Annotated in this window: 51 protein-coding genes, 2 tRNA genes and 1 pseudogene (2 of these 54 running past the window's edge); 28 read left to right on the top strand and 26 right to left on the bottom strand. The window is 68.6% G+C overall.

Translation table 11 applies throughout. The features are described 5' to 3' along the window. Positions 1–262, top strand: the 3' portion of a protein-coding gene (locus tag E0H75_RS10775; protein WP_131513346.1) for an AraC family transcriptional regulator. The gene continues 584 nt to the left of window position 1, outside the view; 262 of the gene's 846 nt are visible here — the last part of the coding sequence; the start codon falls outside the window, past its left edge; it ends in the stop codon at positions 260–262. 207 nt (positions 263–469) lie between these two features. Here E0H75_RS10775 and E0H75_RS10780 read toward each other — a convergent pair whose 3' ends face one another. From E0H75_RS10780 to tenA, 4 genes are all read right to left on the bottom strand, one after another. Further along, a complete protein-coding gene (locus E0H75_RS10780) occupies positions 470–1,150 on the bottom strand; it encodes a tyrosine-type recombinase/integrase (protein WP_165553620.1) in 681 nt (226 codons plus the stop codon). Between the two features lie 378 nt (positions 1,151–1,528). After that, a tRNA-Lys gene (locus E0H75_RS10785) sits at positions 1,529–1,601 on the bottom strand. A gap of 59 nt (positions 1,602–1,660) precedes the next feature. Next, a complete protein-coding gene (locus E0H75_RS10790; RefSeq protein ID WP_131513350.1) occupies positions 1,661–3,208 on the bottom strand; it encodes a phytoene desaturase family protein in 1,548 nt (515 codons plus the stop codon). Beyond that, positions 3,205–3,867, bottom strand: coding sequence for a thiaminase II (gene tenA, locus E0H75_RS10795; RefSeq protein WP_131513352.1), 663 nt, complete (start codon positions 3,865–3,867; stop codon positions 3,205–3,207). Before tenA ends, E0H75_RS10790 begins: the two co-directional genes overlap by 4 nt. Positions 3,868–3,961: 94 nt before the next feature. Between tenA and E0H75_RS10800 the strand changes: the two genes are divergently transcribed. Then, positions 3,962–5,683 carry an aminotransferase class V-fold PLP-dependent enzyme gene (locus E0H75_RS10800; protein ID WP_131513354.1) on the top strand — a complete coding sequence of 574 codons (1,722 nt, stop codon included), beginning with the start codon at positions 3,962–3,964 and terminating at the stop codon, positions 5,681–5,683. 30 nt (positions 5,684–5,713) lie between these two features. Here the strand turns inward: E0H75_RS10800 and E0H75_RS44020 are convergent, their stop codons facing one another. Beyond that, positions 5,714–6,055, bottom strand: a complete 342-nt coding sequence (locus tag E0H75_RS44020) for an ankyrin repeat domain-containing protein (protein WP_238162949.1) — start codon at positions 6,053–6,055, stop codon at positions 5,714–5,716. Between the two features lie 253 nt (positions 6,056–6,308). Beyond that, positions 6,309–6,809, bottom strand: a pseudogene (locus E0H75_RS44025) (ankyrin repeat domain-containing protein); the annotation flags it as partial. A gap of 111 nt (positions 6,810–6,920) precedes the next feature. Between E0H75_RS44025 and E0H75_RS10810 the strand changes: the two are divergent. From E0H75_RS10810 to E0H75_RS10820, 3 genes are read left to right on the top strand one after another with little or no spacing between them, the layout of a single operon-like run. Further along, a complete protein-coding gene (locus tag E0H75_RS10810; RefSeq protein WP_165553622.1) occupies positions 6,921–7,370 on the top strand; it encodes a sensor histidine kinase in 450 nt (149 codons plus the stop codon). Beyond that, positions 7,367–7,966, top strand: a complete 600-nt coding sequence (locus tag E0H75_RS10815; RefSeq protein WP_131513358.1) for a response regulator — start codon at positions 7,367–7,369, stop codon at positions 7,964–7,966. Before E0H75_RS10810 ends, E0H75_RS10815 begins: the two co-directional genes overlap by 4 nt. A gap of 9 nt (positions 7,967–7,975) precedes the next feature. Beyond that, positions 7,976–8,458, top strand: coding sequence for a RidA family protein (locus E0H75_RS10820; RefSeq protein WP_131513360.1), 483 nt, complete (start codon positions 7,976–7,978; stop codon positions 8,456–8,458). Between the two features lie 33 nt (positions 8,459–8,491). Here E0H75_RS10820 and E0H75_RS10825 read toward each other — a convergent pair whose 3' ends face one another. From E0H75_RS10825 to E0H75_RS10850, 6 genes are all read right to left on the bottom strand, one after another. After that, entirely contained in the window at positions 8,492–9,292 is an 801-nt protein-coding gene (locus E0H75_RS10825) for a hypothetical protein (RefSeq protein WP_131513362.1), read from the bottom strand. Between the two features lie 13 nt (positions 9,293–9,305). Next, positions 9,306–9,794, bottom strand: a complete 489-nt coding sequence (locus E0H75_RS10830) for a SigE family RNA polymerase sigma factor (protein ID WP_131513364.1) — start codon at positions 9,792–9,794, stop codon at positions 9,306–9,308. Positions 9,795–9,861: 67 nt separating this feature from the next. Continuing rightward, positions 9,862–10,095 (bottom strand): hypothetical protein, encoded by a 234-nt coding sequence (locus E0H75_RS10835; RefSeq protein WP_131513366.1) that lies wholly within the window; start codon positions 10,093–10,095, stop codon positions 9,862–9,864. A gap of 244 nt (positions 10,096–10,339) precedes the next feature. Then, positions 10,340–10,412, bottom strand: a tRNA-His gene (locus E0H75_RS10840). A 79-nt stretch (positions 10,413–10,491) separates the two neighbouring features. After that, positions 10,492–11,112, bottom strand: coding sequence for an oligoribonuclease (gene orn / locus E0H75_RS10845; protein WP_131513368.1), 621 nt, complete (start codon positions 11,110–11,112; stop codon positions 10,492–10,494). Positions 11,113–11,194: 82 nt separating this feature from the next. Further along, positions 11,195–12,103 carry a class I SAM-dependent methyltransferase gene (locus E0H75_RS10850; RefSeq protein ID WP_131513370.1) on the bottom strand — a complete coding sequence of 303 codons (909 nt, stop codon included), beginning with the start codon at positions 12,101–12,103 and terminating at the stop codon, positions 11,195–11,197. Between the two features lie 134 nt (positions 12,104–12,237). Here E0H75_RS10850 and E0H75_RS10855 point away from each other — a divergent pair, with 134 nt between their 5' ends. The 3 genes from E0H75_RS10855 to E0H75_RS10865 are packed head-to-tail and all read left to right on the top strand — an operon-like array spanning position 12,238 to position 16,299. Next, on the top strand, positions 12,238–15,435 hold the full coding sequence (locus E0H75_RS10855; protein WP_238162950.1) for a tetratricopeptide repeat protein: 3,198 nt from the start codon (positions 12,238–12,240) through the stop codon (positions 15,433–15,435). Between the two features lie 33 nt (positions 15,436–15,468). Next, positions 15,469–15,819: a M23 family metallopeptidase gene (locus E0H75_RS10860; protein ID WP_131513374.1), complete on the top strand. Its 351-nt coding sequence runs from the start codon at positions 15,469–15,471 to the stop codon at positions 15,817–15,819. Positions 15,820–15,822: 3 nt separating this feature from the next. Continuing rightward, positions 15,823–16,299 (top strand): GNAT family N-acetyltransferase, encoded by a 477-nt coding sequence (locus E0H75_RS10865; RefSeq protein ID WP_238162951.1) that lies wholly within the window; start codon positions 15,823–15,825, stop codon positions 16,297–16,299. A gap of 47 nt (positions 16,300–16,346) precedes the next feature. Here E0H75_RS10865 and E0H75_RS10870 read toward each other — a convergent pair whose 3' ends face one another. Continuing rightward, a complete protein-coding gene (locus E0H75_RS10870; protein ID WP_131513376.1) occupies positions 16,347–16,550 on the bottom strand; it encodes a cold-shock protein in 204 nt (67 codons plus the stop codon). 189 nt (positions 16,551–16,739) lie between these two features. Beyond that, a complete protein-coding gene (locus E0H75_RS10875; RefSeq protein ID WP_131513378.1) occupies positions 16,740–18,143 on the bottom strand; it encodes an MFS transporter in 1,404 nt (467 codons plus the stop codon). Positions 18,144–18,189: 46 nt separating this feature from the next. Between E0H75_RS10875 and E0H75_RS10880 the strand changes: the two genes are divergently transcribed. Further along, positions 18,190–18,627 (top strand): MarR family winged helix-turn-helix transcriptional regulator, encoded by a 438-nt coding sequence (locus E0H75_RS10880; RefSeq protein WP_131513380.1) that lies wholly within the window; start codon positions 18,190–18,192, stop codon positions 18,625–18,627. Here the strand turns inward: E0H75_RS10880 and E0H75_RS10885 are convergent. Next, complete coding sequence (locus E0H75_RS10885; RefSeq protein WP_238162952.1) at positions 18,624–19,406, bottom strand: hypothetical protein; 783 nt, start codon at positions 19,404–19,406, stop codon at positions 18,624–18,626. The genes E0H75_RS10880 and E0H75_RS10885 overlap by 4 nt on opposite strands. A gap of 28 nt (positions 19,407–19,434) precedes the next feature. Between E0H75_RS10885 and E0H75_RS10890 the strand changes: the two genes are divergently transcribed. Beyond that, positions 19,435–20,361, top strand: coding sequence for a sigma-70 family RNA polymerase sigma factor (locus E0H75_RS10890; RefSeq protein WP_131513382.1), 927 nt, complete (start codon positions 19,435–19,437; stop codon positions 20,359–20,361). Here the strand turns inward: E0H75_RS10890 and E0H75_RS10895 are convergent. Beyond that, entirely contained in the window at positions 20,344–20,910 is a 567-nt protein-coding gene (locus E0H75_RS10895; protein WP_131513384.1) for a dihydrofolate reductase family protein, read from the bottom strand. The two genes, E0H75_RS10890 and E0H75_RS10895, sit on opposite strands and share 18 nt — an antisense overlap. 371 nt (positions 20,911–21,281) lie before the next feature. Between E0H75_RS10895 and E0H75_RS10905 the strand changes: the two genes are divergently transcribed. Further along, complete coding sequence (locus tag E0H75_RS10905; RefSeq protein ID WP_131513386.1) at positions 21,282–22,307, top strand: 2-dehydropantoate 2-reductase; 1,026 nt, start codon at positions 21,282–21,284, stop codon at positions 22,305–22,307. Positions 22,308–22,352: 45 nt separating this feature from the next. Here E0H75_RS10905 and E0H75_RS10910 read toward each other — a convergent pair whose 3' ends face one another. From E0H75_RS10910 to E0H75_RS10925, 4 genes are read right to left on the bottom strand one after another with little or no spacing between them, the layout of a single operon-like run. After that, complete coding sequence (locus tag E0H75_RS10910; RefSeq protein WP_131513388.1) at positions 22,353–24,092, bottom strand: glycoside hydrolase family 35 protein; 1,740 nt, start codon at positions 24,090–24,092, stop codon at positions 22,353–22,355. A 3-nt stretch (positions 24,093–24,095) separates the two neighbouring features. Next, the gene (locus E0H75_RS10915; protein WP_131513390.1) at positions 24,096–25,448 is read right to left on the bottom strand and encodes an ABC transporter substrate-binding protein; all 1,353 of its coding nucleotides are present in this window, start codon (positions 25,446–25,448) and stop codon (positions 24,096–24,098) included. Between the two features lie 11 nt (positions 25,449–25,459). Further along, entirely contained in the window at positions 25,460–26,323 is an 864-nt protein-coding gene (locus E0H75_RS10920; protein WP_202872955.1) for a carbohydrate ABC transporter permease, read from the bottom strand. Continuing rightward, positions 26,320–27,252 carry a carbohydrate ABC transporter permease gene (locus E0H75_RS10925; RefSeq protein WP_131513392.1) on the bottom strand — a complete coding sequence of 311 codons (933 nt, stop codon included), beginning with the start codon at positions 27,250–27,252 and terminating at the stop codon, positions 26,320–26,322. Before E0H75_RS10925 ends, E0H75_RS10920 begins: the two co-directional genes overlap by 4 nt. Positions 27,253–27,379: 127 nt before the next feature. Between E0H75_RS10925 and E0H75_RS10930 the strand changes: the two genes are divergently transcribed. After that, entirely contained in the window at positions 27,380–28,411 is a 1,032-nt protein-coding gene (locus tag E0H75_RS10930) for a LacI family DNA-binding transcriptional regulator (protein WP_131513394.1), read from the top strand. On the opposite strand, the gene E0H75_RS10935 is transcribed toward E0H75_RS10930, so the two are convergent. The 3 genes from E0H75_RS10935 to sucC are packed head-to-tail and all read right to left on the bottom strand — an operon-like array spanning position 28,317 to position 30,870. After that, positions 28,317–28,802, bottom strand: coding sequence for an NAD-binding protein (locus tag E0H75_RS10935; protein ID WP_238162953.1), 486 nt, complete (start codon positions 28,800–28,802; stop codon positions 28,317–28,319). The two genes, E0H75_RS10930 and E0H75_RS10935, sit on opposite strands and share 95 nt — an antisense overlap. Further along, positions 28,799–29,692 (bottom strand): succinate--CoA ligase subunit alpha, encoded by an 894-nt coding sequence (gene sucD, locus E0H75_RS10945; protein ID WP_131513396.1) that lies wholly within the window; start codon positions 29,690–29,692, stop codon positions 28,799–28,801. The genes E0H75_RS10935 and sucD overlap by 4 nt, the downstream gene beginning before the upstream one ends. Before the next feature lie 14 nt (positions 29,693–29,706). After that, on the bottom strand, positions 29,707–30,870 hold the full coding sequence (sucC, locus tag E0H75_RS10950) for an ADP-forming succinate--CoA ligase subunit beta (protein ID WP_131513398.1): 1,164 nt from the start codon (positions 30,868–30,870) through the stop codon (positions 29,707–29,709). A gap of 178 nt (positions 30,871–31,048) precedes the next feature. Here sucC and E0H75_RS10955 point away from each other — a divergent pair, with 178 nt between their 5' ends. Genes E0H75_RS10955 through E0H75_RS10975 form a run of 5 tightly spaced genes read left to right on the top strand, consistent with a single transcriptional unit; the run spans position 31,049 to position 35,917 of the window. Continuing rightward, positions 31,049–32,434: an OFA family MFS transporter gene (locus tag E0H75_RS10955; protein ID WP_238162954.1), complete on the top strand. Its 1,386-nt coding sequence runs from the start codon at positions 31,049–31,051 to the stop codon at positions 32,432–32,434. Next, the gene (locus E0H75_RS10960; protein ID WP_131513400.1) at positions 32,431–33,006 is read left to right on the top strand and encodes a hypothetical protein; all 576 of its coding nucleotides are present in this window, start codon (positions 32,431–32,433) and stop codon (positions 33,004–33,006) included. The genes E0H75_RS10955 and E0H75_RS10960 overlap by 4 nt, the downstream gene beginning before the upstream one ends. 52 nt (positions 33,007–33,058) lie before the next feature. Further along, positions 33,059–34,072 carry a Gfo/Idh/MocA family protein gene (locus E0H75_RS10965; protein WP_131513402.1) on the top strand — a complete coding sequence of 338 codons (1,014 nt, stop codon included), beginning with the start codon at positions 33,059–33,061 and terminating at the stop codon, positions 34,070–34,072. Next, positions 34,069–35,070 (top strand): Gfo/Idh/MocA family protein, encoded by a 1,002-nt coding sequence (locus E0H75_RS10970; RefSeq protein ID WP_202872956.1) that lies wholly within the window; start codon positions 34,069–34,071, stop codon positions 35,068–35,070. The genes E0H75_RS10965 and E0H75_RS10970 overlap by 4 nt, the downstream gene beginning before the upstream one ends. Before the next feature lies 1 nt (position 35,071). Next, positions 35,072–35,917, top strand: a complete 846-nt coding sequence (locus E0H75_RS10975) for a Gfo/Idh/MocA family protein (protein WP_165553624.1) — start codon at positions 35,072–35,074, stop codon at positions 35,915–35,917. A gap of 55 nt (positions 35,918–35,972) precedes the next feature. Here E0H75_RS10975 and E0H75_RS10980 read toward each other — a convergent pair whose 3' ends face one another. Then, the gene (locus E0H75_RS10980) at positions 35,973–36,257 is read right to left on the bottom strand and encodes a hypothetical protein (RefSeq protein ID WP_131513404.1); all 285 of its coding nucleotides are present in this window, start codon (positions 36,255–36,257) and stop codon (positions 35,973–35,975) included. A gap of 137 nt (positions 36,258–36,394) precedes the next feature. Between E0H75_RS10980 and E0H75_RS10985 the strand changes: the two genes are divergently transcribed. From E0H75_RS10985 to E0H75_RS11035, 11 genes are all read left to right on the top strand, one after another. Then, the gene (locus tag E0H75_RS10985; RefSeq protein ID WP_202872957.1) at positions 36,395–38,110 is read left to right on the top strand and encodes a thiamine pyrophosphate-binding protein; all 1,716 of its coding nucleotides are present in this window, start codon (positions 36,395–36,397) and stop codon (positions 38,108–38,110) included. A 25-nt stretch (positions 38,111–38,135) separates the two neighbouring features. Continuing rightward, positions 38,136–39,362, top strand: a complete 1,227-nt coding sequence (frc, locus tag E0H75_RS10990; protein ID WP_131513405.1) for a formyl-CoA transferase — start codon at positions 38,136–38,138, stop codon at positions 39,360–39,362. Between the two features lie 37 nt (positions 39,363–39,399). Continuing rightward, positions 39,400–41,544 (top strand): acetate--CoA ligase family protein, encoded by a 2,145-nt coding sequence (locus tag E0H75_RS10995; protein WP_131513406.1) that lies wholly within the window; start codon positions 39,400–39,402, stop codon positions 41,542–41,544. A gap of 101 nt (positions 41,545–41,645) precedes the next feature. Further along, complete coding sequence (locus E0H75_RS11000) at positions 41,646–43,145, top strand: Nramp family divalent metal transporter (RefSeq protein ID WP_131513407.1); 1,500 nt, start codon at positions 41,646–41,648, stop codon at positions 43,143–43,145. A 2-nt stretch (positions 43,146–43,147) separates the two neighbouring features. Then, on the top strand, positions 43,148–43,690 hold the full coding sequence (locus E0H75_RS11005; protein WP_131513408.1) for a hypothetical protein: 543 nt from the start codon (positions 43,148–43,150) through the stop codon (positions 43,688–43,690). Between the two features lie 276 nt (positions 43,691–43,966). Next, the gene (locus E0H75_RS44600; RefSeq protein ID WP_272948900.1) at positions 43,967–46,369 is read left to right on the top strand and encodes a helix-turn-helix transcriptional regulator; all 2,403 of its coding nucleotides are present in this window, start codon (positions 43,967–43,969) and stop codon (positions 46,367–46,369) included. Positions 46,370–46,387: 18 nt separating this feature from the next. Continuing rightward, the gene (locus E0H75_RS11015) at positions 46,388–47,869 is read left to right on the top strand and encodes a cytochrome ubiquinol oxidase subunit I (RefSeq protein WP_131513409.1); all 1,482 of its coding nucleotides are present in this window, start codon (positions 46,388–46,390) and stop codon (positions 47,867–47,869) included. Continuing rightward, positions 47,866–48,906, top strand: a complete 1,041-nt coding sequence (locus E0H75_RS11020) for a cytochrome d ubiquinol oxidase subunit II (RefSeq protein WP_131513410.1) — start codon at positions 47,866–47,868, stop codon at positions 48,904–48,906. The genes E0H75_RS11015 and E0H75_RS11020 overlap by 4 nt, the downstream gene beginning before the upstream one ends. 64 nt (positions 48,907–48,970) lie before the next feature. Continuing rightward, complete coding sequence (locus E0H75_RS11025; RefSeq protein ID WP_131513411.1) at positions 48,971–50,830, top strand: glycoside hydrolase family 15 protein; 1,860 nt, start codon at positions 48,971–48,973, stop codon at positions 50,828–50,830. Next, positions 50,827–52,158: an NAD(P)/FAD-dependent oxidoreductase gene (locus tag E0H75_RS11030; RefSeq protein WP_131513412.1), complete on the top strand. Its 1,332-nt coding sequence runs from the start codon at positions 50,827–50,829 to the stop codon at positions 52,156–52,158. Before E0H75_RS11025 ends, E0H75_RS11030 begins: the two co-directional genes overlap by 4 nt. Before the next feature lie 10 nt (positions 52,159–52,168). Then, positions 52,169–53,722 carry a GMC family oxidoreductase gene (locus E0H75_RS11035; protein WP_131513413.1) on the top strand — a complete coding sequence of 518 codons (1,554 nt, stop codon included), beginning with the start codon at positions 52,169–52,171 and terminating at the stop codon, positions 53,720–53,722. Positions 53,723–53,725: 3 nt separating this feature from the next. Here E0H75_RS11035 and E0H75_RS11040 read toward each other — a convergent pair whose 3' ends face one another. Together E0H75_RS11040 and zwf are read right to left on the bottom strand one after the other, a co-directional pair. Continuing rightward, positions 53,726–55,840, bottom strand: a complete 2,115-nt coding sequence (locus E0H75_RS11040; protein WP_131513414.1) for a winged helix-turn-helix domain-containing protein — start codon at positions 55,838–55,840, stop codon at positions 53,726–53,728. An 805-nt stretch (positions 55,841–56,645) separates the two neighbouring features. Next, on the bottom strand, positions 56,646–57,671 hold the 3' portion of the coding sequence (gene zwf / locus E0H75_RS11045; RefSeq protein WP_131513415.1) for a glucose-6-phosphate dehydrogenase. The gene runs 384 nt beyond the window's last position; only the last 1,026 of its 1,410 coding nucleotides appear in the window; its start codon lies beyond the right edge, outside the window; it ends in the stop codon at positions 56,646–56,648.

Here is a 57,671-nt window from a genome sequence, read left to right on the forward strand (position 1 = left end):
CGCGGTCGGGGTCTCCGAACGAACACTGCGCCGTATCTTCAGCACCCACTTGTCCATGTCATGGCGAAGCTACCTACTACGTGCTCGTGTTCTTCGTGCGATGGGCCTGCTGGCCCAGCCGCACTGTTCCATCCTTGACGTCGCGATCGCCGTGGGTTTCGACGATGTCGGGGCGTTCGCTCGATCCTTCGCCAGGCACTGCGGGGAGACCCCCTCTGCCTACAAACGCCGAATAATCAAGCGAGGTCAAAAGCTCCGCTAACTGCGAACTGCACGAGAGACGCAGCGAGATGAACCGCAGTCCGCGCCTCCTCCGGCGTCTCAGCGCGGGTCGGGCCCGGGCCGCCGTGCCGTGACGTCTGACCGTCCCACAACATCCGCATCATGTGTAGGACCGTTGCCACGCCGCCAGCCTTGCCGTCGGCAATGGCGAATTTCCACTTCGCAGGCTTGTTTGCAATGTCGGCGATCATGGTTCCAAGGGTCTGCTTGGTGTTTGAGGGGAGACCCTCACAGCCATCGCAGCTTCGGTTGCCTTGATTGCTTCGAGATTGACCTCCGACCAAACACTGGCGAGGGCTTCGCCGATGCGTACGCCGGTGCCGAGCATGAAGGTGACCAGGTCGGGGAGGTCGGGGAGGTCGGCCTGGACGGCGCGGTCATCGGTGGCCAGGCTCTTGCGGAGGAGGGTGACCTCCTCGCCGGTGAGGGCGCGTGGTGGGTTCCTGGGTTTGGCTTCGATGGCGTCGACTTCGCGGACAGGATTGACGGAGGTGGCGCCGTAGCGGACGGCGAGTTTCATGGCGCCGGAGATGATGGCGCGGCAGGTCTTGGCGGTGGGGGCGCCAGAGGTGTCCTTGATCTTGGACAGCACGGTGTCGATGCGTGGGCTGGTGGCTTCGCCGATGCGGAGTTCGCCGAAGGCGGGGCGGATGTGGTTCTTGAGGGCGCGCCGGTAGGTGTCCAGGGAGGTGGGCGAGCGTTTCCCGTCCGCGACCATGCCTTCGAATCTCTTCTCCCAGAGGTCGAGGAGGTGGCTGATCTTGTGCATCGCCGAGAGGGCGCCGGACTGGTTGGTCCTAGTGCGGTCCTGGAGCTTCTGCTTCAAGGCGGTCTCGGCACCAGTCTTGCTGCGGCCGACGGCGGTCACTGGGCGAACGTGACCGTCGTGATCGCGGAACCTGGCCTTCGCCAGATAGGTGCCGGGCCTACCCCTGGCGTCGGTCCTCTCGACGCGAGTCGAGATGCTTCCCCACGTTCCGATGGGCAGCGGTGGCCTCGACATATCAAGCCTCCAACCTGTCTGACGGTTGGACGCTCAACGCTTGCCAAAGCGCGAATCCGCGGATCCGGCAACGACGCGAACTGATGTGATGTGACGCACAGTCACGATGAGATGAAAGCATGGGAGGTGACCTGGTCGACCAGCCGGAGTCACACGATGGCGGCTCAGGACGGCAAAGTGGTCAGTTTGTGGTTTGTTCCGGACACCACGAAGCCCAGGGCACCGTGGTGGCCTGGGCTTTTGTGCGCCGCCAGGGACTCGAACCCCGAACCCGCTGATTAAGAGTCAGCTGCTCTGCCAATTGAGCTAGCGGCGCTTGTGGTGCTTTGGAACGATGAGGATCGTAGCAGGGCGGCGGGGGAGATGCGAAATCGGTTAGCGGGTGAGGATGGTCATGGCGGCGTTGTGGCCGCCGAGGCCGGAGACGGCGCCGCCTCGGCGGGCGCCGGAGCCGCAGAGGAGGAGATTGGCGACGTCGGTTTCGGTGCCCCAGCGACCGGTGTCGGCGTCGTCGGTGGCCCAGGGCCACTGGAGGTCGCCGTGGAAGATGTGGCCGCCCGGCATGCCGACGGATTCCTCGATGTCGTACGGCGTCTTGGCCTCGATGCACAGGTTGCCGTCGATATCGCGGGCGATGCAGTCCTCGAGCGGCTCGGCCAGGTAGGAGTCCAGGCCGGCCAGCACGCGGCGAGCCGCCTCGGCCCGGGCCACATCGTTGTCGGAGGCAAACAATCGGGCCGGGAAGTGGACGCCGAACACGGTCAGCGTGTGGTGGCCGGAGGCAACCAGTTCCGGTGAGAGGATCGACGGGTCGGTGAGCGAGTGGCAGTACACCTCGGACGGCGGCGTCGACGGCAGCGCACCAGAAGCAGCCGTTTGATAGGCGGACTCCAACTGGCTGTAGTCCTCGTCGATGTGGAACGTCCCGGCGAACGCCCGCGCCGGATCGTCACCCGACTTCAACGCCGGCAGCCGCGACAGCAGCAGATTGATCTTGAGTTGCGATCCCTCCGGTCGATCACCGGTAGGACGACCACGCAGCGCATCCAAAGTGGCCGGAGCGACGTTCGACAGCACGTAGGAGCAGTCGACCGACCGCTCGCCGTCCCCGCCTAGCCAGGTGACAGACCCGCGTACGCCGTCTGCCTCGACGGACGTCACCGACGCGTTGGTCACCAGCGACGCACCAGCCCGCCGAGCAGCAGCGGCCAGAGCGTCCGTCACCACGCCCATGCCGCCGACCGGCACCCGCCACTCGCCAGTGCCGTTGCCGATCAGGTGGTAGAGGAAGCACCGGTTCTGGATCAGCGACTCGTCGTGCAACCCGGCGAATGTCCCGATCACCGAGTCCGTCGCTACCACGCCGCGTACGGTGTCGTCCGCGAACCGCCGCTCCACGGACTCACCGAACGGCCGCTCGACCAACTCGTCCCACAGCGCGGCGTCGACTCGGGAGCGCATCTCGGCCGCCCACTGCAACGGCTCAAGCAGAGTGGGCGCGATGGCGGCGGCCAGTGAGCCCACTGAGCCGTAGAAGGATGTCCAGGCGTCGTACTCGGAGTCGCTCCCGGTCAGGGCAGCGAACGAGGCGCGAGTCGCCGGACCCTCCGGTCGCTCGACGAGGAGACCGAGGTCGCGGCCGGAGCGGCGTACCGGGGTGTACGACGCGACCGCGCGGGACCGGAGGTCCAGACCGAGGCCCAGGTCGGCGACGACCTTGTCGGGCAGCAGGCTGACCAGGTACGAGTACCGCGACAGCTTGGCGTCGACGCCGGGGAACACCTGCTGGCTGACCGCGGCGCCGCCGGTGTGCGGCTGCTGCTCGAGGATCAGCGTGGTCAGGCCGGCCTGCGCCAGGTAGGTGGCGGCGACGAGGCCGTTGTGCCCGCCACCGACGATCACGACGTCGTAGAAGTCCATCATCCGACCGGCCAATCGAGCTTGTGGTACGCGGCGTCCCAGAACATCCATTCGTAGCGGCAGGTTGTGGCGAAGTGCTGATGACATCGTTCCCGCTCGGAGGCACTGACGTCCAGCCCATCGGTCACAGCCAGCACCGACTCGACAACAGCGTCGAACTCGTCCGAGCCGTAGGTCTCGATCCACTGCCGGTACAGCGGGTCCGGCGACGACCGCTTCAGCAGTTCGCGGCCGACGTCGCGGTAGATCCAGTAGCAGGGCAGTACGGCGGCCACGGCCTCGGCGTACGTCCCCGTCGCGCACACCGCGGTCAGATAAGACATGTACGCCGTTGTCGTCGGCCCGGACCCCGCTGCGTCGACATCAGCCGCGGAGATGCCCAGCGAGCCGAGCAGAGAGGTGTGCAGCGACCGCTCGACGGCGATCGCGTTGGCGGCGTGCAGCGCGAACATGCTGACCGCGTCCTCATCCAACGCGCGGCCGGCGACCAGGCTGAGTGCGCGTGAGTAGGCGCGCAAGTAGTGACTGTCCTGGACGATGAAGTAACGGAACGCGTCGTGGTCCAGCGTCCCGTCGGTCAGCCCGGTGATGAACCGATGACGGACGATCTCGTCGTACACGGAAGCGCCACCGCGGTCCCACAGCTCGCCGGAAAACGTCATCCCAACTCCCTCGCCGTCGACTGGCACCGACCTTATCCACAGCACGCGATTCGGACACGAGACGTAGGTCACTCGACGGCTCTACCCTGACGCCATGATGATCCAGGGGGAGCGAGTCGAGGCGCCTCCGGATACGCCGTTGCTGCGGCGGATCCGGGCGTCGGTGATCGGGGACGACCAGGTGATGCCGGGCCCGTACGGTCCGCGCCGGGTCACGTATGCGGACTACACCGCCTCCGGGCGCGCGCTCACGTTCCTGGAGGACTTCATCCGCGAGGAGGTGCTGCCGCGGTACGCGAACACCCACACCGAGTCCAGCGGCACCGGTCTGCAGACCACTCGCCTGCGTGAGGACGCCCGCCGGATCATCCTCAACAGCGTCGGCGGTGACGACGAGACCGCGGTGATCTTCTGCGGCACGGGCGCGACCGGCGCGATCGACAAGCTGATCGGCATCCTCGGCCTGCGCATCCCGGCCGAGCTGGACGACACCTATCACCTGACCGATCACATCCCGCGGGACCAGCGGCCGGTCGTCTTCATCGGGCCGTACGAGCACCACTCCAACGAGCTGCCGTGGCGTGAGTCGATCGCCGACGTGGTCGTGATCAGCCAGGACCACGACGGCCACATCGACATCCCACAGCTCGAACAGAGACTGATCGAGTACGCCGCCCGCCCGCTCAAGATCGGGTCGTTCTCCGCGGCCAGCAACGTCACCGGCATCGTCAGCAACACGCAGCGGGTCTCGGCCCTGCTCCATCAGTACGGCGCTCTGTCGTTCTGGGACTGTGCGGCCGCAGCGCCGTACGTGGAGATCGGCATGTACGCCGGCCGCGAGGTCGATCCGCTGTCGTACAAGGACGCGATCTTCCTCAGTCCGCACAAGCTGATCGGCGGTCCTGGGACTCCCGGCGTACTGGTCGCCCGGCGCGAACTGCTCCGCAACCGCGTCCCCGATGTACCTGGTGGCGGGACGGTGCGGTACGTGAACCAGTTGGAGCATCGCTACATCGAAGACCCCGTGCATCGGGAGGAGGGCGGCACACCGGCGATCATCGGGTCGATCCGCGCCGGCCTCGCGTTCCAGCTGAAGCAGGCGGTCGGCATCGACGTGATCCGCGCCCACGAGGACTCGTACCTGCGCCGAGCGGTCGAGGCCTGGAAGAGCGAGCCGAAGATCCAGATCCTCGGCAATCTGGATGCCGAGCGGTTGTCGATCGTTTCGTTTGTGGTGAAGGCACCTTCCGGGCGGTTCCTGCACCACAACTTCGTGGTTGCGCTGCTGAACGACCTGTTCGGCATCCAGTCGCGCGGAGGGTGTTCGTGCGCGGGCCCGTACGGCCACACCCTGCTCGGAATCGACCTGGTGCAGTCGCATGAGTTCGAAGAAGAGGTCATGCACGGCTGCGAGGGAATCAAGCCGGGCTGGGTCCGGGTGAACTTCAATTACTTCATCTCGGAGGCCGTCTTCACCTACGTCGTCGAGGCGGTGAAGCTGGTCGCACGGGACGGCTGGCGGCTGCTCGGTGACTACCGCTTCGACCCCACCAACGGGTTGTGGCGGCACCATCGCGGCGCGGTCGAGCCACCGCTGCGGTTGTCCGAGGTCGGGTACGACGCCGACGGGACATTGCGCTACCCGCGCCACGACCACACGGCGCCGGAGTCGGCCCTGCAGGTCTACCTCGCCGAGGCGCGCGACCTGCTGTCCACCTGCCAGGAGGAGAGCATCCATCATGAGGGCACGGTGAACTCCGAGTTCGACCACTTGAGGTGGTTCGACCTTCCGTCCAGGTGTTTGAGCCACGACTGAGTACCTGGTGAAGCGGCTGACGCCGGGCGGCTAGTTCGCGGCTTCCAGGATTGCCGCGATCTCGTCGTACCCGCGGCTGCGCGCGTGCTGGAGTGGCGTGACGCCGTCGCCGTCGGGCAGCGACGGGTCGGCGCCGGCGGCGAGGAGGATGCGGACGATCTCCTGCCACGGCTCGGTGCCCTTGCCGAGGATCACGGCCTCCAGCAAAGCGGTCCAGCCGAGGTCGTTGACGTGGTTCACGTCGATCGTGGTCTGTACGACGCGGCGGACGTAGTCGACATGGCCGCGTTCGCCGGCCGGGATCACCGAGATGCCGCCGAAGCGGTTGCGGAGCTTGAGGTCCGGGTTCGCCGGGAGCAGAGTCTCGAGCATCGCCACGCTGCCGGTGACTCCCGTGACGGGACTCCAGCGGTGCGCCCGCTGCCAGCGCCGCGGCGGTCTTGTTCGCGTCGCCTGCCGTGGCTGCGGCAAGCAGGGCGGAGGCTGCGGAAGCCGGGCGCTCGGTCGTGAGTACGGCGGTCACGGCGGTCTGACCTAGCTTCTGCGCATCTTGTACTGGGGTGGTTCCGTCACGCTCGGCCGGGCGGTCTCGGTCGGCGCCCGCGGCGATGAGCAGGCGGACGGTGTCGACGTACTGCTGGGTGCCCTTGCCGAGGAGCACTGCCTCGTGCAGAGCTGTCCAGCCGAGGCGGTTGACGTGGTCGACGGCTACGCCGGCGCGGAGCAGGCGGGCGACCACGGCGGCGTGACCGCGTTCGGCTGCGCGGATCAGTGCTGTGCCGCGGTAGCTGTCGAGGCTGCGGACGTCGGCGCCGTGCTGGAGGGTGAGGTCGAGGAGGTCGAGGTAGCCCTCGCTCGCCGCGATCAGGAAGGCGCTCTGGACGGTGTCGTCGACCGCGTTGACGTCGGCGCCCGCGGTGATCAGACGGCGGGCCTGGGCGACGTCGTTCTCCCGGGCGGCGGCGATGAGTTGGGTGTCGAGAGTGTCGTCGGTCGGCACGAGCGAAGTCCTCGGAGTGGTCGGAGTGGGCTGAGCGGTCGGAGTTGGGGCTGAGGCGGCTGTGCAGCCGGTGGCCGCCGTCACCAGGATGACGGCAGCCACGGCGATCGGGCGACGGCGGGTCATCGGCGCGGCGGGGTCAGGGCAACCACCTGGTACGGCGGGAGCCCGACCGGCTCGTCGAACTTGCGGGCGACGGCGGCGACTGCGCGCGACGGGTTGGACGAGGTACGCCGAGTGGTCCAGGATCTGGCGCCCGCGGAGTTGGCGAGCGGTCCGGGGGAGCCGGCGCTGCCGGATGCACTGCGGCAGACCTGCGAGCGGCTCGCCGTGCACGCGAGTGTGGAGGTCCGCGTCCAGGTGCACGGGACGGCGGTGCCGCTTGGCGCCGAGATCGAGACCGCGTTGCTACGGACTGCGCGCGGTGCACTGGCTAATGTGCTGGAGCATGCAGCTGCGAGCACAGCCGTGGTGACGCTGACCAATCAGCCGGACGCCGTCGTACTCGACGTCCGCGACGACGGCCGTGGACTGCCGGACCGCACTGCCAGCACAGATCCGGATCGTGGACGAGGTCTGACCGGCATCCGCGCCCGCCTGCGCGAGCTGGGCGGGACTCTGGTGCTGGAGAGCGAGCCAGGTGAGGGTACGGCGCTCGCAGCGTCCGTCCCGCTGGTGCGCTCATGATCCGGGTTGCGCTGGTCGACGACCATCCGGTGGTCCGGGCGGGGATGCGGGCACTCGTCGAGGGGCAGGAGGACCTGTCCGTGGTCGGTGAGGCGTCCGACGCGCACAGTGCCGAGCAGTTGGTCGCCGCGGTCCGGCCGGACGTCGTACTGATGGATCTCAATCTGGGCTCCGGCCCTGGCGGTGCTGAGGTGACTGCGCGGCTGCGGGCACTGCCGGAACCGCCGCAGGTCCTGGTGCTCACGACGTACGACACCGAGGCCGACATCATGAGCGCGATCTCCGGCTACCTCCTGAAGGACGCACCGCCCGACGATCTGTTCCGCGCCATTCGTGGCACTGCCCGCGGCGAGGTCATCCTGGCGCCCGCGATCGCGGCCCGGCTGGTGAAGCGCTCCGGACCGACGCTCACCGAACGCGAGGTCGAGATCCTCGGTCTCCTCGCGACCGGCCGGTCGAACCGCGAGCTGGCCCGGCAGTTGTTCGTCAGTGAGGCCACGGTCAAGTCCCACCTGTCGCACATCTACACCAAGCTCGAAGTCGACACCCGCGCCGCCGGCGCCATCGTGCAACGCATCATTCGACCACCGTCCTGAGGAAACCGCATGGAGATCGAGAAGAGACTGGCCGAGCTGGGACTCACATTGCCGGAGCCAATGCAGCTGCCCGGCGTTACGCTGCCCTTCCCCTGGGTCCGCGTGTACGGCGATCGCGCGTACGTCTCCGGTCACGGGCCACTCACCTCCGACGGGAAGCTGCCGGAACCGCTCGGCAAGGTCGGCGCGGAGGTGACGGAAGAGCAGGCGTACGACGCGGCCGCGTTGACCGCATTGTCGATGCTGGCCTCGTTGCGCCGGGAGTTGGGCGACCTGGACCGGATCGTTGCCTGGCTACGGGTCTTCGGGATGGTGAACGTCGCGCCGGGATTCCATCGGATGCCGGCGGTGATCAACGGCTTCTCGGACGTGATCCTGCAGTTGTGGGGTGTGGAGGCGGGGCAGCACGCGCGCTCGGCGGTCGGCCAGGCCGCCCTTCCCTTCGACATCCCGGTCGAGATCGAGGCCGAGGTCGTCATCACACCACGCTGACAGGCCCGGCCGCTGTGCAGCCGGGCCTGTCAGCTACCTGCCCTTGCGGTTGGCCGACGGCTTGTCGGTGGTCGAGGGCTTGACGGCGGTGGCGGCCGGGAACTTCCAGGTCTTGCTCCGGGCCATGGTGGCGAGTTGGGCGGCGGTGAACAGCGGCTTCGCGCGGGTGTGCTTGATCCCCTTCTCGGCCGGCCCGTTGTAGTTCACGAGACCGATGTAGCGGCCGTCGGGGTAGGACAGCTCGACGCGGTTGAGGAAGACGCCGTACTGCTCGTTGCGGGCGTCGGAGTACTCCGGCTCGTCGGAGGAGGAGTACATGCTCGAGCCGTCGGGGTTGGTGGTGCAGCCGGGGCCGCCGCCGAAGCAGGGGTTCGCCGTGCCGTCCGCGGACAGCATGACCTCGACGAGGGACGCGCCGTTGCCGTCGTCGACGAGGTACGACGCCCCGATGAAGCCACCCTTCGCGCTCCCGTGGACCGTCGGTTCTGACAGCGTGCGGCCTGGCGCCGCGATCAGGCGCTTGAGGGTCGCGAGAGCCTGCTGCGGTGTGCCCGCGGCCGGCTTGGCGAGCGGAGTCGGGGTCACGATCGGGACCGGCGTACCCGAGACGGAGGCCTCGGACGGCGTACCCAGCAACTGGATCCCGCCCGCGACGAGTCCGGCGGTGGCCAGTACGGCGCCCGCTCCGGTCACGGAGAGCAGCGTCGTACGCCGGCGGCGTAGCCGGAGTCCCTGCTGGACGGTCCGGTCGAGGAGGTCGGTGCTGACCGGCTCGAGGTTCTCGGTGGCCCGGTCCATCAGGCTGGGCAGCGTGTCGTTCAGGTTGTTCATCATGTTCCTCTGGGTTTCAGTGGGCGATCAGCTGTACGGCGTTGTCACCCAGCACCACGCGCAGGCGGTCCAGTGCCCGGGCCGTCCGCGTAGTGATCGCGCTGGCGTTCTTTCCGAGATCGAGCGCGACCTGCTCAACGCTGCGATCTTCGAAGTACCGCAGCACCAGCACAGCCCGATCCAACGGCGCCAACTCGCCCAGCGCCTCCCGCAATGCCATCCGGAGCTCGACATCGCCGACCCGCGCCACCTGCTCAGGCAGCTCAGCAGTAGGCCGCTCCGACCAACTCCGTCGCCGCCGCTGCGAAATGAACGTCCGAGCCATCGCAGTCCGCGCATAAGCCCCCGGATTGTCGATCCGGGCCCACGTCTTCAGCATGTTCGCGAGCGTGTCCTGGACAAGATCCTCAGCATGATGCCGGTCGCCAGTCAGTAACCAAGCCGTCCGGTACAACCGAGGTATCCCCGCCCGAGCAAACTCCTCGAAGTCTCCGGTACCCGCCATCCCCAGCCTCTCGTCGACGCCTACACCCCACAAGACGCACCGACAGGGCAGTCAGATCACACCCGACTCAGAAAACCTTCGACAGCACCCAAACGCAGAACGCCAGCAGCCCCACCACGAACGTCACAACCAGCACGACGCCATACCCAAACCACGCCGACCCCGAGATTTTCACAGCCCCATCCCACCAGCCCAGACACAAACAGACAAACCACATCAGCCACAGCCGAAAGCCGACAAACCACCCCAGCCACACAAACCCGACCGACCACCCCAGCCAGCGCAGATAGCCGACCGACAACCCCGGCCCCCGCGGAAACCCGACCGACAACCCGGCCCCGCGGAAACCCGACCGACAACCCCGGCCCCCGCGGAAACCCGACCGACAACCCCGGCCCCCGCGGAAACCCGACCGACAACCCCGGCCGAGGTAAGGGGGTGTGGGTGGCGAAGCCCCCACCCCGCGGCAAGCGAAGCGCAGCCGCACAAAATGCCGACGGCGACCCGCCTGCGCTCTCCGCAGGCATGGGTCGCCATCGACGTCGGGTGAGTGACGGGACTCGAACCCGCGACCACCTGGACCACAACCAGGTGCTCTACCAGCTGAGCTACACCCACCATTGCCGTCCGCGTGCGACGGCTGAGCAATCATAGCGACGATGTCCGGGGACATGAAATCGGCCCCGGACGGCCCTGTTCAGGAGGCGGGCTGGGAGTCTCCGACGGGGTCGTTGATGACGCTGGCGGCGGCCCGGGCGGTGTCGGAGTCGGGTCCGGGCTGGGGCACGAACACGGTCCGGCGGTAGTACCGGAGCTCTTCGATGCTCTCGGTGATGTCGGCCAGGGCGCGGTGGTTGCCGGTCTTGGCGGGGGTGGCGTAGTACACCCGCGGGTACCAGCGGCGGACGAGTTCCTTGATGGAGCTGACGTCGACGTTGCGGTAGTGCAGGTGGGCTTCGACCTTGGGCATGTCGCGGACGAGGAAGGTCCGGTCGGTGCCGACGGAGTTGCCGGCCAGGGCGGCCTTGCGCGGTTCTTTGACGTAGCCGGAGATGAAGTCGAGGACCTGCTGTTCGGCGTCGGCGAGCGGGATACCGGTGGCGAGTTCGTCGAGCAGGCCGGAGCCGGTGTGCATGTCGCGGACGAAGTCGCCCATCTGCTCGAGGGCGGCTGGTGGTGGTGCGATCACCAGGTCGATGCCGTCACCGAGCACGTTGAGCTCGTAGTCGGTGACGAGTACTGCGACCTCGATCAGGGCGTCTGCCGCCAGGTCGAGGCCGGTCATCTCGCAGTCGATCCACACCAGCCGGTCGTTCATGGGCACCCACCTTACGGCGAGCCGCCGACACGTTGGCGCCCGGATGCTCGAACTCCCGGCGTGGCGTGGACCTGGAGGGCGGTCAGCGGGGGGCGTGACCGAGGTGGATGCTGCGCACGGACAGGACGAAGAGGTCGGTACGACGGCCGAGGTACTGGTCGCCGTCCGGGTCCAGGAGCCGTTCCCAGCTGGCGAGATCCTCCGGATTCAACCACTCACCGTCGCCGGGGCTCACATGACCGTGGCCATGCCCATGGCCATGCCCGTGTGTGGGCTCGGCGTCGAGGGTGAGTCGCTCGACCCGGTGCCGGAACTGGGTGACGACGCGGTCGCGCTCCTCGTCGGACAATGGAGCCGGCGTCTCGGTCATGATGCTGCGCGTCGTGACGTCGGTGAAGCCCGCGCGGGTCAGCGCGTCGGTCCAGCCGTACGGCATCGGCACTGTGCCCGGGAGCGACTCACGCATCGCCTTGAACCAGCGGTCCTGGGCGTGATCGAGCCGCAGTTCGAGTCCGGGCTCGCCCACACCGAGGTCCCACGGCAGGCTGCGGGCCGGCAGTCCGCTCTCCGCGAGCGCCAGCCGACCGCCGGGTGCCAGAAGCGACGCCAGCGCGTCGACCGCCGCCTGCTGGTCGGCTGCGTGATGCACTGCGCCGGCAGCCCAGATCAGGTCCGCCGGTGCATCGATTGCCTTACGCAACGGCTCGGCGCCGTCATCCATAGACGCCAGCTCACACCTGACTGCGCCTGCGGTGTGCTCCCGGGCCTGCTCCAGTACGTCGGGGTCCGAGTCGATCGCCACCACGGTCGCACCGGCCGTCAGAGCCTCTGCCAGTGCCTTGGCCATCCCGCCGCCGCCACAGCCGACGTCTACCGCCACCTGGTCGGTCTCGCGGACCAGACTGGTCGCCACCGTCCTGTTCCAGCCCGCTTCCCCCTCTGCCGAAGCCCGCAACCGTCCAGCCTGCTCTGCCCAATCAATCTGCACCATGCCTCCAGTCTCGGCCGCCGACCGTTGCTTCACCTCATCCTTTTGCCAATCCGGCAACTAGATCAGGGCTGGCACGGTTGCGGCGTACCTCTGCAGGGTGCTGTCCTGTTGGGGATTCTGGGGAGGTGAGGCGGGTGGAGTCTGGGACCGTGGGGCGGCCGCGGCTGGTGGCGTTGCTGGATGAGGGGGTTCAGCGACGGCTGCTGACCGTGGTGGCGGACGCCGGGTTCGGGAAGTCGACGCTGTTGGGCTCATGGGCGGCCGGACGAGCCTGTGCCTGGCACACCGTGCGCGCCGAGGACGGTTCGCTGTCCGCCATGGTGTCCGGCCTCGTCGGTGCGCTCCGGCGGCAAGTGCCCGAACTGGACACCATCCCGGCCGAGCTGCAGAGCCCTCGCGGACCGGACGCCGACGCCGAGCAGCAGACCAGAGCCCTCGCGTACGCTGCTCTGCTCGCCGACGCCTTGGACGCGAACCTCAGCAACGACCTGGTACTGGTCCTCGACGACCTGCACGAGCTGGACCCGGCCGCACCCGCGACCAAGCTCGTCGAGGGTCTGATCCGCACCGCTCCGCCGAACCTGCACGTGGTTGTTGCCTCCCGCACCCCGATGCCCTTCGGGATCGACCGGCTCCGCGGCCGCGGCCAGGTGCTGGAGATTGACGCCACCGCTCTCGCGTTCACAGTCGCCGAGACCCTCGCCGTACTGGAGAACGTTCTCGGCGATGGCACTGAGGATCTTGCCGAACCACTCCAGTCTGCGGTCCACGGCTGGCCGGCCGCCGTACGTCTCGCCGTGGAAGCACTGCGGACCGCACCCGCCGACCAGCGCGCCACCCGATTGCGCCGGGCTCTGCGCTCGGACGGCCCGCTCTACGACTACCTAGCCGAGGAGGTCTTCGCGGCCGAGCCTCCTGCGGTACGACGCCTGGTCGCCGGCGTGGCTGTATTACCAAGGTTCGGTGCGGAGCTGTGCAAGGCGATCGGACTCACCGACAGCGCGGAAACGCTGCAGCAGCTCCGCACGCGCGGACTGCTCGTGTCTGCCGGTGAGGACGACGGCTACGAGCTCAATCCGCTGGTGAAGAACTTCGCCACCGACAGACTGGTCGTCGACGATCAGGAGCTGACCGAGCTGTCGCTGCGAGCGGGGCAGTGGTTCGAGTCGGTGGGCGAGCATCGCGACGCCCTGGCGTGCTACCAGGCCGTCGACGCGGCGAGGGCGGCCCGCATGCTGACCGAACGCGGGCAGGCGATGGTCAGCGGCGGCATGGCAGAGACCGTGGTCGCGGCCGTCGGCGCGCTGCCCGCTGAGCTGCGCGACGCCGCGATGGACCAGCTGGAAGGGGAAGCCCGGCAGGTCCTCGGTGACTGGCAGGGTGCGATGGAGTGCTTCGACCGGATCATCGAGCCGGAGGGCGAGATCCCGGTCGCCATCGCCTGGCGGCTGGGGCTGATCCATCACCTGCGCGGCCAGACCGACGTGGCGATCGCGACGTACCAGCGTGGACGGATCGACGGGCGACACCCGACGGACGAGGCGCTCCTGCAAGCCTGGTGGGCTGGTGCGCACTGGCTGCGTGGCGAGTTCGAGGAGTGCCGCGCGCTCATCACCGCGGCGTACGAGACCGCCAAGGTCTCCGGCGACGACAGGGCACTGGCGATCGTGCACACCGTCCTCGCGATGCTGGCCGCGGTGGACAGCGACCCGCGCGGCAACTCCTCCCACTACGTGCGGGCGCTCGAACATGCGGAGCGTGCGGGTGACCTGCTGCAGGCGATCCGGATCCGGGTGAACCGCTCCTCGCACCACATCTCCGAAGGCGACTACGCACTCGGCCTGCAGGAGCTGGACATCGCGCTGGAGCTCGCAGATCGCGCCGGCTTCGCGGTGTTCCGGGCGCTGGCGTTGAACAACCGCGGCGAGGCGCTGCTCCGACTCGGTCGGCTGGACGAGGCCATCGGCGAGCTGGAGGCGTCCCGCGCGCTCTACCAGAAGCTCGAGTCCAAGCGCGTCGCTCAGCCGCTGTCGGTCCTGGGCGAGGTGTATCGCCAGCGTGGTGACCGCGCCCTGGCCAGAGCCTGTTTCGAAGAGGCCATCCCGATGGCCGAGGAGACCAGGGACATGCAGTCCCTCGTACCGTCGCTGGCCGGCCTGGCCAGGGTCCTAGCAGTGGAGGAGCCGGAGCGAGCCGCTGAGCTGGCCGCGCTGGCACGTCAGGCCGTCGACTACGGCCCGGTTCTCGGACTCTCCGGTGCACTGGTCGCTCTCGGCTGGGTCACCCTGCACGCGGGCAACCAGACCGGGGCGGCGGCCACTGCGGCGGAGGCTGCCGCGATCAGCCGCAAGCGCCGCGACCGGGCTGGTCTCGCCGACGCACTGGAGCTGTACGCCGCAGCGGGCGGTGGCGAGGTCCTGCACGAGGTGTTGAACATCCGCAGAGAGTTGGGCGACCAGCTGGGAGAGGCGCGGGCCGAGCTGATGCTTGCCGGGCGCACCAATGGTCCTGAAGGCCGTGAGCTGGCGCTGCGCGCCCACCAGCAATTCCTGGCGGCCGGCGCGACGCGCTACGCGGCAGCCGCGCTGGCGACAAGTGACGCGACCGGTCCGGCGCCGGTCCGCATCGAGTGCCTCGGCGGCTTCCGCGTCCTGCGGGCCGGCAAGGCGATCCAGCTCGGTGAGTGGCCTTCGAAGAAGGCACGCGACCTGCTGAAGATTCTGGTCGCCCGCCGCTGCCATCCGGTCGCCCGCGTCCAGTTGCTGGATCTGCTCTGGCCGGACCAGGACGAGTCGGTCGCCTCACCACGCCTCTCGGTAGCGCTCTCGACCGTCCGCTCCGTGCTGGACCCGAACAAGAGGTACCCGCCGGACGGCTTCGTCGGAGCGGACCGCGCGACGATCTGGCTGGATGGTGAGCAAACGGCCGTGGACGTGGAGCTGTTCCTGCACGACGCGCGGGAGGGCCTCAACACGGGCGATCTACGGTTGCTGCGCGCGGCCGAGGCGGCGTACAGCGGGGACTTCCTGGAGGAGGACGTGTTCGCGGACTGGGCTGCCGGGATGCGGGAGGAGGCGCGGGCGCTCTACGTCCGGGTGGCGCGGGTGCTGGCCGAGCGCGGCCGGCGTGACCCCGACGCGGCGGCCGGCTACCTGCTGCGGATCCTGCAGCGGGACCAGTACGACGAGCGCGCGCATCTGGGCCTGGTGTCGGCGTTCCAGGCGAGTGGTGCGCACGGCGAGGCCCGTCGGGCGTACCGCACCTACGTGCAGCGGATGGCAGAGCTCGAGGTCGAGCCGGCGCCCTGTCCGGGCGTGCCGACCCGGCTTTAAGGCTGCCTGAAGGTTCCGCCACACCATCTGAGGATGGCTGCGCCGGTGCACAACCCTGTGGTGGTCCGCGAGTTCGGGGACGCGGGTCATCCCGGTCGCGACTACCGCACCGAACCCGGTATGCCGGTCAGGGCGACCCTGGCCGGTGTGGTGGTCCAGGCCGGTGCCGGTGAGGTTGTGGTCGAGTCGAACGCCATCTGGCACGTGTACGAGCATCTGGGCGATGTCACGGTCAGCCAGGGGGAGACCGTGGAGACAGGGGACCGGCTGGGGGCGGCAACCGGTACCTACCTGCACTACGAGGAGCGGGTGGCGCCGTACGAGGCCGACGGCCACCGGAGTCCGCAGTTCGACCTGCACACGAATGCGCGGCGCTACGGTTGAGCCGTGATCACGCCCTTCCAGACCGCCCGCCTGGCGATGCTCCCGCTGAAGGTCGAGTACGCCGGGCAGATGGCCAAGGTGCTGGCCGATCCGGCGCTCTACACCTTCATCGGTGGTGAACCGCCGACGCTGGAGCGCATCGAGGCCCGCTACCGGCGCCAACTCGAGGGACCGGGGCGTCCCGATGAGCAATGGCTCAACTGGGTGATCCAGCACGACGACGTGCTCGTCGGCTACGTGCAAGCGACCGTCACCGGCAGTACCGCGGAGATCGCCTGGGTCATCGGCACCGAGTGGCAGGGGCGCGGCTACGCGAAGGAGGCCGCTCAGGGCCTGGTCGCCTGGCTGAACGCGCAGGGCATGAAGCGCATCATCGCCCACGTCCACCCGGACCACGCCGCCTCGGCAGCAGTCACCAAGGCCGCCGGTCTCACCCGCACGGACGAGCTGGACGACGGCGAGTACCTCTGGACGACATGACAGCAGCCCCCGACCGAAGATCGGCCGGGGGCTGCTGGGTGCTCAGGTCAGAGCGGGCGGACGTTCTCCGCTTGCGGGCCCTTCGGGCCCTGGGTCAGCTCGAACTCGACCTTCTGGTTCTCGTCCAGCGAGCGGTAGCCGCTCGACGCGATCGCCGAGTAGTGCACGAACACGTCGGCGCCGCCGTCATCCTGGGAGATGAAGCCGAAGCCCTTCTCGCTGTTGAACCACTTCACTGTGCCGCTAGCCATGATCTTGTCCTTCTGTGGGTCCTGATGGGTGTCGGTTGCCGCAACCAGCCCTCCCACACAAGGCCTCGATCAGGCCCGGAATGAGAAAACGCCCGGCGGATCACAAATCCGCGGGCGTCTTGAACGTACGTGGAACTGCAAAACTGCAACCGCTGGAAACCGTAGCACACCTAAAGCTCTGGGGCGCGATCACCAGGAGCCACGGTGGTCGGGTACGAACAGGGTCAGCGGCAGGATCAGCAGCAGGACGACGGCGAAGACGACGAAGCTGTTGGCCTGCGCCAGGCCGCCGTTCTGGGCGTGCGCCAGCAGCGCGGTCGTGATCGAGACCGCGACGATGCCACCGGACTGCCGGAACATCCCGCGCAACCCGGCGATCGCCGAGATCTGCGCCGGCGCCAGTTGCAGACTCGCGTTGTTCGACGCCGGAATCGACAACCCCATCCCGATTCCGGTGATCCCCGCCGCCAGCGCCAGCCAGGCGTACGGCGTCAACCCGTGCGGAGCCACCGACATCACGGTCATCCCGGCCGCGACCAGCACGAACCCACCGATCATCGGCGTCCGGTACCCGGTCCGGCGCAGCGCGAAGACGGCCAGGCCGGCCACACAGATCATCCCGACGGCCCTTGCCGTGAGCAACGTTCCGGCCTGGAGCGGCTGGATCCCGTACCGCGATTCGGCATAGAGCGGAACCAGCGCGCCGAAGCCCAGCACGGCGGCGCCGAACAGGAAGTTGATCGCGTTCATCGCCCCGAAGCCACGCCCGCGCAACAACGAGATCGGGATGAACGGCGCGGCCCGGCGGTTCGCGTGCCGGACGAACAGGACGCCGAGCACGATCGCGATCACCTCGGCGCCGATGAAGAACGGGTCGGCGGGCGTCGCGCCGTTCCCGCCGAGCAGTGTGATCCCGTACATCCCGAACAGAATGGTCAGCCCCAGCAGTACGGCGCCGACGCCGTCGACCCGGGCAGCACGCTGCGGCACACTGCGCGGGATGAACCGCAGGCCGAGCACGATCAGCAGGACGCCGATCGGCACGTTGACGATGAAGATCTCCCGCCAGGACCAGTAGGTGACGATGATGCCGCCGATGATCGGGCCGAGGATGCCGCCGATCGGGAAGATCGAGGTGAACATGCCGATCGCGCGGTCCCGGTCGCGGCCGAACTGTTCGGACACGATGCCGGTCGCGGTCGGCATGAAGGCGCCGCCGCCGATCGCCTGCAGGCCGCGGAACACCACCAGCAGGTAGATGTTGTCGGCCAGGCTGCACAGCAGCGACGCGACGGTGAAGAGCACCGCCGCGCCGAGGAAGATCCGCCGCCGGCCGAACTGGTCACCGAGCCGGCCGGCCAGCGGCATCACGATGATCTGGCCCAGCGCGTAGATGGTGATCGTCCAGCCGCTCCACGTCAGCTCCGCGTTCAGGTCGCCGCGGATGGCGTTGAGCGCGGTCGCCACTATGGTCTGATCAATCGAGGCCATCAGGAGAGCGATCGAGACGATGCCGAAGACCACTCGCCGGTGGGCCAGTGGCTCGTCCGCGGCCGGTTCGGCGATCTGCTGGGGTGCACCCGACGATTCCATCGATGAACAGATTACATTGCTTGCCGGCAGGCAATAAAGGGGTGACATGACGGACACCGAGACGTTGAGCCGGCTCCGCGGCGTGATCTCCAGGCTCGCGCGGGAGCTCAACGCCACGGCCACCGGCGAAGGGCTGACGCCGACCCAGGCGTCCGTGCTGGGCCTGATCGCGTTCCGCGGTCCGCTCGGCCTGACCGAGCTGGCGCAGCTCGAGGGCGTCAACCCGACGATGCTGTCGCGAGTGGTCGGTCGGCTGACGGAGCTCGCCCTGATCCAGCGCGACCCGAACCCGGAGGACCTGCGGGTGATCCAGGTCGAGGCGACCGAGGCCGGGCGTGAGGTGCACGAGCGGGTCAAACTGCTGCGCACCGAGGCGATCGGTGCCTGCCTCGATGAGCTCCCGGACAAGTCGGTTCGGCAGATCATCGACGCGCTGCCGGCGTTGGAGGAGCTCGCCCTGGCCCTCCGCGCGACCCACTCCTAGTGCGTGACGAGTAGCCCATCGACAGCGTCGTACGCGTCGGGTGTCCCGGACCAAGTCTCGGCGCACCCGGAGGTGCCGCACTCGCAGGCGAACGGGTACGGCGGCAGCTCCGCCAGTCCGATGTCCGCCTGCCACAGTCGTCCCTGACGACAGGCCGCGGCGTTCTCGAACTGCCGCTGCGCGCTCAACGCCGTACCTGCAGGTAGCCGGCGCGGCTCGCCCAGTGCTGACTCCACCCCACGAGCGATCCGGGCCCAATCCGGCGTGGCTGACACCTCGATGAGCGTCCGCCCGTACTCCGCCGCCTCACGCCGTACCAGCTCAGCCAGTACGGCGTCCCGCGCCAGCAGACCCTCTAGCCGGGCGCGCCCCGCCGGATCATGCGCCCGCGCCAGCCGCTCCTCCCGCGCCCGCCGCGTCTGCTCCGCATTCGGCACCAACCACGCCGCTGCCAGGACCGACTCATCGGCCATCGACGGATATAGCTGCGGTCCCTCCACCAGAGCCGGTACGTCGCCCAGCCCGCGCGAGCGCACGTCCTCGGCAACGAGCTCCAGCCGCGTCCGCGCGATCCGCACGAACGCTTCGGCGGCGTACTCCGGCCCCTCGGCCAGATCCTCAGCCAGCGACCGCATCGGTGGCATCCGCCCGACATGGTCGTACGTCCACAGGTCCACCGGATGCAGCGGCAGGTCGGAGCGTCGCGCAAGGTCCCGCGCGATCGTCGACTTCCCCGCTCCCGGCGCCCCGCCGATCCACACCATCCGTGGCCAGGTCATCGCCCCATCCTGCCAACACAATGGTGCAGTGACCTTCGAGACGAGGACGGCGCCGTACCGGCGTGAGCTGCTGCACCACTGCTACCGCATGTCCGGCTCGATCCACGACGCGGAGGATCTGCTGCAGGAAACCATGGTGCGTGCCTGGCGTGCCTTCGACCGGTACGACGAGACCAGGGCGTCGCTGCGCACCTGGCTCTACCGGATCGCCACGAACACCTGCCTGACCGAGCTCAAGAACCGCGGACGCCGGCCGCTGCCGTCAGGACTGGTCGCCCGCGGTGAGGATCCGGAGGGCGCACTTGTCCGCGGTGAGGAGGTGCCGTGGCTGCAGCCGTTCCCGGACGACCCCGCGGTCGTGGCCGGGGAGCGCGGTAGCCTGCGGCTCGCTCTGATCGCCGCACTGCAGTTCCTGCCCGCGAAGCAACGCGCCGTACTGATCCTGCGCGACGTACTGGACTGGTCTGCAGCTGAGGTCGCGACAGCCCTCGAGGTGACGCCGGCCTCGGTCAACAGTGCGCTCCAGCGCGCCCGCGGGAAGCTCGCCGACACCGGACTGGCCGAGGACGACGTACTCGAGCCCGATGACCCGCGCTCCCGGCAGCTCGTCGAGAAGTACATCGCCGCGTTCGAGAAGGCGGACGTCGGCGCGTTCGCGGAGCTGCTCACGGCGGACGTCGTACTGGAGATGCCGCCGTTCTACAACTGGTACGCCGGACGCGAGGACCACCTGCGGTTCGTGGCGCGGGTCTTCGCGCTGCGTGGTACCGACTGGCGGGTGTTCCCGATCGCGGCCAACGGCCAGGCCGGGATCGCGGTCTACCGCGGTGAGGGTGATGTCCACAGGCTGCACACCCTGCATGTCTTCACCATCACCGCGGCCGGCATCAGCCACAACCGGGTCTTCCAGGACGAGGCCGTCTTCGCGGCGTTCGGGCTAGCTCCCACTCTCTGACCGCTGGTACGTCGCCAGGGTCGCCGCGCCGGCCCGGTCGACCGAGGCCAGCCGCAGGTGCACCGGCGACGCCAGGTCCGGGAACAACTTGGTGCCGGAGCCGATGATCGACGGGAAGGTGAGCAGCCGGTACTCGTCGACGAGGTCGGCAGCCTGGAGTGCGTGGACGATGCTCAGGCTGCCGGTGACGACGACGTCGCGCGTCTCGGTGTGCACGTAGTCGGTCAGCGAGCCGTCGAGCACGCTCGAGTTGGACCAGGCGGAGATGTCGGTCAGCGTGTGCGACGCGACGACCTTGGCCATCTTGTTCATCCGGGTGGAGAACTCGTCGGTGCGGTTCGGCCAGAGCCGGCTGAACAGCTGCCAGCTGGTGCGGCCGAGCAGCATCACGCCCTCGTCCATCACCCGGCCCAGCCGGAACTTGTCCCCGGCGACGGTCTCCGGTCCGTGCCGGAACGCCCAGCCGCCGCCCGGCGTACCGGCCGAGCCGTCCGGATCCGACACCACACCGTCCAGGCTGACGAACTCGATCACGATGACGCGTCCCATGACGTACTCCCTTTGGTCTGGAGGAACTGACAGGGGTACGTACCGCCGGGACGGCCCGGATTCAGCGGGCGAGCGCTTACCGAAAATGTGATCTGCATCATGTCTTGACCGGATACAGGCGCCCGCCTACTGTATCCGGTATACCAAGCCCCTCCGGAAGGTGGGACACGCATGGGCACCGCACGGTTCGCCGTCAACTGCTCGATCCTGTTCACCGAGCTCCCGCTGCTGGAGCGGCCCGCCGCGGCGCGCGCCGCCGGTGCCCACCGCATCCGGCCCGAGGGACCAAGGTCGTATCCGGTGAGCCCGCGCTCTACCGCGCGGCACCCGGCACGGCACTTCGCTCACCGGACACGACCTAGGAGACAGCCATGAAAGTTGCGGTTCTCGGCGCCGGTGCGATCGGCGCGTACGTCGGTGCGGCTCTGCATCGTGGTGGGACGGAGGTCCATCTGGTTGCCCGCGGCGCCCATCTGGACGCGATCCGCTCCGGTGGTGTGAAAGTACTCAGTCCGCGCGGTGACTTCGAGGCGCGGACGCCGGCCACCGACGACCCGGCCGAGGTCGGTCCGGTCGACTACATCTTCCTCGGGCTGAAGGCGAACTCCTATGCGAGTGCCGGCCCGTTGGTCGAGCCGTTGCTGCACGACAGGACGGTCGTGATCGCGGCCCAGAACGGCATCCCGTGGTGGTACTTCCATGGCCTCAAGGGACCGTACGAGGGCCGCCGGATCGAGTCGGTTGACCCCGACGGCTCGGTGACCGAGGTGCTGGCGCTCGACCGTGCGGTGGGCTGCGTTGTCTACTGCTCGACCGAACTCGAAGGACCGGGGCTCGTACGCCATCTGGAAGGCACGCGATTCTCGATCGGCGAACCGGGCGGCGGTGTCTCGGATCGGTGTACGGCGTTCAGCGAGGCGATGATCGCCGGTGGGTTGAAGTGCCCGGTCGAGGCGGATATCCGTGAGGACATCTGGATCAAGCTGCTCGGCAACGCGGCGTTCAACCCGATCAGTGCACTGGCCCGGGCGACGATGGTGGAGATCGCCCAGCATCAGGGGACGCGGGCGATGATCCGGCTGATGATGGAGGAGACGCTGGAGATCGCGGCCGCGGTCGGCTGTCACCCGGACATCTCGGTGGACAAGCGGATCAACGGCGCCGAGCGGGTCGGTGAGCACAAGACCTCGATGCTCCAGGACCTGGAGAAGGACAAGCCGCTCGAGCTCGACGTGATCCTCGCCGCTGTCGTCGAGTTGGCCGACCTCACCGATACCAAGGCGCCCACTTTGCGCGCGGTCCACGCCGTCGCCGACCTCCTCGCCAGCAAGATCGGCACCGGCCCGTCGCTCGCGCACGCCCCGACGTCCGCTCCCGCGCCGGCGGCGCGCTCCTGAGCCAGGTGGGTCCGGCCACAGCGACGCCGGACCCACCTGTTCCACCTACAGTTCGAGCGGCCCCAGCGAAGGCTCGCCCACGAAGTGCGCCACCGGCTCGGCCATCACGTCCAGTTCGAGAACGACGAGTTCGTTGCGGCCAGGACGAAGTACCGGGCCTGGCACATACAACGTCTCCTGCGGACCCCGCCGCCAGTACCGCCCCAGGTCGAACCCGTTCACCCAGGCGATCCCCTTGCCCCAAGCAACGGTCGACAGGAAGTGGTCCACCGGCTCCCCGACCTCGAACGACGCCCGCCAAGCCGTGGGGCCGACACCGAGGACATCCGGCTCGACGGAGTCCCACAGCCGCGGCACCGCCTCTACATCGATCACACACACCGACCACTCGGTCAGCTCGGTCGACCCCACCCGAACCGGACCGATCAGCCCTTTGGGCTCGCCGAGGCGCCGGCCGTAGTTCACCCGCCCCTGATCCTCGACCACGATCTCAAGCCGCCCGCCACGCGGCAGCATCAATGCACGATCGTGCCGCTCCCGGTCGAGGACCCCAACCGGAGCACCGCCCAGGAACACGTACGCCCGATCCCGCACCTCGCCGACACTCAGCAACACCGGAACCTCGGCGCGCACCTCGGTGCGAAACAACGCCAACCGCGCGTCGAGCTCGTCCAGCGACGGAAGTACGTCGTACGACGCCCAGTTGCCCCAGGCATCCGGATCGGCAAGCAACCGCACCGGCGAACCAAGCACTGCCGAGGTCTCGGGCGCCCGCGGCCGCGACGCCGGGACAATGTCGGGGACGGGCGCGTACCGCGAGATCACCTCGCGGAAGGCGTGGAACTTCGCGGTCGGGTTCCCCGCCTCGTCCAGCGGCGCGTCATAGTCGTACGACGTGATGGTCGGACGATAGACGCCCTTGTCATTGGCCCCACTGGTCAACCCGAAGTTCGTGCCACCGTGGAACATGTAGATGTTCACCGAGGCACCGGCCGCCAGCAACGCGTCTAGTTCGGCGGCGGCGTCGGCGGCGCTGGTCGTGTGATGCGGCCCGCCCCAGTAGTCGAACCAGCCCTCCCAGAACTCCATGCACATCAACGGCCCGCTCGGCTGGTGCTTGCGCAACGTCGTCAGCCGCTCTCCTGCCCGCGATCCGAACGACGCGGTCCGCAGTACGCCGTCCAGTCCGCCGGCCGCCAGCATCGCGTCGACCGGCTGGTCGACGGTCACCAGCGGCACCGTGATCCCGGCGTTCTGGATGATCTCGGCGACCGCCTTCAGATAGGTCTCGTCGTCGCCGAACGCGCCGTACTCGTTCTCCACCTGGACCAGCAGGACCGGTCCGCCTTGGTCGACCTGCAGCGGCCGGACGATCCGCAGTACGGCGTCCAGGTACTCCTCGATCGCGGCCAGGAACCGTGGTTCGTTGCGGCGCACCCCCACGCCCGGCTCCCGGAAGAGCCAGGCGGGGAGGCCGCCGTTGTCCCACTCCGCGCAGATGTACGGTCCCGGCCGGACGATTGCGTACAGGCCGGCCGCGGCCACCTCCCGCAGGAAGCGTTCGAGGTCGAGCATCCCCGTGGTGTCGAAGACACCTGGCCGGGGACTGTGCGCGTTCCACGGGATGTACGTCTCGATGGTGTTGAGCCCCATCAGGCGGGCCTTCTCGATCCGGTCGGCCCAGCTGTCCGGGTGCACCCGGAAGTAGTGCAGTGCCCCGGACAGGATCCGGAAGGGCGCGCCGTCGAGAAGGAAGTCGGACTCACCGATCGCGAAGTGGGACACAGGTCAGCCGTTCACCTGGAAGCCCTGCTGATTGCCATAGGCAACCAGAGCGTCCTGCCAGGACTTCAGGCCGGCGTCCAGGTCGGACTTGGCCTGGTACGACTTGCCCACGGTGTCGCCGTAGATGCTGTTCGCGTACAGCTCGTACGGCAGGTAGGTCCAGCCCTTGACGACCGTGCCGGCCGCGCCGGTGAGCACCTCGTTGATCTTCTGACCGCCGAAGTAGGCACTGGCCTTGCCGACGAACGCCGGGTCCTCGAGGTCGGCCGTGGTCGCCGGGAAGCCGCCGCTGGCGAGGAACGGTTTCACGCCCTCGTCGTGGTTGAGCCACCGCACGAACGCCGCCGCGAGGGCTGGGTTCTTGCTCTGCTTCAGGACGGACTCGGTGCTGCCGCCGTTCTCCGCGGTGGCCGGCCGGCCGTCGTACGTCGGCATCGGAGCGACCCGCCACTTGCCCGCGCCGGCCTTGACCGACGCCTCCATCACGCCCGGCATCCAGGCACCGGTCGGCAGGGTCGCGATGGTGCCGTCGCCGAGTGCCTTGAACCACTCGTCGGTCCAGCCCGGGATCGCGGAGACCAGGCCGCCCTCGACGAGCTGGTTCCAGCTGCCGGTCCACTTCTTCGAGCCGTCGTCCTGCAGGTTGATGCTGATGTTCTTGCCGTCGGTCTTGAACGGCGTACCGCCGGCCTGCCAGATCATCGACGTGGTGAAGCCGGCGTCACCGGAGTCGTTGGTGATGTAGGCCTTCGGGTTGGCCGCGTGCAGCTTCTTGGCGGCGGCGACGTACTCGTCCCAGGTCTTCGGCACGGTCAGGCCATACTTGTCGAAGACGTCCTTGTTGTAGAACAGCGCCATCGGCCCGGAGTCCTGCGGCAGGCCGAAGAGACCGCTGCCCGCGTGCACGGCGGCCCAGGTCGAGGCGGTGTACGCCGACTCGTACTGGCTGAAGCCGTACTGGTTCAGGTCGACGAGCGAGCCGGGCAGCGCGAACTGCGGTAGCGCCTGGTACTCGATCTGGGCCACGTCCGGAGCACCCGAGCCGGCCTTGATCGCGTTCTGCAGCTTGGTGTAGTGGTCGTTGCCGGTGCCCGCGTTGACGTAGTTGACCTTGACGTTCGGGTACTGCTTCACGAACGCGTCGACCTGCGCCTGCGCCGACGGTGTCCAGCTCCAGTACGTGATCTCGCCGCCGGCCTTCAACGCCGCGTCCACGGCGTCGGCTGAGCCCGTGGTCGTACCGCCGCTCGCGCTGTCGTCGGACGATCCGCCGCCGCACGCCGCGACGACGGCCAGCGCCGTCAGTGCGGCTCCGGCAACCACCAGCTGCCGGAGGCCACGAAGGTGTGACTTCATGCTGTTTCCTTTCACTTCACACTGCCGGCGCTCAGGCCTGATTGCCAGAAGCGCTGGAGGAGGAGGAAGGCGACCACGAGGGGCACGATGGTCAGCAACGACCCCGTGATCACCAGGTTGTAGATGGGGCGGGCACCCACGCCGGTCGCCTGGTTGCTCCACTGGGTGAGCCCGACCGTGAGCGGGTAGAGGTTGGGTTTGCTGAGCATGATCAGCGGCAGGAAGTAGTTGTTCCAGGTCGACACCACCGCGAACAGCAGGGTGGTGACGATGCCCGGGGCAAGCAGTCGCAGCGCGACGGTGAAGAACGTCCGGACCTCTCCGGCGCCGTCGATCCGGGCCGCCTCGAGGAGCTCGTGCGGTACGGCGTCGGTCGCGTAGACCCACATCAGGTACAGCCCGAACGGGCTCACCAGGGACGGGATGATGATCGCCCAGACGGTGTTGGTCAGCCCGAGGTTCGAGAACATCAGGAACGTCGGCACCGCCAGCGCGGTCCCGGGGACGGCGACCGCACCCAGCAGCACCGCGAAGACGGCGCGCCGGCCGGCGAACTTGTACTTCGCCAGGCCGTAACCGGCCGCGGTCGCTAGCAGCGTCGCCCCACCGGCGCCGACGACGACGTACAGCACGGTGTTGCCGAGCCAGCGCAGGAAGATGCCGTCGTTGTAGGTGAGGGTGTCCTTGATGTTGGTGAAGAACGCGAAGCTCCTGCCGAACCACAACCCCGGACTGGAGAGCAGGTCGGCCTGCGTCTTGGTTGCGCTGAGCAACAACCACAGCAGGGGCACCAGGGTGTAGACCAGGTACACCACCATCACGCCGGTCAGCAGCCGTGACCGCTTCGGGCGCAGCGGTGAGATCGTCGTACTCACAGGGCCTCCCGGGATCCGCGCAGCTGGACGACGTACGCGATGATCGCGGTGATGACGCCCATCACGATCGCGATCGTGGCGGAGTAGTTGAACTGCTGGCCGGCGAAGGACAGGTTGTAGGCGTACATGTTCGGCGTGTAGTACGTGGTGATCACGTTCGGCGCCAGCGTGCGCAGGATGTTCGGCTCGTTGAACAACTGGAAGCTGCCGATGATCGAGAAGATGGTGGCGATCACGATCGCGCCACGCAGCGCCGGCAGTTTGACCGCCCGGATGGTCCGGAACGTCCCGGCGCCGTCGATCGCGGCCGCCTCGTAGAGCTCGCCGGGGATCGTGCGCAGCGCCGAGTAGAAGATCAGCATGTTGTAGCCGACGAACTCCCAGGTGACGATGTTGGCGATCGACGGCAGCATCCAGGTCCCGCTCAGCGGCTGGATCGCGCTGGTACCGAACAGGTCGTTCAGGTCGGCGGCGAGGCCGAAGTTGTTGCCGTAGATGTAGCCCCACATCAGCACGGCGACCACACCCGGTACGGCGTACGGCAGGAAGATCACGATCCGGAAGAAGCTCGCGGCGTGCAGCCGGGCACTGTCGATGGCCAGCGCGGCCAGCAGCGCGAGGATCAGCATCACCGGCACCTGGACGACCAGGAAGACCGCGACCCGGCCGAACGCCTCCCAGAACTTCGGGTCCTGGAGCGCGTCGAGGTAGTTGTCCAGTCCGACGAACACGCGGCCGCCGAAGAAGGCCTGCTCGCGGAACAGGCTGAGGTAGATCGCGTACCCGATCGGGGCCAGGAAGGTGAGCGCGAACACGGCCAGGAACGGGCCGACGAACAGCCACCCCTTGCCGTCCCGACCGGCCCGGCGCCGCCGGGTCCCGGTCGCGCGCAGTGGTCTGATGTGGTCCTGGGCCACGGACTCCGCCATACGTCCGTCGACCTCCTCTCGCTCCCTCGTCGCCGCGACGCGCGCAATGTTGACGTCAACATCAAGTGCGTGACGCTAACGTGTTTACGTCAACATGTCTAGACTCCAGGCAACGCGAGGGAGGGTCATGGCAGCGGAGGATCCATTGGTACGACGGCGGCGCGGACCGTCGATGGCCGACGTGGCCCGGCTGGCCGGTGTGTCCGGGCAGACCGTGTCACGGGTCGCGAACGACCGGCACAACGTCGACGCGGTGACGCGGGACCGGGTCCGGGCCGCGATGCGAGAGCTCGGCTACCGCCCGAACGGCGCCGCCCGCGCCCTGCGCAACGGCGAGTTCCGCAGTATCGGCGCGATCGTCTTCGAGCTGTCCAGCTTCGGTACGACGCGCACCCTCGACGCGATCGCGAAGGCGGCGACGATGAGCGGCTACTCGCTCAACCTGCTGCCCGTGCTGGACGTCAGCCAGCGCGCGGTGACGAACGCGTTCAGCCGGCTGGGGGAGCAGGCGGTGGACGGTGTGATCATCCTGATCGAGGCGCACACCCTGGACGAGGCCGGCGTACAACTGCCGGACGGCCTGCCGGTCGTGGTCGTCGACTCGAGTGCCCACTACGACTACCCGATCGTCGACACCGACCAGGCACAAGGCGCGCGGCTCGCCACGGAACACCTGCTGGAGCTGGGGCATCGGACGGTCTGGCATCTTGGTGGCCCGCCGACGTCGTTCGCGGCCGACCGGCGCCGGCAGTCCTGGGAGCAGACCCTGCTCGACCACGGCCGCGAGGTGCCGCCCGTGCACGACGGTGACTGGACCGCCAGCTCTGGGTACGACGCCGGCCGCGCCCTGGCTGCCAATGCGGACGTGACGGCTGTGTTCGTGGCGAACGACCAGATGGCCCTCGGCCTACTGCGTGCCCTGTACGAGCGCGGCCGCGCCGTACCTGGCGATGTCAGCGTGGTCGGCTTCGACGACATGGAAGAAGCCGCCCACTTCTGGCCGCCACTGACCACCGTCCGTCAATCGTTCGCGGAGGTTGGGCGTCACAGCGTCGACGCTCTGATCAGTGAGATCCAGGCGGGGGAGCACCACCACAGCCCGGTCTCTGTGGCGACCGAGCTGGTGGTCCGGGGCAGCACTGCGCCACCCCGGACGTGATCAGCGGGCCGAGAGCTGCTCGACGACCTTGAGAAGGGCGGAGTGGTCGAGGGATCCGTGTCCTTGGGCGCGCCGCCGCCACCAGTTGGGCGACGCCGGTGACGCGGAGAGCAACGCCTGCGGCGCGGGCCGAGGCCAGGGCGATGCCCATGTCCTTGTGGTGAAGGTCGATCCGGAAGCCGGGCTCGAACTCGCGAGCCGGCATGCCGGCCGCCTTGAGGTCGAGGATGCGGTTGCCGGCCAGGCCACCGGCGAGCACCTCAAGCCCGCGTTCCCCGTCCACAGCAGCCGGTACGACGTCGTACCCGGTGATGGAGTGGCCGGCCCGGACCAGGTTCGCCGCCAGGTGCGAACGCATGATCCCGAGCCCGATGAAGCCGATCGCCGTCATACGCCGACCTCCTCCACCGCCAGCACGGCGCGCATCAGGTCCGCGGTCTCCGTGGGGGTCTTGCCCACGCGTACGCCGGCGGCTTCGAGGGCCTCCTGCTTGGCGGCCGCCGTACCGGACGAGCCGGACACGATCGCGCCGGCGTGGCCCATCGTCTTGCCCTCCGGCGCGGTGAAGCCCGCGACGTAACCGACGACCGGCTTGGTCACGTTCGCCTTGATGAACGCGGCCGCCCGCTCCTCGGCGTCACCACCGATCTCACCGATCATCACGATCGCATCGGTGTCGGGGTCGTTCTGGAACGCCTGCAGCGCGTCGATGTGTGTGGTCCCGATGATCGGGTCACCACCGATCCCGATCGCGGTGGAGAACCCGAAGTCCCGCAGTTCGTACATCATCTGGTACGTCAGCGTGCCCGACTTCGACACCAGGCCAATGCGGCCGGGACCCGCGATGTCGGCGGGAATGATGCCGGCGTTCGACTCGCCCGGGGTGATGATGCCGGGGCAGTTCGGACCGATGACCCTGGTCCCGGCGGCCTGCGCATACGCGAAGAACGCGGCGGTGTCCTGGACCGGCACGCCCTCGGTGATCACCACGACCAGCGGTACGCCGGCGTCGACGGCCTCGGTCACAGCGCCCAGCGTGAAGCGAGGCGGCACGAAGACCACCGATACGTCCGCATCGGTCGCCTTCACCGCGTCCGCGCACGAGCCGTACACCGGGATCGAGCGCTTCGCGAAGTCGACCGACTGACCGCCCTTGCCGGGTGTCACGCCGCCGACGATGTTGGTGCCGGCGGCAAGCATCCGGCTGGTGTGCTTCTGTCCCTCGGAGCCGGTCATGCCCTGCACGATGACCCGGCTCTGCTCGGTCAGGAAGATCGCCATCTCTGTTCCACCTCTCAGTTCTGCGCCGCGACGGCGGCCAGCTCGGCCGCGCGGGCGGCGGCGCCGTCCATGGTGTCGACCACGGTCACCAGCGGATGGTTGGCCCGGGCAAGGATCTTGCGGCCCTCCTCGACGTTGTTGCCGTCCAGCCGGACGACCAGCGGTTTGTCGGCCTGGTCGCCGAGCAGTTCGAGCGCCTGGACGATGCCGTTGGAGACCGCGTCGCAGGCGGTGATGCCGCCGAACACGTTCACGAACACGCTCTTCACCTGCGCGTCGGACAGGATGATGCCGAGTCCGTTCGCCATCACCTCGGCGCTCGCACCGCCGCCGATGTCGAGGAAGTTCGCCGGCTTCACGCCGCCGTGCGCCTCACCGGCGTACGCCACGACGTCGAGCGTGGACATGACCAGTCCTGCGCCGTTGCCGATGATGCCGACCGAGCCGTCGAGCTTGACGTAGTTCAGGCCCTTCTCCTGGGCCGCTGCCTCGAGTGGGTCCGCGGAGGCCTTGTCCTCGAAGCTCGCGTGGTCCGGATGCCGGTACGCCGCGTTCTCGTCGAGCGTCACCTTGCCGTCCAGGGCTTCCAGCGTGCCGTCGGCCAGCTTGACCAGTGGGTTCACCTCGACCAGCGAGGCGTCCTCGGCGATGAACACGTCCCACAGCTTGCGGACGACGCCCTCCGCACCAACCGGGAAGCCCGCTGCCGCCACGATCTCGGCGGCCTTGGCGTCGTCGACACCGACGGCCGGGTCGATGGCGACCTTGGCGATCGCGTCCGGGTTGGTGTGCGCAACCTCTTCGATCTCGACACCACCCTCGGTGCTGGCGATGCACAGGTAGTTGCGGTTGGCCCGGTCGACCAGGAAGGAGAAGTAGTACTCCGCCGCGATGGCCGCGGCCGGCGCGAGCAGCACCCGGTGCACCGTGTGTCCCTTGATGTCCATGCCGAGGATCTCGCCGGCCTTCGTCACCGCTTCGTCAGCCGTGGCGGCCAGCTTGACGCCGCCGGCCTTGCCGCGGCCGCCGGTCTTCACCTGCGCCTTCACCACCACCCGGCCACCGAGTTCCGCGGCCGCCGCGGCGGCGTCGGCGGGGTCGTCGATCACCCGTCCGAGCGTCACCGGAACGCCGTGCCGGGCGAAGAGTTCTTTGGCTTGGTACTCCATCAGGTCCATGGGAGGTCCTCCGATCGCTGGCCGGTCGTATGGCGACTGTATGCTGTATGCATTCTGGTGCACAAGGGCTCCGAGCTCTGGACAACGCCGCCGCGGAGGGGTACCACAGATCTCATACGGTATGCAGTAGTCAGGAGGCGATATGAATCACGTGATGCCCCCAGACCGGGGTGGTGGGGTGGGATCGCCGAACGCGCAGCCCCGGGACGTGCGTGACGTCTACGGCCGGCGGTACCGGATCGGCGAGGAGGCCCGGGATCTGACCGGACATTCGCGGCGCTGGCAACTGTGGGCCGCCTGGGCCTGCATGGTTGCCATCAGCCCCCTGCAGTACAGCTTCGGCACCGCCGCGCTCGGCCTCGACGCCGACCGCGGCTGGGGCTTCACCCAGACCATGTGGCTGCTCGCGGTGTTCGTCGCCTGCCAGGCCCTGGTCGCCATCCCGGCCGCCTGGGCCCACCGGGTACGCCGTGCCACACCGACGCAGCTGGTCATCGTCGGAGGTGTGCTCGCGGCCATCGGGCTCGCCACGCTCGCCCACGCGGGCACCTACTTCGTTGTCGTGCTCGGCTACTCGCTGCTCGGCGGCAGCGGCGCAGGTCTGGTGTACGCCGCCTGCATCACCACGTCGGCCCGGTGGTTCCCGGATCGGCGTACTGCGACGATCGGCTTCGTCACCGGTGGATTCGCCGTCGGCGCCGTACCGAGTATCGCCTTGCTGGCGCTGGTCGACTCGCCTGGTGGACGTCGGCTGGTCTTCGATCTGACCGCGATCGTCGCCGTAGCGATTGTGGTGACCGCGGGTGGATTGCTGAAGGACCCGCCGCGGCACTGGTGGCCGGCCGATATCGACGCGCAGGCGTGGGCCATCGACCGGAAGCTGAACCGGAGCATCCCGCACAACGCACCCGCGGTCCGGCACTACCGTCCGGCCGAGGCGATGCGGACCGGTGCGCTCCCGCTGATGTGGCTGACGCTCGCTCTGTGTACGGCGCTGTCGTTGTTCGGCATCGCGTTCGCCGTGAGCTACGCGGTCACGGCGGGGCTGGGCATGGCGGTCGCGGGCTTCGCCGCCGGAATGCTTGCCGCGGTCAACGGTCTCGGCAGGTCGTTCGCAGGTCACCTCTCCGACCGGTTCGGCCGGCGTCGGGTGCTGGCCGCCGTACTGATGGTCGAAGGCTTCACCCACGTCGGCCTGGTTGTCGCAGGCGAGGCGGGGGCGGGCTGGGTGTTCGTGCTGTGCGCGATGTTCGCCGGCCTCGGCGGCGGAGCGTTCTACGCGATCATGGCCAACCTGGTGCTCGAGTTCTTCGGCGAGAACAGCCTGCTGCAGAACCAGTCGATCCTGTACTCCGCGAAGGCCGTCGGCGGACTGGTCGGAGTTGGGGTCACGGCGTCTCTGATCGCCGAGATCGGCTACCGGCCGTTGTTCCTCGGCGCCGGGCTACTCGGCGTGATCACCGCGCTGAGTGTGCGGTTGCTGAAACAACCCGGGCGACCGGCGCTACCGGTCCGGCCACAGCTGGGTACGCCGGTCAGCGGAACAGTGCGGTCCGGCGAGTGAACGGCTACGGGAAGGTCGCCCGGCCCGATCCGTGTGTGATGGAACTGGTGTCGAGGCTGGCCCGTGAGCCCTGGACGGACCGCCCCTCCTGTGTGCACCCCACCTTGAGTGCGGTCGCGAGGGCGGTCCACGACCACAGCAGTTCGGCCGGGCGGAGGGCGCTGTTGCCGCTGGCGCCGAGCTTCCTCGGCACCGCACAGCCCGGCTTCGAGTCGACCGCACGACTGGTCTCGTTGTGCGTCTCCACCGCGCTGGTGGGTGGGGAGCTGACGACGGACGAGCGGAGGAGACTCTCCAGGGCGCATCAGACCGCGGTCCATTTCCTCACCGGGCAGGACGAGCTGGCGGGATCGGCGCGCTGGTGGTTTCCGGTCCTGGATCGGGTCGGCCAGAGCGAGTCGTTCTACCGGACCTTCGTCGCGCCCGAGCACGCCGCCGAAGCCGTGTCCGTGACGGCCCGGGCGGCGGACGACGTACGGCTGCGTGGCTTACTGAAACAGTGTCTGGCGGTGGCCGGCTCCGCTGTCGCCACTGCTCCGTCGATCGTGGCAGGTGGGCGCGCGCCGATCTGACCTTTGACCCTGACCTTTGACGTAGCAACCGGTTGCAAGGTTGACTCGGTCCATGCCCGCACCCCTCCGGCTGGCCGTGATCGGCGCCGCGCACGCCCATGTCAGGTACGCGCTGGACGAGGTGACACTGCGCGAGGATCTCGTCCTGGTCGCCGTCGCGGATCCAGATCCGGCGACGGCGGGCCGGTACGCCGCTGAGTTCGGCGTACCGGCGTACGACGATCACCGGCGGCTGCTCGACGAACTGCGGCCCGAGGTCGTCATGATCGCCGGCGTCTACGCGGACCGGGCCGAGGCGATTGTGGACTCGCTCCACGCCGGCGCGCACGTGCTGGCCGACAAGCCTCTCTGTACGACGCTCGCCGAGCTCGACGCGATCGAGGCCGCTCAGCACGAGACCGGCCGCTTCGTCTGCCTGCTGCTGGAGAAGCGCAACTATCCCGAGACCCTGGCCGCTCGCGCGCTGCTGGCCGACGGCTCGTTGGGCGAGTTGGTGCAGGTCGCGTCGACCGGTCCGCACAAGCTCAACCGGCCCACCCGGCCGGACTGGTTCCTCACCAGGAAGGGGTACGGCGGGATCCTCGGCGATCTCGCCGTCCACGACATCGACCTCGTCCTGCTGCTGTCCGGAGCGTCCGAGGGAACGATCGCCGGGTTGGCGGACAGCACCGATCCCGAGTTCGCGCTGCACGGTTCGCTGCTGCTCGGAGCCGGTCCGGTCGTCGCGACGATCGAGGTCAACTGGCTGACGCCCGCCGCATCGCCGTACCACGGTGACTACCGGATGCGACTCACCGGCACCGGGGGCACGGCCGAGTTGTTCTGGGCGCAGAACAAGTTGCTCGCGGCAACCACTGACCGCCCGCCGTGGGAAGTGGAGCTGCCGCCCGGCCGGCGTCCGGCGGCCGAGGCGCTCGACGCCCTGTCGGCCGGCCTGGAGCCCGAGACCACTACGGCGGCAGGGTTCGTGGCGACGCGGGTCGCGCTGCTCGCCCAGCAGAGCGCCGACGCCGGTGGAGTCGTGCTGCCGTGGACCGACGGACAACAGAGAGGACAGGCCGGATGAAGTTCGCTGTGATGGGTGCCGGAGTCATCGGTGAGACCCATGCCCGCCTGATCACGTCCCTCCCCGAGGGCTCGGAGTTGGTCGCAGTCGTCGATGTGGAGGCGGAGCGGGCCGGGGCCCTGAGCAGCAAGTACGGCGGCGAGCCGATGACGGACCTGAAGCAGGCCTGCACCCGGCCGGACATCGACGCGGTCAGCATCTGCCTGCCCAGCGGATATCACGCCGACGCCGCCATCACCGCGCTCGAGGCGGGGAAGCACGTCATCGTGGAGAAGCCGATCGACGTGACGCTGGCAGCGGCTGACCGGCTGATCGATGCGGAGGAGCAGACCGGGCTGACCGTGGCCGTGATCAGTCAGCGCCGTTTCCAGCACGCTCCGGCCTTCATGCACCAAGCTGTCGCCGATGGCCGGCTTGGCCGGATCACCACGGGTATTGCCGAGTCGGCCTTCTGGCGTTCGCAGGAGTACTACGACTCCGGCGGCTGGCGGGGCACGGTCGCGCTCGACGGCGGCGGGGCCCTGATGAACCAGGGCATCCACGTGGTCGACCTGCTGCTGTGGATGCTGGGCGAGCCCGTCGAGGTACAGGCGTACAGCGACCGGCTCGCGCATGAGCGGATCGAAGTCGAGGACACGGTGGCGGCGACCGTGCGGTTCCGCAGTGGGGCGATCGGGTCGATCGTGGCCACCACGTCGGCGTACCCGGGCCGCCCGGTGCGCTTGTCCGTGTACGGCGACCGCGGCAGCGCGGTGATCGAGAACGACGACCTGATCGCCTTCGAAACTGCCGATGAGGAGCCGGCGGGGGAGGCAAGCGGGACCCGGTCGGTCGCCGACGCGCATCGGGATCAGTACCTCGACTTCATCGACGCGGTGCGCGACGGCCGCCCGCCGTCGATCGGTACGCGGGACGCCCGGCGTGCGCTCGAAGTGGTGCTCGGCATCTACGAATCCGCCCGGACCGGTGGTCCGGTCCAGCTCACCGGGAGAGACTGACGTGCGCATCGGCATCATCGGGACGGAGAACTCCCACGTCGACCACATCATCGACTACCTGAACGTCGAGCGGCGGGCCGGCGAGACCCGCGTCGTCGCGCTCTGTGGCGGCGCGAGCGAACGCAACGAGAAGCTCCGCGTCATCGGCCAGCTCGAGCGGCTCGTGGACGCACCGACGGACCTGCTGGGCCTGGTCGACGCCGTGATCATCACCGACCGGCACGGCGGTCTGCACCGCGACCACGCCGTACCGTTCCTGGCCGAAGGTCTGCCGGTGTTCGTGGACAAGCCGCTCGCCTGCAGTGAGGCCGACGCCCGGGCGATCGTTGCCGCGGCGCGCGAACACGATGCTCTGCTGACGTCGTCCTCGGCTGTCCGTTGGGTGCCGGACACTGACGCGCTGGCCGAGCAGGCGGTGTCGTTAGGTGCTCCGCAGACGGTGATCACCACCGGTCCGGCAGACCCGGGCAGTGAGTACGGCGGCATCTACTTCTACGGGATCCACCCGGTCGACGTCGCGCTCAGGCTCGCACCTGGGGCCGTCGGAGAGGTCAGCGTGGAACAGTTCGCCGACACGATCGTCGCCGGCGCCGACGTCGGTGGTGTCCGGGTCGTCGTGCAGTTCGTGCGACCGAGTTCGGACGGGCGGGTTCCGTTCCACGGTCTGGTCGTCGGGCGGCACGGTCTGGCGGCCCGCGAGCTCATCCTCGGCCCGTCGTACGTCGAACCAGGGCTGCGAGCGTTCCTGGAGATGGTGGAGACCCGCCGGCCGCCGATCGACTACGACGACCTGGTCCGGCCCATGCAGTTCCTCGATGCAGTCGTCGAGGCGATTCGCTCGCACTGATTCTGGCCGTCACAGCTCCGGGCCCCGCAGACACCGTCTGCGGGGCCCGGAGTCGTTACGGAGCGCGTCTGCCCGGGGCTCCGACTCCTTCGTGATCCACGTCCCCGGCTCCCCAGAGCCCGTGGTCGTAGTCACCGTCCGGAATCACTACCAGTTCCTGCCGGCCGGGTGCACCGACTTGCTGCTCGAGGCGGCGCAAGTCGGTCGAACACCGATCGAGATCGTCGAGCAGCCGCAGTACGTCGAGATGCGGGCCGAGCCGATTCCTCAACGCCATAAGGGTTTTCTCCAGCGCCAGAACCGCCTGACGGGTCGTGGCGAGTTCGTCGTGAATCGTCATCCCAGCCTCCTGGTGCCGAGCTCTGGACAACCACTATGGGCTGGGGTAAGACTACGACTACACCATACGGTATGCAATCTACAGACGAAGCTGTACCAACAAGCCGCACCCCGGCCCTTCCGAGGAGATGACTGCAGATGGCGCAGACAGTGTCGGAGACCCAACCAGCCGCCGACTCACCGAAGCCGGAGCCGGCGACGATCTCAGGTGGACACCTGGTCGCCAAGGCACTGAAGGCCGAGGGCATCGACGTGATCTTCACCCTGTGTGGCGGTCACATCATCGACATCTACGACGGCTGTGTCGACGAGGGCATCGCCGTCGTCGACGTCCGGCACGAGCAGGTCGCCGCGCACGCCGCGGACGGCTACGCGCGGGTGACCGGTAGGCCCGGCTGCGCGGTCGTCACCGCCGGCCCCGGTACGACGGATGCCGTCACCGGCGTCGCGAACGCCTTCCGTGCGGAGAGCCCGATGCTGCTGATCGGCGGCCAGGGCGCGCTGAACCAGCACAAGATGGGGTCCCTGCAGGACCTGCCGCACGTCGACATGATGACGCCGATCACCAAGTTCGCCGCGACCGTGCCGCACACCGCGCGGGCCGCGGACATGGTCTCGATGGCGTTCCGCGAGTGCTACAACGGCGCGCCCGGCCCGTCGTTCCTGGAGATCCCGCGCGACATCCTGGACAACTCGGTCCCGGTCGACTCGGCGACGGTCCCGGAGGCCGGTCACTACCGGGCCTCCACCAAGAGCATCGGCGACCCGGCGAACGTCGAGGCGCTGGCCGACCTGCTGGTCCGGGCCGAGAAGCCCGTCGTCCTGCTGGGCAGCCAGGTCTGGACGTCTCGCGGCAGCGACGCCGCAACCAAGTTCGCCCGCACGCTCGACATTCCGGTGTTCATGAACGGCTCGGCCCGCGGCACGCTGCCGCCCGGCGACCCGCACCACTTCCACCTGTCCCGGCGGTACGGGTTCAACAACGCCGACCTGATCCTGATCGTCGGTACGCCGTTCGACTTCCGGATGGGCTACGGCCGTCGGCTGCCGAAGAGCGCGACCGTGGTCCAGATCGACATGGACTACCGCACCGTCGGCAAGAACCGCGACATCGACCTCGGCCTGGTCGGCGACCCGGGCGCGATCCTGGCCGCGGTCACCCAGGCGGCGTCGGGCCGGGTCAAGAAGGTCGACCGCAAGCCCTGGTTCGCCGAACTGCGTGCCGAGGAGGACGCGGCGTACCAGAAGCGGCTGCCCCGGCAGCTGTCCGACGCGAACCCGATCCACCCGCTGCGGCTCGCGCACGAGATCAACGAGTTCCTCACCGAGGACTCGATCTACATCGGCGACGGCGGCGACATCGTCACCTTCTCCGGTGGCGTCGTCCAGCCGAAGTCGCCCGGCCACTGGATGGACCCGGGACCGCTCGGGACCCTCGGCGTCGGCATCCCGTTCGTCCTCGCGGCGAAGTACGCGCGGCCGGACAAGGAAGTGGTCGCACTGTTCGGTGACGGCGCCTTCTCCTTGACCGGCTGGGACTTCGAGACGCTGGTCCGCTTCAAGCTCCCGTTCGTCGGTGTCGTCGGCAACAACTCGTCGATGAACCAGATCCGCTACGGCCAGGAGGCCAAGTACGGCCACGACCGCGGCCGGATCGGCAACACGCTCGGCGACGTGAAGTACGACGAGTTCGCCAAGATGCTCGGCGGGTACGGCGAGGAGGTCCGCGACCCGAAGGAGATCGGGCCGGCCATGCAGCGGGCCCGCGAGTCCGGGCTGCCCTCGCTCATCAACGTGTGGGTCGACCCGGACGCGTACGCGCCCGGAACCATGAACCAGACGATGTACAAGTGATCGCACAAGTAGGGGAGGACTCCTTATGACCAAGGCCCTCGACGGGGTTCGCGTACTCGACATGACGCACGTGCAGTCGGGACCGTCCTGTACTCAGCTCCTCGCCTGGCTCGGCGCCGATGTGATCAAGCTCGAGGCGCCCACCGGCGACATCACCCGCCAGCAGCTGCGCGACATCCCCGACGTCGACAGCCTCTACTTCACGATGCTCAACTGCAACAAGCGCAGCATCACGCTGAACATGAAGTCCGACCGGGGCAAGGAGATCTTCACCGACCTGGTCAAGGACGCCGACGTCCTGGTGGAGAACTTCGCCCCCGGCGCGATCGACCGGATGGGCTTCACCTGGGACCGGCTGCAGCTGATCAACCCGAAGCTGGTCTACGCCTCGATCAAGGGCTTCGGCCCCGGCCGGTACGAGGACTTCAAGGCCTACGAGGTGGTTGCCCAGGCGATGGGCGGCGCGATGAGCACCACCGGGTTCGAGGACGGCCCGCCGACCGCCACCGGCGCGCAGATCGGTGACTCGGGGACCGGCATCCACCTGGTCGCCGGCATCCTGGCCGCGCTGCTCCAGCGGACCAACACCGGCAAGGGCCAGCGGGTGAGCGTGGCGATGCAGGAGGCCGTGCTCAACCTGACCCGGGTCAAGCTGCGCGACCAGCAGCGGCTCACGCACGGGCCGCTGCCCGAGTACCCGAACGACAACTTCGAGGACGAGGTACCGCGCTCCGGCAACGCCTCCGGTGGCGGCCAGCCCGGCTGGGCGCTGCGGTGCGCGCCGGGCGGGCCGAACGACTACATCTACGTGATCGTGCAGCCGCCCGGCTGGGCCCCGATCGCGAACCTGATCGGCAAGCCGGAACTGGCCGACGACCCGGACTGGGCGACGCCGGCCGCGCGGCTGGACAAGCTCGACAAGATGTTCGCGCTGATCGAGCAGTGGACCGAGCAGCACACGAAGTTCGAGGTGATGGACAAGCTCAACGCCCTGAACGTGCCGTGCGGGCCGATCATGTCGACCCGTGAGCTGATCGAGGACGAGACGCTGGCCGAGCTCGGCGCCGTGGTCGAGGTGAAGCACCCGCAGCGGGGCAGCTTCAAGACCGTCGGCTGCCCGCTCAAGCTGTCCGACTCCCCGGTCCAGGTCGAGGCCTCGCCCGGTCTCGGCGAGCACAACTCCGTCGTCTACGGATCGCTCGGCATCGACACCGCCGAGCTCGAGGAACTCAAGGCAGCCGGCGTCATCTGACGCCGACCTCTCCCCGCATCCCTGAAGGAGCGCAGGCATGACCTATGACAAGGCAGCAGTCCGAACCATCCTCGACCAGGCTCTGGCGGACGGCCGCACCTCTCTGGGCGCGCCCGAGGCCAAGCTGGTCGCGGACGCGTACGGCATCCCGACGCCGGGTGAGGGGCTGGCCACGACTGCCGAGGGAGCCGCCGGTCTCGCGGCCGAGATCGGTTTCCCCGTCGTGCTGAAGATCGTCTCGCCGGACATCCTGCACAAGACCGATGCCGGTGGCGTGGTCGTCGGCGTCGACAGTGCCGAGGCGGCCAAGGCGGCGTACGAGAAGATCATCGCCAACGCCAAGGCCTACCAGACCGACGCGGAGATCGTCGGTGTGCAGGTGCAGAAGATGCTGGTCACCGGCGGCGACGTGCAGGAGGTCATCGTCGGCGCGGTCACCGACCAGACGTTCGGCAAGGTGGTCGCGTTCGGGCTGGGCGGCGTCCTGGTCGAGGTACTCAAGGACGTCACCTTCCGGCTCGCGCCGCTGACCGGCGCCGAGGCCCGGGCGATGGTCGACGGGATCGGTGCGCACGAGATGCTGAACGGCGTCCGCGGCGCGAAGCCGGTCGACAAGGACGCGGTGGCGGACCTGATCCAGCGGCTGTCGGACCTGGTCAACGACTTCCCGCAGTTCGCCGAGGTGGACCTGAACCCGGTGCTGGCCGGGCCGGACGGTGCCACCGCGGTGGACTTCCGGATCATCGTGGACGCCGAGGCCGGCAAGCCGGTCGAGCGGTACAGCCAGGAGGAGATCCTGACCGCGATGACGCGGATCATGAAGCCGCGTGCGGTGGCCGTGATCGGGGCGTCGAACGAGACCGGCAAGATCGGCAACTCGGTGATGAAGAACCTGGTCAACGGCGGGTACGCCGGGGACATCTACCCGGTCAACCCCAAGGGTGGCGAGGTACTCGGGCTGAAGGCGTTCCCGAGCATCACCGACATCCCCGGCGACGTCGACGTCGCGGTGTTCGCGGTCCCGGCCAAGTTCGTCGCCGGTGCCCTCGAGCAGTGCGGCCAGAAGGGCGTCGCGGGCGCGATCCTGATCCCGTCCGGGTTCGCCGAGACCGGCGAGCAGGAACTGCAGGACGAGGTCGTTGCCATCGCCAAGAAACACGACGTGCGGATTCTCGGCCCGAACATCTACGGCTACTACTACCTGCCGGAGAGCCTCTGCGCGACGTTCTGTACGCCGTACGACGTCCGCGGCAGTGTGGCGCTGTCGTCACAGTCGGGCGGTATCGGGATGGCGATCCTGGGCTTCAGCCGGTCCAGCCGGATGGGCGTCTCCGCGATCGTTGGGGTAGGCAACAAGGCCGACATCGACGAGGATGACCTCCTGACGTTCTTCGAGAGCGACGACAACACCAACCTGATCGCCATGCACCTGGAGGATTTGAAGGACGGCCGGGCGTTCGCCGAGACGGCGGCCCGGGTGTCGAAGAAGAAGCCGGTCGTCGTCCTGAAGGCCGGCCGCACCGACCTGGGCGCGCGGGCCGCGAGTTCGCACACCGGCGCGCTGGCCGGCAACGACAAGGTGTACGACGACATCCTGCGACAGAGCGGTGTGGTCCGGGCCCCAGGGCTGAACGAGATGCTCCAGTACGCCCGTGGCATCCCGCTGCTGCCGACGCCGAAGGGCGAGAACGTCGTCATCATCACCGGCGCGGGCGGTTCCGGCGTACTGCTCTCGGATGCCTGTGTCGACGCGCGCCTGACCCTGATGGACATCCCGGCCGACCTGGACGCGGCGTTCCGCAAGTTCATCCCGCCGTTCGGTGCCGCCGGCAACCCGGTCGACATCACCGGTGGCGAGCCGCCGTCGACGTACCGCAACACGATCGCGCTCGGCCTGGAGGACGAGCGGATCCACTCGCTCATCCTGGGCTACTGGCACACGATCGTGACGCCGCCGATGGTGTTCGCGAAGCTGGTCGCCGAGGTGGTGGAGGAGTATCGCGCCAAGGGCATCGACAAGCCGGTGGTGGCCTCACTGTCCGGTGACGTCGAGGTCGAGGAAGCAAGTCAGTACCTGTTCGACCACGGAGTGGTCGCCTACCCGTACACCACCGAGACACCGGTCCAGGTGCTCGGTGCGAAGTACCGCTGGGCCCGCAACGCCGGGCCGCTCGGTTCCTGAAAGTCCCCAACCTGTTCGGAGGAAGCCGGTGATGCTGTTGGTCAGGGGGGAGTGCACGGGGGAGCGTCAAGCCAAGCTGGCGTCGATCTAAGGAGTCCGCCTTGGACGTCACAAGCAAGACCTCAGAAGTACCTGAAGAGCCGGCCGGCACGGCCGTCACCGAAAAGGTCTGGAAGGCCGGCCGGCTCGAACCGATGCCGATCCGGAAGCTTCCGGACGCACCACCGTCCATGCACATCCTCGGACCGACCGTGTTCCTGGTCGCGCTGGGCGTGGGCATGGGTGAGTCCTACATGTGGCCCCGCCTGGTGCTGGTGTTCGGCCCGGACATCCGCTGGTTGTTCCTGGTCGGCGTCACGCTGCAGGCTTTCGTGCTGCTGGAGATGGCCCGGTACGCGATGGCGACCGGGGAGAGCATCTTCTTCGGCGCGGCGCGGGTCTTCAAACCGATGATGTGGTTCTTCTACGTCGCGGCGATCCTGATCTATATGTGGCCCGGGCATCTGTCGGCCGGGGCCGCAGCTTTCGAGGAGATCACCGGCATACCCTGGCAGGTCACCGCGTGCGTGGCTCTGGTGTTCGTCGGTGTGCTGTTCAGTCTGCTGTCGGTGATCTACAACTTCCTCGAGAAACTCCTCGGCCTGCTGATCGGCCTGCTGGTCGTCGGTACGTCGGTGATCGCGGCGATCGTGGGCAACTGGGACGATCTGGGCCAGACCCTGCAGGGCATGTTCGCGTTCGGGTTCTTCCCGGAGAAGGCACTGTCCGAGGCCTGGTTCCCGATCGTGGTCGGTTCGATCGCGTTCGCCGGTCCGTCCGGTATGCAGCAGATGTGGTACACGCTGCAGTTGCGCGACAGCGGTGCGGCGATGGGGTCGCACATCCCGAAGATCCGTGGTCTGCGCTCGGCCGACCAGGCCGAGTCGATGCCGTCGCGGGGCTTCATGTTCGACACCGAGGACCCGGCCGAGATGCAGAAGTGGAAGGGGTGGCGCAAGTGGGTCACCTTCGACGCCCTGCTGCTGTTCTGGGGCATCACCATGCTGGTCACGATCTCGTTCACCGTGCTGGCCATGTCGGCGGCCCGGACGAACCCGGACGTGGCCAGTCTGATCGAGGGCGGTGACCGCGACGCCGCGCTGTCGGCGATGTCGGACGCGTTCGCGTCGGCCGGCAGCCCGATCCTGGGCACGCTGTTTTTCGCCTTCATCGCGCTGATCGGGCTGAACGCGACCCTGGGTCTGTTCGACTCGTTCTCCCGCGGTCAGGCCGACATGACGTACTACTTCGTGCCGGGGGCCAAACGGTTCTCGATGTCGAAGCTGTACGCCGGGTTCCTGTGGGGCGTGATCACGTTCGGCATCCTGATCCTGCTGTTCGGTCCGGCCGACGGCCCGGCCGGGATCCTGGACATCCTCGCCTTCTTGTCCACGTTCGCGATGGGTGCCTACTGCATCGTGTTGCTCCTGGTGAACAACAAGCTGCTGCCCAAACCGATCCGGCCCGGGCCGGTGCGCAACGTGATCATCGGGTTCGGCGCGGTGTTCTATCTCGGCATGCTGTTCTACAGCCTGATCCGCTTCGGTGTGGTTGTGAGCTGACCATGACACAGACAGCTGATCTGAAGCAGCTCGCGGAGTTCTCGGTGCCGGCCGTCTCGGTGGGTGCCGCAGCCGGAGTGATCGCCGGAGGGTTGGCCGCGTTCGTCGGCCAGCCCTTCGGCTGGGCGGTGGCGACCGGGCTCGGCCTGGGCGTCCCGCTGATGCTCTTCGGCGCCGGGTACGCCGTTCTGATGGGCACGGGCAAGATCCCCGCCGGGGTGTTCGCACCGGCGGCGGTCTACTGGGTGATCGCCTTCCCGCTCTCTCTGCTGGTGCATTCCGTCGTGACCGAATGGGTGGTGACCGGTACGCCGGGCCTGCCGCCGGAACCGTGGAAGTTCCTCGCGTTCCGGGCCCTGGTCAGTATGGGCTTCGCGATCGGCTTCCTGTGGATGCACGAGCAGATCGGGCGGCACTGGTGGCCGCACATCCTGGAACGCAACATCTACGCACGGCGGACGGTGGAGCAGTACTCCCATCTCGCCGCCGCGCTCGAGGCACGCAAGGCCGCGACGGGGCGTGGTCGCAAGAAGCGTGTCGCCTGAAGAGTTCCCCGCCGGTAGCCCGCAACCAGTCTCTGGTTGCGGGCTACCGTTTTCTGCGCACCCGGTCCAGGACGCCTGATTCCGGTTTCACCCCATCGGGGCGATGCCGGGCGTCTGCCGGTAACCCCACAGTCGAAGAAGGGACAGGGGTCGCACCGTCCACTTCTTGCCGGACGGTGCGGAGCAGGCTGTGCGGGAGGGGGCCCCGGCATGAGGGTGGATTTGCGGGCGGAGCGTATCGGATCGCGCACTGCGGGTGGGTCCGCGCTGAGATCCGTGATCGAGCCGGCCATTCCGCCCAGCCGGATCCGTCCGCCGGCACCGCCCTTCCGCGTCGTCCAGCGGCCACGGTTGCTCGACCGCATCTCGCGGGCTGTCCGGGAGGCTCCGCTGACACTGGTCAGCGCACCGGCCGGGTTCGGCAAGACGGTCCTGACCGCGGCGTGGGCCAGGAGCCACCGACAGGCACAGGTGGCCTGGCTCTCACTGGCCGACCGCGACGAGACCTTCGTCCCGGATGTTCGCTGCGCGCTCGCCGACGCGGGCGTCGCGAACGCCGGCGGTCCGAAGAGTGCGGGCCTCGACGCGCTCGCCGAGCAGTTGCTGCTTGCTGACGGACCGGTAGTTCTCGTGCTCGATGGCGCCGAACGGGTATGCCAGCCGTTGGTCTTCGAACAGTTGGACCGGCTGCTCGACACGACCGGGGACCGGCTCCGGGTCCTGATGACGACCCGGGTGGATCCGCCGCTGCCGTTGCACCGGTACAGGCTGGAGGGCACGCTCGCTGAGCTCCGGTCCGACGACCTTGCCTTCACCGGTCCAGAAGTCGATGCGTTGCTCGGCGTCCACGACATCACCCAGCCGGAGGCAGCCCGGGACGTGCTCGACCGGACCGAGGGCTGGGCGGCCGGCGTCCGGCTGGCAGCGCTGGCACTCCGTGCCGGTGACCACCGAAACCTGCCGGCGGGGTTCTCGACCGACTACCTGGCCGCGGAGGTGTTCGGTGATCTCGCCGCGGACGATCGCGACTTCCTGCTCAGGATCAGCCTGGTCGACGACCTCGTCCCGGAGCTCGGTGCCGCGCTGACGGACCGCCCGGACGCGGACGAGGTGCTGCAGCGGATGGCAATCGGCAACACCTTCGTCCAACCGGTGCCCGGACGCGCCGGTCACTACCGGATCCACCCGCTCTTCCGTGCATTCCTTCGCAGCAAACTGGACCGCACGCTGCCCTCCGCAATCGGCAACCTGCAGCGGCGGGCCGCGGACTGGTACGGCGCGAACGGCCGAATGCTGCAGGCCGTCAGGCACGCCACCGAGACGGGGGACTGGGAACGTGCCGCCGGCTTTGTCGTCGACGGGCTGGGCGTCGGAGACCTGCTGCTGCCGACGCGGATTGACTCCGAGCTGGCCCGCTGCCTGTCGGCGATGCCAGACCTGGACTCCGCAAACGTCCAACTCGTTCGCGCCGCGATTGCAGTCGCGGACCATGATGTCGCTGCGGCCGCGGAATGCCTTGCGCACTGTGCAGTGGATCCGCCGGTCAGCAGCGGTTGGCCTGTGTCGGCCGCCGTCGTGACCACGCTGATGCACCACAGGTCCGGCAGCATCGACCAGACCTTGCTCGCCGCGCGTGCGGCGCGGGAGGAACTGGCAGCGCACGGGAACGCCGTACTGAAAGCGCTGGTTGTGAGTGCGGAGGGCACGACGTACCTCCGCGGCGGCGACCTCGACCTCGCGTGTGCTGTGCTCGCCGACGCGGTCCGGACAGCCGCCGCGGGTGACCGCGAGGATCTCCGGTTGCGGTGCCTTGCCACGCTGGCGCTTGCCGAGGCCTGCCGTGGGCATCTGTCCCGCGCACAAGCGCTCGCGGACACCGCCGAGCGACTCGCCGCAGAGTCTGTCGCCGCGGCGGAGCGTCCCGCCGCAACACATCTGGCCCACTTGTGGGTGGCGCTCGAACGTCAGGACCTCGCCCGGGCCCAGCATTCCCTCGACCGCGCTCGCCGGCTCCCCGAGACGCAGGACGACAGCCTGCTGAGCGCAGTGTCCTGGCTGTTGCGCGTCCGGCTGTTGCGGGACCGGGGCGACCGGGTCGGTGCCCGGTGTGCGTTGAGGAACCCGGAACCGCCGGACAGCTGGCTGCGCGGATCCATTGCGGCCGAAGCGGCGGGTGTCGGCCTGGACCTGGCGGGGCCGAACGACGTGATCCGTCACCGGACGACGACCGCGTCGCAGCGGGTGCAGGAACTCCTGGATCACGCGCAGGCCGAATGGCTCGCGGGGAATGTCCGCGGTGGCCGGTCCTGGGTCGCCAAGGCGTTGCTGCTGGCTCGCGGCGAGCGGATCCGCCGTCCGTTCAGGCACACCCCGGAGCGGCTCCAGGCGGTCATCCGCAACGATGCCGGCCTGCGCTCGCTGGCCGGCTGGTTGCGACCGGGCCAGACCACGGACCCGGATCCGGCGGACGACCCGGCAGCGGTCTTCGAGGAACTGTCGGAGCGGGAGCTCGACGTACTGCGGTTGCTCGCGACGCTGCGCACCACCTACGAGATCAGCGCCGAGTTGTTCATCTCGGTCAACACCGTGAAGACGCACGTCCGGAACATCCTGCGGAAACTCTCGGTGTCGAGCCGCAACGACGCCGTCCGCCGGGCTTGGGATCTCGACCTGATCTGACCGATCAAGGAGGCTCGGATGATCGTGGGGGAGAGCGTCGCCGGCCTGGTTGTCGCGGCCGCCGTCAACCCGGTCCCGTGGGCCCGCGCGCAGATGGCGTTCACGCTCGCCTTCCACATCATCCTGGTGCCGCTCGGGGTGTCCTGGGCGTTCATGACACTGATCGCCAACTACCGCGGGATCAGGCGAGCCGACCACGACGCGCTGGTGCTGGCGCAACGGTGGTCGAAGTACATGGCTGTGACGTTCGCCGTCGGTGCGGTGACCGGGACCGTGCTGAGCTTCGAGTTCGGGCTGCTCTGGCCGCGGTTCATGGGCGTCTACGGCGATGCGTTCGGCATCCCGTTCGCCTTCGAGGGGCTGTTCTTCTTCACCGAGGCGATCTTCGTCGCGATCTACATCTTCGGCTGGCGCCGGCTGCGACCGTGGCCGCACTTCTGGACCGGCGTGCCGATCGTGATCGCCGGCATCTTCGGCTCGATCTCGGTGGTCGCGGCGAACGCGTGGATGAACGCGCCGGCCGGCTTCACGATGGACGCGAACGGCGAGATCACCAAGGTCGAGCCGCTCGAGGTGATCTTCAACGACGCGATGCCGTTGCAGGCCGCGCACATGCTGATCGCCGCGTACCTCGTCGGCGGGTTCCTGGTCGCGTCGGTGTACGCGACCGGGATCCTGCGCGGCCGCGACGACCGGTACCACCGGATCGGGTTCACCATCGCGTTCACGGTCGCCGCGATCATGACGCCGATCCAGATGGGGGTCGGCGACGCGCTGGCCCGGTGGGTCTACAACAACCAGCCGGTGAAGTTCGCCGCGATCGAGTTGGTGCCGACGACGTCTTCCGACGTACCGGAGACGTTGCTCGGCCGGCTCAACGCCGACGGGACGATCTCCGGCGGCATCCCGATCCCAGGGCTTGCGTCCTGGCTGTCGGATCCGAGCAGCGGCCGGTCGACCGTCGTCCAGGGCCTGGACACCGTGCCGGTCGACGAACGGCCGACGATCCGCGAGACGAACACGGTCCACCTGGCGTGGGACGTCATGGTCGGCCTCGGTACGGCGCTGTTCCTGCTCTCGGTCTGGTACGGCCTGACCTGGCTCTTCCGCCGCAGGATGCCCCGGAGCAGATGGTTCCTGCGCGCCGCGGCCTGCTCCGGCGTCCTGGCTGTGATCACGATGGAGGCGGGCTGGATCGTCACCGAGGTCGGCCGGCAGCCGTGGATCGTCTACAACCGGATGAAGGTCGAGGAGGCCGCGACCGCCAACGCCGGCGTCTGGATCACCTTCATCGGTGTCTTCCTGCTCTACGCCGCGCTCGGTGTGACGACGATCCTGGTACTGCGGGGGATGAGCCGGCGCTTCCGCCGGGCGGGCGGTTTCGTCGACGGTGACACGCCGTACGGCCCCACGCCGGAGGCTGCCGCGGAGGACGGCCAGGAGGAGGGGCAGGAACAGGTCGGCCTGGAGACCGCGGTGGTCGAGGAGCGGGCGCCGTGAGTACGGCGATCGCGGTCGTGCTCCTGATCGCCCTGGCGGCGTACGCCGTGTTCGGTGGAGCGGACTTCGGTGCCGGATTCTGGGACCTGACCGCGGGCGGACCCGAGCGCGGCGCGGAACCGCGCGCGGTGATCGAGCGGTCGATCGGTCCGGTCTGGGAGGCGAACCATGTCTGGTTGATCTTCATCTTCGTCGTCACCTGGTCCGCCTTCCCGGCGGCCTACCAGTCGATCATGCTGACGTTGTTCGTCCCGCTCACCCTGGCCGCGCTCGGGATCGTCCTGCGCGGCGCGAGTTTCGCCTTTCGGAAGTCGGTGGGGACGCTGAGGTTCCGGCGGGTCTTCGGCGGTGCCTTCGCCCTGTCGTCGGTGCTCGTGCCGTTCTTCCTGGGTGCGACCGCAGGTGGCATCGCGTCCGGGCACGTGCCATCCGGTGGCGAGGCCGGCGACCCGGTGGACAGTTGGCTGAACCCGACGTCTCTGGTGACCGGAGTGCTCGCGGTCGTGCTGGCGGCGTACCTGGCGGCCGTGTATCTCGTCTGGGACGCTCGGCGCTTGCGGGAGTACACGATGGGCGAGTACTTCCGCCGCCGGGCCTTGGCGAGTGCGATCGTCGCGGCCGTGGTCGCGGTGGCCGGTCTGGCCGTCCTGAACGCCAAGGCGTCGCATGTCTTCGACGGCTTGATGTCGAGAGCCCTTCCGAGCCTGATCCTCAGTGTGCTGTGCGGATCGGGCGCGCTGGTGCTGTTGATGCGGTACGCGGGTCGTGGTGCGCGGCTTCTCGCCGTCCTCGCGGTGGCCGGAATCATCATCAGCTGGGGCATCGCCCAGTGGCCGTACCTCCTGCCGGAGAGCCTGACCGTCTCGGGGGCTGCCGCTCCCCACGGCACGCTGGTGACGTTGCTCGTGGCAGCAGGACTGGCCGTCGTGATCGTCGTACCTGGTTTCGTCCTGCTCTACGTGCTCGACCAGCGCGCACTGCTCCCCGAGGAGGGGACCGAGGACGTCGGTGACCGTCCAATCACCTCCGGCGGGTGATTCGTCGTTCCGTTCGACCGGTCGATGGTGGAGGTAGGCCCGCGACTGCGAAGGAGCCCCGGCCATGACCTCGACCTCACCGTTCCCCCCGATCGCCGACTACGCATTCCTGTCGAACTGCCACACCGGCGCGCTGGTCGCTCCGGACGGATCGGTCGACTGGCTGTGCACGCCCTCGTTCGACGCGCCGAGTACGTTCGGCAACCTGCTGGACCGGGGCGCCGGGTCGTTCCGGTTCGGTCCGTTCGGCATCAACCAGCCGACCGCACGGATCTATGTGCCGGGCACGAACGTCATGACGACCACGTGGCATACCCCGGCCGGCTGGCTGCTGGTCCACGACGCGCTGACGATGGGTCCGTCGCACGGCCCCGACCTGGTCACCCCGCACACCCGCCCGCCGGCCGACGACGACGCCGATCACATGCTGGTGCGAACCGTCGAGTGCCTCGACGGCTCGGTCGAGATCGAACTCGTCTGCGAACCCGCGTTCGACTACGGCCGGGTCCCGGCCGAGTGGACGATGGCCGGCGACAGCTCGCACGCCGCGGACGCGTCCGGAGCCGGCCAGACGTTCCGGCTGAGTACGGACATGCTGATCGGGATCGAGGGCGGCTCGGCCCGGGCCCGGCACGTCATCTCCAAGGGAGAGAAGGCGTACTGCGCCCTGTCCTGGGCCGACGGACTCGCGTCACCGGCGGACCTGGCCGACGCGGAGGCACGCATCGCCGCGACGATCAGGTTCTGGCGCAACTGGCTGTCCCGGGCCCGGATCCCCGACCACCGCTTCCGGCATCCGCTGGAACGCTCGGCGCTCACGATCAAGGGCCTGACCTACATGCCGACCGGAGCGACGGTCGCGGCGCTCACCACCTCGTTGCCGGAGACACCGGGTGGCGAACGCAACTGGGACTACCGCTACACGTGGATCCGCGACACCACGTTCACGTTGCAGGCGCTGCACTACCTCAACCTGGACTGGGAGGCCGACGAATTCATGCAGTTCGTCGCCGACCTGCAGCCGAACCCGGACGGTGCACTGCAGATCATGTACGGCATCGACGGGCGCCGCGACCTGGCCGAGTCGATCCGTGACGACCTCACCGGCTACGAAGGTGCCAGCCCGGTGCGGATCGGCAACGGCGCCTTCGACCAACGGCAGAACGACGTGTTCGGGGCAGTGCTGGACTCGGTGCTGCTGCACACCGTTCGGAGCAAGCGGCTGCCGCGCCGGCTCTGGCCTCTGGTCCAGTCGCAAGCGCAGTGCGCCATCGCGTCCTGGCGCGATCCCGACCAGGGCATCTGGGAGGCCCGCGGCAAACCCCAGCACTACGTCTCCTCGAAGCTGATGGGCTGGGTGGCGCTGGACCGTGCGTCCAAGCTGGCCCGGATCCGCAACGAGGAGGACCTCGCCGAGCTGTGGGCGAAGACGGCCGACGAGATCCGCGCCGACATCCTCGAGCACGGAGTGAGCGACCGCGGTGTGCTGCGGCAGCACTACGAGACCGACGCGCTGGATGCGTCGATCCTGCTGGCTCCGCTGTTCGGCTTCCTGCCGGCCACGGACGAACGGATGCGGGCGACGGTCGAGGCGATCGACACCGAGCTGACCGAGAACGGGTTCGTGCTGCGCTACAAGACCGACGAGACCGACGACGGTCTGTCCGGCAAGGAGGGCACGTTCCTGATCTGCTCGTTCTGGCTGGTCTCCGCGCTCGCGATGATCGGCGAGCTCGACCGCTCCCGCAGCCAGTTGGAGCGGCTGCTGCGCATTCAGTCTCCGCTCGGCCTGTACGCCGAGGAGTACGAAGTGGACCGGGCCCGGCACCTGGGCAACTTCCCGCAGGCGTTCTCGCATCTCGCCCTGATCGGGGCGGCCGGCCGGATCATCCTGGCCGACTTCCGGGAGGAGCTGTCACTGTGACCACGCAGGGGGAGACCCCGCACGTCGTCGTACTCGGCGGCGGGCTGGCCGGGGTCGCCTGCGCACACCGCCTCGGCGACGAAGGCGTCCGGGTCACGCTGGTCGACCGCAACGACTACCACCAGTTCCAGCCGTTGCTCTATCAGGTCGCGACGTCGCAGCTTCCGGCCGAGGACATCGCGCGGCCGCACCGGACCATCTTCCGCGACCATCCGACCGTACGGATCCACACCGCCGATGTCGCGGAGATCGACGCCGAGAACCTCGCTCTGACACTGTCCGACGGCGATCGGATCAGCGGCTCGCACCTGGTCATCGCGGCCGGCGCGCGACCGGAGTATTTCGGGGTCCCAGGCGCCGCCGAGCACGCGTTCGCCCTGTACTCCGTCGCCGACGCCGAGCGGTTGCGGCGGCACCTGCAGTCCACGATCCGCTCCACCGATCCAGACGGGGGCGCCTTCGATGTCGTCGTGGTCGGGGGCGGTCCGACCGGAGTCGAGATCGCCGGCGCGCTCACTGAACTCATGACCGCACTGGTGGCCACGGAACGGATTTCGACGCCGGGGAAGATCACCGTGGTCGACCGAGGTCACGCCTTGCTCGGTGCGTTCTCGGACAAGTCGCACGACTACGCGCACGAGCGACTCACCCGGCAAGGCGCCGAACCGCGACTGGGGACAGGAGTGGCCGCGGTGCACGCGGACCGGGTCGAGTTCGACGACGGGTCGGCGATCGGCACCCGGACCGTCATCTGGGGTGGCGGCGAGTCGGCCGCTTCGGTGGTGGGAAGTGCGACCGGACTGACCACCGGTCGCGGCGGGCGGATCGACGTACAGCCTGACCTCACCGTGGACGGGCATCCGCAGGTCTACGCGATCGGCGACGTCGCGAACATCCCCGCCAAGGACGGCACGATCCTGCCGCAACTGGGCTCGGTCGCGCAGCAGTCCGGTACGTGGGCCGCCGACAACATCCTGCGTGAGTTGCACGGCGACAAGGCCAAGCCGTTCCACTACAAGGACAAGGGCATCATGGCGATGATCGGCCGGAACGCGGCCGTCGCCGAGGTCGGCCGGCACCGGCACCAGATGGAGGGCCCACTCGCGTTCGCCGCCTGGCTCGGCGTGCACGCGATGCTGCTGAGCGGTGCGCACAGCAAGGCCGACGCGTTCATGTCCTGGGCCTGGGACTACTTCGACCGTGACCACGCGGCGACCGTTGAATGGTCCACCGCGCCGCAGCGGATCGCCTGGGGTGACGAGTCCGCCGATGTCCCGCACATCATCGTCGACCGAGGCGACTCGACCACATCGGCCGGCAGCAACTGAGGAGAAGGTCATGACGGAGCAGTACGACGTCGTCATCGTGGGATCGGGCGCAGGGGGCGGCACGCTCGCCAACGCGCTCGCGCCGTCGGGCCGGCGGGTTCTGATCCTGGAGCGCGGTGACTGGCTCCCGCGGGAGGCGGAGAACTGGGATGCCGAGGCGGTGTTCGTCGACAATCGCTACGTGTCGCCGGACCAGTGGTACGACGGCGACGGCAAACCGTTCCAGCCGCAGGTGCACTACTTCGTCGGTGGCGCGACCAAGTTCTACGGCGCCGCGCTGTACCGGCTGCGCGAGCGCGACTTCGCCGAGCTCAAGCACCACGGCGGAATCTCGCCGGCCTGGCCGATCGGGTACGACGTGATGGAGCCGTACTACACCCGGGCCGAGCAGCTCTACCAGGTCCACGGTGCCCGGGGCGAGGACCCGACGGATCCGCCCGCCTCGGCGCCGTACCCCTATCCGCCGGTATCGCACGAGCCGCGGATCCAGAAGCTGTTCGACGACATGGCCGCGGTCGGACTGCACCCCTTCCACGCGCCGTGCGGGGTGATGCTCGACGAGAGCCGGCCCGCGTTCAGCGCCTGCATCCGGTGCGCGACCTGCGACGGGTTCCCGTGCCTGGTCCACGCGAAGGCGGACGCGGACGTCATCGCCGTCCGGCCGGCGATCGAGCACGACAACGTGACTTTGCTGCGCAACACCGTCGTACGGCGCCTCGAGACCGACCCGACCGGCCGCACTGTGACCGCGGTCGTCGCCGAGGTGGACGGTGCCGAGCAACGGTTCAGCGGCGACATCGTGGTCCTGTCGGCCGGTGCGGTGAACTCGGCCAAGATCCTGCTCGCGAGCGCCAACGACCGGCATCCGCGGGGACTTGCAAACTCCTCCGACCAGGTCGGGCGCCATTTCATCTTCCACAACAGCCGTGCCTTCCTGGCGGTTTCGACCGAGAAGAACGACACCCGGTTCCAGAAGACGCTCGCGATGAACGACTACTACTTCGGCGACGCCGACTTCGACTACCCGATGGGCAACCTGCAGATGGTGGGCAAGTCGTCGGCACCGATGTATCGCGGTGAGAAGCCGGTCGAGACCCTGCTGGCGCCGACGTTCGCGCTGCGCGACGTCGCCGAGCATGCCGTCGACTTCTGGCTGTCGACCGAGGACCTGCCGGATCCGGACAACCGGGTGACGCTCGACCGCGACGGCAACGTGGTGCTGTCGCACACGCCGAACAACGGCGAGCCGATGGAGCAGCTGTACAGGCGGGTCAAGAAGAACCTGGGCAAGCTGGGCATGCACCCGCATCACCTGATCCCGCGCAGCATCTACATGAAGAACGACATCCCGGTCGCGGGGTGCGCCCATCAGGCGGGCACTGTCCGGTTCGGGAACGATCCGGAGACCTCGGTGCTGGACCCCGACTGCAAGGCTCACGAGCTCGACAACCTCTATGTCGTCGACACCAGCTTCTTCCCGAGCATCGGCGCGGTGAACCCGGCGCTGACCGCGATGGCGAACGCGCTGCGGGTCGGTGACCACCTGCTGGAGCGACTCGGTTAGACCTCAGCGGTGCATGCCGATCTCGGCCAGGATTTCGACCGCCCCCCCGCGAGAGGAGACGCCGAGCTTGCGGTAGACCGACTGGACCTGCGACTTGACGGTGTGCCGCGAGACGTACAGCTGCTTGGCGATCTCCGGGAACGAGAGGTGGGTCGGTAGTAGCCGGACCAGCCGCAGCTCGGCCGTCGTCAGCGCGGAGATCCCGGGGGACGCGGCCACGGTGATCTGATCGACGCGGTCGCGCAGTCTCCCGATGGCCGCCGGCAAGGTGCCGAGGCCGGGCCGGCGGCGCAGGATGTTGTCGGCCTGTTCGAGGACGGCGTGCGCACCCGAAGGGTCGACGAGAGCCATGTACGCCTGGGCGAGCTCGAGCAGGGTCTGGACCGACACGCTGGGGAGGGCGTAGGTCAGCAGCGGTCGTAGCTCGGCGGCACGGCGAACGAGCCGGCGGGACTCGCGCATGTCGCCGCGGCGGGCGGCTGCGTGCGCGGCGGCCGCGTAGACCAGGGCACTGGTCCAGTACGCCTCGAAGTGTCCGGTGTCGACGAGCTCGAGGGAACGCTTGAGCATCGCTTCGGCGGCGGCGCGCTCGCCGCGCTCGGTGGCGATCAGGGACCGCTCGGTCAGGATCAGGGCCGCGAGCGGGGTGACGCCGAAGCCGGTCGCCACGTCGTACGCATGGATGAACCCGGAATCGGCGCGCTCGAGGTCTCCCTCGAGGTACCACGACATCGCCTCCGAGTGCAGCATCGTCGCGCGGAACGGGCTGGCCGGGCTGAGCCCGTCGAGGGCCAGGACGCTGTCGGTGCGCATCGCCACGGGTCCCTGCCGGCTGAGGTTGGCTCGCATGTACGCCAGCGTCGCGGCGACCGTCGTACCGTCGGACAACGTTCCGCTGACGGGCAGACTTTCGGCGACACCGACCCACCGCTCTGCCTCCCGCGGCCGGCCGAGCAAGGCGAAGATCAAAGCGCTGTGTGCCGCGATCGCGGCGTAGTGCGGGCCTCGCGGGTAGCGGTCGAGGAGTTCCATCCAGCCGCGCACGGTGTCGACCCGGCCGCTGGCCCAGACCGGTTGCATGAGTTCGAGGACGAGCCGGGTGACTCGTTCGGTGTCGCCGGCCGCGGCGGCGTGGCCGACGGCGGCTTCGGCCATCCCGTTCGCCTCGTACCAGTCGGCGGCGCGTGCGTGCAGCCTGCCGCCGAGATCGGGATCGCCACGCCGGAGCTCGGCCTGGAGGAGTTCGCGCAGCAGATGGTGGTACCGGTACCACTCGCCGCGGCGGTCGAGCGGGACGACCAGAAGGTTGTGGCGTTCGAGGTCGACGAGCATCCGGGCCGACTGCTTCCCGCCGACGACGGCGTCGCACAGGGGCCCGGTCATGCGGTCGAGGATCGACGTACGGACGAGGAAGTCCGCCTGGGCGGGGGAGAGCCGGTCGAGCAGCTCCGACCGCAGGTAGTCGTCGACCAATCGGTCGTCACCGGTGAAGCCGAAGCCCGTCACCGGCGAACCGGACCGCATCGCCAGTGCGGCGAGATACAGGCCGGCCGGCCAGCCCTCCGTACGGCGAACCAGTTCGTCGACCTCGGCAACGGGTACCTCGGCGCCGGCCGACCGCAGCAACGCAGCCGCCTCGGCGCCGCCCATGGCGAGGTCCTGGACGCCGATCTCGACGATCCCACGGCCCATCCGCAGCCGGGACAACGGCAGCGGCAGCGCGTCCCGCGATGCGACGGCGAGCCGCCAGCCGGGGGGTACCCGGAACGCGAACTCGGCGATCGACCTCGAGCAGTCGGGGCTGGTGATCTCCTCCACGTGGTCGAGCACGACCAGCACCGGCGAGCGCAACGCGCTGATCGACTCGACCAGCCGGGGTACGACGTCGACGCTGCCGCCGGACGCGGCCAGCAAGGCGCGCGCGTCCCTGCCGACCGGCTCGATCTGGTCGAGGGCGTCGAGGATGCCCGTCCACAACGCGACCGGGTCGTTGTCGGACCGTTCGCACGACACCCAGGCCACCCGCGGCCCGAACTGATCGGTCCACTGGGACAGCACAGTCGACTTGCCGTAGCCGGGTGGCGCCACGACGGCGACCACCGGCTCGTGCGATTCCATCAAGCGATCGATAACTGCGGTTCGCGGTACCAGGCGTTCACGCCCACCACGCACTCCTGACCCCACGCTGTGGCCCCCAGGGGTCACGGTCGGTGGTGCAACGGGAACGGAGGCTGCACCCGAACCTGTGTCCGGCCCCTGCACATGGCCGACGATACGCCAGCAAACTGAACGCGCCAGTTGTATCCGGTCATGAGGTTGGTGCCGACTCCGTGCCAGACCTGCATCACTGACCTGCCGCGGGCGGGCTGGGTGCGGAGGGTGTGGGCAGGCTGGTCGTGCTTGGCAGCCCGGGCCTGTAGAGGGTGGTCGTGCGGCGGCTTGCCGTAGGCCTACGGCCTTGTGCACCGGCCACCTGTTGTAGTGGTCGGTCCGTGTTCAAGGTCGCGGCGGCACGTCGGCTACCTGGTGTCGAGGTGTCGAGGTGTCGGGGTGGGGGGCGGTGAACAGGATCTGGGGGCCGTGCACACGCCACGACCTGTTCGCGGTCACGACAAGCTGTTCACGGGCCTGCCCCGGAACACGCAAACCCCCACTCGGAGACCGGCCGATCCGCCGGGCCGTTGGCAGCAGGCGATGGTCGCGGACCGCCAGGCCGACCGCAGCCCGTCGCGTCACGGGCGGCCCCGCACCACTCACCAACCACCCACAGGCCGAGGCCGCCACGCTCAACTCGGGGCATGGAAGTCGCCCCACGGGCAGGTTAGTGAGTGCGGCACGTCCACACCCCGGCACCACTGAGGACTTCGCGCGCCTCCCCGGCCAGATCATCACCGCGTCGACCTCGTGACCCCAACTCCAGACGTCAGTTCGGGATCCAAGGCGTTCGCCAGCCGCCGTATCCGGCCGGTACTTCGCCGGCCGCGGCCGGCCCCCAGGTCCCGGGCTGGTAGGCATGGATCGGCGTCGGTGCATCGAGCAACGGCTGCATCACCCGCCATGTCTCCTCGACGGCGTCCTGGCGCGTGAACCGGGTGCTCTGCCCGGTCATGGCCGCATGTAACAGCACCTCGTACGGCGTGGGGCCTTCGCCACCTTCTTGGCCGAACTCCATGTCGAGCTCGATCGGCGCGATCCGGGCCAGGTCGGCGCGGTGCGCGTCCACCTGGATCCGGACTCCGGTCGACGGGTCGAGCTTGATCACCAGCTGGTTCGGCTCGGCGATGTGGCCGCGGGGTCCGAAACCGAGCCGTGGTGGTCGTTTGAAGACCAGGCGCAGCTCGGTCTGGGTGACCGGCAGTCGCTTGCCGGTGCGGATGAAGAAGGGCACACCGGCCCAGCGCCAGTTCTCGATGTCGAGCCGGAGTGCGGCGTACGTCTCGGTGGCCGAGTTCTTCGCGACGCCGTCGATGGCGAGGTAGCCGTCGTACTGGCCGCGGAGGTAGTGGGCCGGATCGGCTTCCTCCACGGCACGGAACAGCGCGGTGGTCGAATCCTTCAGCGTGGTCGGATCGCCCCGCGACGGTGGCTCCATGGCGGCGGCCGCGACGACCTGCATCAGGTGATTGACGACCACGTCGCGCAGGGCGCCGACCGGGTCGTAGAAGTGGCCGCGGTCCTCGACGCCGAAGTCCTCCGCCATCGTGATCTGGACACAGTCGAGGTAGTTGCGGCTCCACACCGGTTCGAGGACCGCGTTCGCGAACCGCAGGTAGAGGATCTCCTCCAACCCCATCTTTCCGAGGTAGTGGTCGATCCGGTACAGCTGCGACTCGTCGATGTACTGATGCAACTGGCCGGCCAGGTCGCGAGCCGACTGCTGGTCGTGGCCGAACGGCTTCTCGACGACGACCCGGGCACCGGTGGTCAGCCCGGCCTCGGACAGTCCCTG

Source organism: Kribbella capetownensis (assembly GCF_004331485.1).
In the GTDB taxonomy this organism is placed as follows: domain Bacteria; phylum Actinomycetota; class Actinomycetes; order Propionibacteriales; family Kribbellaceae; genus Kribbella; species Kribbella capetownensis.

Coding starts and splice junctions, on each gene's coding strand:
- E0H75_RS10790 (WP_131513350.1), bottom strand. CDS start 3,208: ATGATGGACTTCTACGACGTCGTGATCGTCGGTGGCGGGCACAACGGC.
- tenA (WP_131513352.1), bottom strand. CDS start 3,867: ATGACGTTTTCCGGCGAGCTGTGGGACCGCGGTGGCGCTTCCGTGTAC.
- E0H75_RS10800 (WP_131513354.1), top strand. CDS start 3,962: ATGATGATCCAGGGGGAGCGAGTCGAGGCGCCTCCGGATACGCCGTTG.
- E0H75_RS44020 (WP_238162949.1), bottom strand. CDS start 6,055: ATGCTCGAGACTCTGCTCCCGGCGAACCCGGACCTCAAGCTCCGCAAC.
- E0H75_RS10815 (WP_131513358.1), top strand. CDS start 7,367: ATGATCCGGGTTGCGCTGGTCGACGACCATCCGGTGGTCCGGGCGGGG.
- E0H75_RS10820 (WP_131513360.1), top strand. CDS start 7,976: ATGGAGATCGAGAAGAGACTGGCCGAGCTGGGACTCACATTGCCGGAG.
- E0H75_RS10825 (WP_131513362.1), bottom strand. CDS start 9,292: ATGATGAACAACCTGAACGACACGCTGCCCAGCCTGATGGACCGGGCC.
- E0H75_RS10830 (WP_131513364.1), bottom strand. CDS start 9,794: ATGGCGGGTACCGGAGACTTCGAGGAGTTTGCTCGGGCGGGGATACCT.
- orn (WP_131513368.1), bottom strand. CDS start 11,112: ATGAACGACCGGCTGGTGTGGATCGACTGCGAGATGACCGGCCTCGAC.
- E0H75_RS10850 (WP_131513370.1), bottom strand. CDS start 12,103: ATGGTGCAGATTGATTGGGCAGAGCAGGCTGGACGGTTGCGGGCTTCG.
- E0H75_RS10860 (WP_131513374.1), top strand. CDS start 15,469: ATGGCTGCGCCGGTGCACAACCCTGTGGTGGTCCGCGAGTTCGGGGAC.
- E0H75_RS10870 (WP_131513376.1), bottom strand. CDS start 16,550: ATGGCTAGCGGCACAGTGAAGTGGTTCAACAGCGAGAAGGGCTTCGGC.
- E0H75_RS10875 (WP_131513378.1), bottom strand. CDS start 18,143: ATGGAATCGTCGGGTGCACCCCAGCAGATCGCCGAACCGGCCGCGGAC.
- E0H75_RS10880 (WP_131513380.1), top strand. CDS start 18,190: ATGACGGACACCGAGACGTTGAGCCGGCTCCGCGGCGTGATCTCCAGG.
- E0H75_RS10885 (WP_238162952.1), bottom strand. CDS start 19,406: ATGACCTGGCCACGGATGGTGTGGATCGGCGGGGCGCCGGGAGCGGGG.
- E0H75_RS10895 (WP_131513384.1), bottom strand. CDS start 20,910: ATGGGACGCGTCATCGTGATCGAGTTCGTCAGCCTGGACGGTGTGGTG.
- E0H75_RS10905 (WP_131513386.1), top strand. CDS start 21,282: ATGAAAGTTGCGGTTCTCGGCGCCGGTGCGATCGGCGCGTACGTCGGT.
- E0H75_RS10915 (WP_131513390.1), bottom strand. CDS start 25,448: ATGAAGTCACACCTTCGTGGCCTCCGGCAGCTGGTGGTTGCCGGAGCC.
- E0H75_RS10925 (WP_131513392.1), bottom strand. CDS start 27,252: ATGGCGGAGTCCGTGGCCCAGGACCACATCAGACCACTGCGCGCGACC.
- E0H75_RS10930 (WP_131513394.1), top strand. CDS start 27,380: ATGGCAGCGGAGGATCCATTGGTACGACGGCGGCGCGGACCGTCGATG.
- E0H75_RS10935 (WP_238162953.1), bottom strand. CDS start 28,802: ATGACGGCGATCGGCTTCATCGGGCTCGGGATCATGCGTTCGCACCTG.
- sucD (WP_131513396.1), bottom strand. CDS start 29,692: ATGGCGATCTTCCTGACCGAGCAGAGCCGGGTCATCGTGCAGGGCATG.
- sucC (WP_131513398.1), bottom strand. CDS start 30,870: ATGGACCTGATGGAGTACCAAGCCAAAGAACTCTTCGCCCGGCACGGC.
- E0H75_RS10965 (WP_131513402.1), top strand. CDS start 33,059: ATGCCCGCACCCCTCCGGCTGGCCGTGATCGGCGCCGCGCACGCCCAT.
- E0H75_RS10970 (WP_202872956.1), top strand. CDS start 34,069: ATGAAGTTCGCTGTGATGGGTGCCGGAGTCATCGGTGAGACCCATGCC.
- E0H75_RS10980 (WP_131513404.1), bottom strand. CDS start 36,257: ATGACGATTCACGACGAACTCGCCACGACCCGTCAGGCGGTTCTGGCG.
- E0H75_RS10985 (WP_202872957.1), top strand. CDS start 36,395: ATGGCGCAGACAGTGTCGGAGACCCAACCAGCCGCCGACTCACCGAAG.
- frc (WP_131513405.1), top strand. CDS start 38,136: ATGACCAAGGCCCTCGACGGGGTTCGCGTACTCGACATGACGCACGTG.
- E0H75_RS10995 (WP_131513406.1), top strand. CDS start 39,400: ATGACCTATGACAAGGCAGCAGTCCGAACCATCCTCGACCAGGCTCTG.
- E0H75_RS11005 (WP_131513408.1), top strand. CDS start 43,148: ATGACACAGACAGCTGATCTGAAGCAGCTCGCGGAGTTCTCGGTGCCG.
- E0H75_RS11015 (WP_131513409.1), top strand. CDS start 46,388: ATGATCGTGGGGGAGAGCGTCGCCGGCCTGGTTGTCGCGGCCGCCGTC.
- E0H75_RS11025 (WP_131513411.1), top strand. CDS start 48,971: ATGACCTCGACCTCACCGTTCCCCCCGATCGCCGACTACGCATTCCTG.
- E0H75_RS11035 (WP_131513413.1), top strand. CDS start 52,169: ATGACGGAGCAGTACGACGTCGTCATCGTGGGATCGGGCGCAGGGGGC.
- E0H75_RS11040 (WP_131513414.1), bottom strand. CDS start 55,840: ATGGAATCGCACGAGCCGGTGGTCGCCGTCGTGGCGCCACCCGGCTAC.